42 protein-coding genes and 6 pseudogenes (1 of these 48 running past the window's edge) are annotated in these 57,671 nt (G+C 58.5%); 30 read left to right on the forward strand and 18 right to left on the reverse strand.

Annotated features, from left to right (window positions below):
- The coding region (locus IVA96_RS21270) for a lipase family protein (protein WP_247419077.1) at window positions 1-276 on the forward strand (276 nt) is incomplete at its 5' end.
- A 2,337-nt stretch (window positions 277-2,613) separates the two neighbouring features.
- Window positions 2,614-3,814 (forward strand): annotated as a pseudogene (locus IVA96_RS21275) (IS256 family transposase).
- Window positions 3,815-3,856: 42 nt separating this feature from the next.
- Here the strand turns inward: IVA96_RS21275 and IVA96_RS21280 are convergent.
- From IVA96_RS21280 to IVA96_RS21290, 3 genes and pseudogenes are all read right to left on the reverse strand, one after another.
- Window positions 3,857-4,288 carry a hypothetical protein gene (locus tag IVA96_RS21280; protein WP_247419078.1) on the reverse strand — a complete coding sequence of 144 codons (432 nt, stop codon included), beginning with the start codon at window positions 4,286-4,288 and terminating at the stop codon, window positions 3,857-3,859.
- A gap of 394 nt (window positions 4,289-4,682) precedes the next feature.
- Window positions 4,683-6,916, reverse strand: a pseudogene (gene glgX, locus IVA96_RS21285) (glycogen debranching protein GlgX).
- A gap of 23 nt (window positions 6,917-6,939) precedes the next feature.
- Window positions 6,940-7,221, reverse strand: coding sequence for a DUF3606 domain-containing protein (locus IVA96_RS21290; protein WP_247281206.1), 282 nt, complete (start codon window positions 7,219-7,221; stop codon window positions 6,940-6,942).
- A gap of 198 nt (window positions 7,222-7,419) precedes the next feature.
- Between IVA96_RS21290 and treZ the strand changes: the two genes are divergently transcribed.
- Entirely contained in the window at window positions 7,420-9,363 is a 1,944-nt protein-coding gene (treZ, locus tag IVA96_RS21295; protein WP_247419079.1) for a malto-oligosyltrehalose trehalohydrolase, read from the forward strand.
- Window positions 9,364-9,664: 301 nt separating this feature from the next.
- On the opposite strand, the gene IVA96_RS21300 is transcribed toward treZ, so the two are convergent.
- Window positions 9,665-9,919, reverse strand: coding sequence for a hypothetical protein (locus IVA96_RS21300; protein WP_247354600.1), 255 nt, complete (start codon window positions 9,917-9,919; stop codon window positions 9,665-9,667).
- Window positions 9,920-10,960: 1,041 nt separating this feature from the next.
- Between IVA96_RS21300 and IVA96_RS21305 the strand changes: the two are divergent.
- Window positions 10,961-11,188, forward strand: a pseudogene (locus IVA96_RS21305) (Clp protease N-terminal domain-containing protein); the annotation flags it as partial.
- Here the strand turns inward: IVA96_RS21305 and IVA96_RS21310 are convergent.
- From IVA96_RS21310 to IVA96_RS21325, 4 genes and pseudogenes are all read right to left on the reverse strand, one after another.
- Window positions 11,184-11,294 (reverse strand): annotated as a pseudogene (locus IVA96_RS21310) (branched-chain amino acid ABC transporter permease); the annotation flags it as partial. The pseudogenes IVA96_RS21305 and IVA96_RS21310 overlap by 5 nt on opposite strands.
- 125 nt (window positions 11,295-11,419) lie before the next feature.
- A complete protein-coding gene (locus IVA96_RS21315; RefSeq protein ID WP_247419080.1) occupies window positions 11,420-12,661 on the reverse strand; it encodes an ABC transporter substrate-binding protein in 1,242 nt (413 codons plus the stop codon).
- Window positions 12,662-12,864: 203 nt separating this feature from the next.
- Complete coding sequence (locus IVA96_RS21320; protein ID WP_247298728.1) at window positions 12,865-13,335, reverse strand: MarR family winged helix-turn-helix transcriptional regulator; 471 nt, start codon at window positions 13,333-13,335, stop codon at window positions 12,865-12,867.
- A gap of 117 nt (window positions 13,336-13,452) precedes the next feature.
- On the reverse strand, window positions 13,453-13,851 hold the full coding sequence (locus tag IVA96_RS21325) for a hypothetical protein (RefSeq protein WP_247298732.1): 399 nt from the start codon (window positions 13,849-13,851) through the stop codon (window positions 13,453-13,455).
- A gap of 470 nt (window positions 13,852-14,321) precedes the next feature.
- Between IVA96_RS21325 and IVA96_RS21330 the strand changes: the two genes are divergently transcribed.
- The 4 genes from IVA96_RS21330 to IVA96_RS21345 all read left to right on the forward strand — a co-directional run bounded on the left by IVA96_RS21330 (window position 14,322) and on the right by IVA96_RS21345 (window position 19,182).
- The gene (locus IVA96_RS21330; protein WP_247419085.1) at window positions 14,322-15,653 is read left to right on the forward strand and encodes a substrate-binding protein; all 1,332 of its coding nucleotides are present in this window, start codon (window positions 14,322-14,324) and stop codon (window positions 15,651-15,653) included.
- Between the two features lie 99 nt (window positions 15,654-15,752).
- The gene (locus tag IVA96_RS21335; RefSeq protein WP_247298737.1) at window positions 15,753-16,628 is read left to right on the forward strand and encodes a branched-chain amino acid ABC transporter permease; all 876 of its coding nucleotides are present in this window, start codon (window positions 15,753-15,755) and stop codon (window positions 16,626-16,628) included.
- An 11-nt stretch (window positions 16,629-16,639) separates the two neighbouring features.
- On the forward strand, window positions 16,640-18,487 hold the full coding sequence (locus IVA96_RS21340) for a branched-chain amino acid ABC transporter ATP-binding protein/permease (protein WP_247419086.1): 1,848 nt from the start codon (window positions 16,640-16,642) through the stop codon (window positions 18,485-18,487).
- A complete protein-coding gene (locus tag IVA96_RS21345; protein ID WP_247281197.1) occupies window positions 18,484-19,182 on the forward strand; it encodes an ABC transporter ATP-binding protein in 699 nt (232 codons plus the stop codon). Before IVA96_RS21340 ends, IVA96_RS21345 begins: the two co-directional genes overlap by 4 nt.
- Before the next feature lie 58 nt (window positions 19,183-19,240).
- Here the strand turns inward: IVA96_RS21345 and IVA96_RS21350 are convergent, their stop codons facing one another.
- Window positions 19,241-19,666, reverse strand: a complete 426-nt coding sequence (locus tag IVA96_RS21350) for an HIT family protein (protein WP_247281196.1) — start codon at window positions 19,664-19,666, stop codon at window positions 19,241-19,243.
- A gap of 91 nt (window positions 19,667-19,757) precedes the next feature.
- Between IVA96_RS21350 and IVA96_RS21355 the strand changes: the two are divergent.
- Window positions 19,758-19,973: pseudogene (locus tag IVA96_RS21355) on the forward strand (protein-(glutamine-N5) methyltransferase, release factor-specific); the annotation flags it as partial.
- Window positions 19,974-20,328: 355 nt separating this feature from the next.
- Window positions 20,329-20,959 (forward strand): annotated as a pseudogene (locus IVA96_RS21360) (IS3 family transposase); the annotation flags it as partial.
- A gap of 1,941 nt (window positions 20,960-22,900) precedes the next feature.
- Here IVA96_RS21360 and IVA96_RS21365 read toward each other — a convergent pair.
- Window positions 22,901-23,116, reverse strand: a complete 216-nt coding sequence (locus IVA96_RS21365; RefSeq protein ID WP_247419087.1) for a hypothetical protein — start codon at window positions 23,114-23,116, stop codon at window positions 22,901-22,903.
- Window positions 23,117-23,825: 709 nt separating this feature from the next.
- Between IVA96_RS21365 and IVA96_RS21370 the strand changes: the two genes are divergently transcribed.
- The 3 genes from IVA96_RS21370 to IVA96_RS21380 all read left to right on the forward strand — a co-directional run bounded on the left by IVA96_RS21370 (window position 23,826) and on the right by IVA96_RS21380 (window position 26,460).
- Window positions 23,826-24,071, forward strand: coding sequence for a hypothetical protein (locus IVA96_RS21370; RefSeq protein WP_247335353.1), 246 nt, complete (start codon window positions 23,826-23,828; stop codon window positions 24,069-24,071).
- Between the two features lie 183 nt (window positions 24,072-24,254).
- Entirely contained in the window at window positions 24,255-25,394 is a 1,140-nt protein-coding gene (locus tag IVA96_RS21375) for a PqqD family peptide modification chaperone (protein ID WP_247419088.1), read from the forward strand.
- Window positions 25,395-25,431: 37 nt separating this feature from the next.
- Window positions 25,432-26,460: a nucleotidyltransferase family protein gene (locus IVA96_RS21380; protein WP_247419089.1), complete on the forward strand. Its 1,029-nt coding sequence runs from the start codon at window positions 25,432-25,434 to the stop codon at window positions 26,458-26,460.
- A gap of 160 nt (window positions 26,461-26,620) precedes the next feature.
- Here the strand turns inward: IVA96_RS21380 and IVA96_RS21385 are convergent, their stop codons facing one another.
- A complete protein-coding gene (locus IVA96_RS21385; RefSeq protein ID WP_247419091.1) occupies window positions 26,621-27,007 on the reverse strand; it encodes an H-NS histone family protein in 387 nt (128 codons plus the stop codon).
- Between the two features lie 728 nt (window positions 27,008-27,735).
- On the opposite strand from IVA96_RS21385, the gene IVA96_RS21390 reads away from it, so the two are divergent.
- Window positions 27,736-28,104 (forward strand): H-NS histone family protein, encoded by a 369-nt coding sequence (locus IVA96_RS21390; protein ID WP_247298762.1) that lies wholly within the window; start codon window positions 27,736-27,738, stop codon window positions 28,102-28,104.
- A gap of 61 nt (window positions 28,105-28,165) precedes the next feature.
- Here the strand turns inward: IVA96_RS21390 and IVA96_RS21395 are convergent, their stop codons facing one another.
- From IVA96_RS21395 to IVA96_RS21405, 3 genes are all read right to left on the reverse strand, one after another.
- A complete protein-coding gene (locus tag IVA96_RS21395) occupies window positions 28,166-29,632 on the reverse strand; it encodes an exopolysaccharide biosynthesis polyprenyl glycosylphosphotransferase (protein ID WP_247419099.1) in 1,467 nt (488 codons plus the stop codon).
- Between the two features lie 168 nt (window positions 29,633-29,800).
- A complete protein-coding gene (locus tag IVA96_RS21400) occupies window positions 29,801-31,798 on the reverse strand; it encodes a hypothetical protein (RefSeq protein ID WP_247419109.1) in 1,998 nt (665 codons plus the stop codon).
- 100 nt (window positions 31,799-31,898) lie between these two features.
- Complete coding sequence (locus IVA96_RS21405) at window positions 31,899-34,223, reverse strand: AAA family ATPase (protein WP_247419110.1); 2,325 nt, start codon at window positions 34,221-34,223, stop codon at window positions 31,899-31,901.
- A gap of 321 nt (window positions 34,224-34,544) precedes the next feature.
- On the opposite strand from IVA96_RS21405, the gene rfbC (IVA96_RS21410) reads away from it, so the two are divergent.
- Genes rfbC (IVA96_RS21410) through IVA96_RS21430 form a run of 5 tightly spaced genes read left to right on the forward strand, consistent with a single transcriptional unit; the run spans window position 34,545 to window position 39,376 of the window.
- A complete protein-coding gene (gene rfbC, locus IVA96_RS21410; protein ID WP_346347906.1) occupies window positions 34,545-35,312 on the forward strand; it encodes a dTDP-4-dehydrorhamnose 3,5-epimerase in 768 nt (255 codons plus the stop codon).
- A gap of 14 nt (window positions 35,313-35,326) precedes the next feature.
- The gene (gene rfbB, locus IVA96_RS21415; RefSeq protein ID WP_247419111.1) at window positions 35,327-36,385 is read left to right on the forward strand and encodes a dTDP-glucose 4,6-dehydratase; all 1,059 of its coding nucleotides are present in this window, start codon (window positions 35,327-35,329) and stop codon (window positions 36,383-36,385) included.
- 8 nt (window positions 36,386-36,393) lie between these two features.
- A complete protein-coding gene (rfbD, locus tag IVA96_RS21420; RefSeq protein WP_247419113.1) occupies window positions 36,394-37,380 on the forward strand; it encodes a dTDP-4-dehydrorhamnose reductase in 987 nt (328 codons plus the stop codon).
- A complete protein-coding gene (gene rfbA / locus IVA96_RS21425) occupies window positions 37,289-38,164 on the forward strand; it encodes a glucose-1-phosphate thymidylyltransferase RfbA (protein WP_247335329.1) in 876 nt (291 codons plus the stop codon). The genes rfbD and rfbA overlap by 92 nt, the downstream gene beginning before the upstream one ends.
- 42 nt (window positions 38,165-38,206) lie before the next feature.
- Entirely contained in the window at window positions 38,207-39,376 is a 1,170-nt protein-coding gene (locus tag IVA96_RS21430; RefSeq protein ID WP_247419114.1) for a hypothetical protein, read from the forward strand.
- Window positions 39,377-39,398: 22 nt separating this feature from the next.
- On the opposite strand, the gene IVA96_RS21435 is transcribed toward IVA96_RS21430, so the two are convergent.
- The gene (locus tag IVA96_RS21435; RefSeq protein WP_247419115.1) at window positions 39,399-40,304 is read right to left on the reverse strand and encodes a glycosyltransferase; all 906 of its coding nucleotides are present in this window, start codon (window positions 40,302-40,304) and stop codon (window positions 39,399-39,401) included.
- Between the two features lie 187 nt (window positions 40,305-40,491).
- On the opposite strand from IVA96_RS21435, the gene IVA96_RS21440 reads away from it, so the two are divergent.
- The 7 genes from IVA96_RS21440 (at window position 40,492) to IVA96_RS21470 (ending at window position 48,579) form a co-directional block, all read left to right on the forward strand.
- Complete coding sequence (locus IVA96_RS21440) at window positions 40,492-41,286, forward strand: WecB/TagA/CpsF family glycosyltransferase (RefSeq protein ID WP_247419116.1); 795 nt, start codon at window positions 40,492-40,494, stop codon at window positions 41,284-41,286.
- A gap of 3 nt (window positions 41,287-41,289) precedes the next feature.
- Window positions 41,290-42,414, forward strand: coding sequence for a UDP-N-acetylglucosamine 2-epimerase (non-hydrolyzing) (gene wecB / locus IVA96_RS21445; RefSeq protein WP_247281172.1), 1,125 nt, complete (start codon window positions 41,290-41,292; stop codon window positions 42,412-42,414).
- The gene (gene wecC / locus IVA96_RS21450) at window positions 42,407-43,669 is read left to right on the forward strand and encodes a UDP-N-acetyl-D-mannosamine dehydrogenase (RefSeq protein ID WP_247281171.1); all 1,263 of its coding nucleotides are present in this window, start codon (window positions 42,407-42,409) and stop codon (window positions 43,667-43,669) included. Before wecB ends, wecC begins: the two co-directional genes overlap by 8 nt.
- Before the next feature lie 34 nt (window positions 43,670-43,703).
- Complete coding sequence (locus IVA96_RS21455) at window positions 43,704-44,870, forward strand: DegT/DnrJ/EryC1/StrS family aminotransferase (RefSeq protein ID WP_247419117.1); 1,167 nt, start codon at window positions 43,704-43,706, stop codon at window positions 44,868-44,870.
- Window positions 44,871-44,889: 19 nt separating this feature from the next.
- The gene (locus tag IVA96_RS21460) at window positions 44,890-45,888 is read left to right on the forward strand and encodes an NAD-dependent epimerase/dehydratase family protein (RefSeq protein ID WP_247419118.1); all 999 of its coding nucleotides are present in this window, start codon (window positions 44,890-44,892) and stop codon (window positions 45,886-45,888) included.
- A 169-nt stretch (window positions 45,889-46,057) separates the two neighbouring features.
- The gene (locus IVA96_RS21465) at window positions 46,058-47,110 is read left to right on the forward strand and encodes an SDR family oxidoreductase (protein WP_247419119.1); all 1,053 of its coding nucleotides are present in this window, start codon (window positions 46,058-46,060) and stop codon (window positions 47,108-47,110) included.
- Between the two features lie 350 nt (window positions 47,111-47,460).
- On the forward strand, window positions 47,461-48,579 hold the full coding sequence (locus tag IVA96_RS21470; RefSeq protein ID WP_247419120.1) for an acyltransferase: 1,119 nt from the start codon (window positions 47,461-47,463) through the stop codon (window positions 48,577-48,579).
- Window positions 48,580-48,694: 115 nt separating this feature from the next.
- On the opposite strand, the gene IVA96_RS21475 is transcribed toward IVA96_RS21470, so the two are convergent.
- Both IVA96_RS21475 and rfbC (IVA96_RS21480) read right to left on the reverse strand, forming a co-directional pair.
- Complete coding sequence (locus tag IVA96_RS21475; protein WP_247419121.1) at window positions 48,695-50,038, reverse strand: NAD(P)-dependent oxidoreductase; 1,344 nt, start codon at window positions 50,036-50,038, stop codon at window positions 48,695-48,697.
- Between the two features lie 57 nt (window positions 50,039-50,095).
- Window positions 50,096-50,716, reverse strand: coding sequence for a dTDP-4-dehydrorhamnose 3,5-epimerase (rfbC, locus tag IVA96_RS21480; protein ID WP_247419123.1), 621 nt, complete (start codon window positions 50,714-50,716; stop codon window positions 50,096-50,098).
- Between the two features lie 196 nt (window positions 50,717-50,912).
- Between rfbC (IVA96_RS21480) and IVA96_RS21485 the strand changes: the two genes are divergently transcribed.
- Genes IVA96_RS21485 through IVA96_RS21495 form a run of 3 tightly spaced genes read left to right on the forward strand, consistent with a single transcriptional unit; the run spans window position 50,913 to window position 53,876 of the window.
- On the forward strand, window positions 50,913-51,710 hold the full coding sequence (locus IVA96_RS21485; RefSeq protein ID WP_247419125.1) for a sugar phosphate nucleotidyltransferase: 798 nt from the start codon (window positions 50,913-50,915) through the stop codon (window positions 51,708-51,710).
- Window positions 51,707-52,360: a PIG-L deacetylase family protein gene (locus IVA96_RS21490; protein WP_247419128.1), complete on the forward strand. Its 654-nt coding sequence runs from the start codon at window positions 51,707-51,709 to the stop codon at window positions 52,358-52,360. Before IVA96_RS21485 ends, IVA96_RS21490 begins: the two co-directional genes overlap by 4 nt.
- Before the next feature lie 52 nt (window positions 52,361-52,412).
- Window positions 52,413-53,876 carry a lipopolysaccharide biosynthesis protein gene (locus IVA96_RS21495; RefSeq protein ID WP_247419130.1) on the forward strand — a complete coding sequence of 488 codons (1,464 nt, stop codon included), beginning with the start codon at window positions 52,413-52,415 and terminating at the stop codon, window positions 53,874-53,876.
- Window positions 53,877-55,259: 1,383 nt separating this feature from the next.
- Here IVA96_RS21495 and IVA96_RS21500 read toward each other — a convergent pair.
- Window positions 55,260-56,336 carry a glycosyltransferase family A protein gene (locus IVA96_RS21500; RefSeq protein WP_247419132.1) on the reverse strand — a complete coding sequence of 359 codons (1,077 nt, stop codon included), beginning with the start codon at window positions 56,334-56,336 and terminating at the stop codon, window positions 55,260-55,262.
- A gap of 222 nt (window positions 56,337-56,558) precedes the next feature.
- Here IVA96_RS21500 and IVA96_RS21505 point away from each other — a divergent pair, with 222 nt between their 5' ends.
- Window positions 56,559-57,671: the 5' portion of a methyltransferase domain-containing protein gene (locus tag IVA96_RS21505; protein ID WP_247419134.1), read on the forward strand. 363 nt of this gene lie beyond the right edge of the window; the window shows 1,113 of its 1,476 coding nt (coding positions 1-1,113); it begins with the start codon at window positions 56,559-56,561; the stop codon falls past the right edge of the window.

The following is a 57,671-nucleotide window of genomic DNA, read 5'->3' on the forward strand; positions in this document are numbered from 1 at the left end:
GAACCTTGGCGATCGCTTCTCGAACAGAACAGCACCAGGGTGCTCTCCCCTGAGATCCCCATCTTTCTTGCGCAGGGGGCCAACGACCAGGTCATCCAGCCCGCGGTCACGCAGGCCTACATGGACAAGTTGTGCAAAGCCGGCAGCAAGGTCAGGATGGTGATGTTGCCCGGCATCGGCCACGGACGCGCAGCCCAGGCGAGCGCGATGGCGGCGGTAAATTGGATGACTGACCGCTTCACGGGAAAAAGACCGCCGGACGATTGCGTCAGATAGGCTTGTCCAGAACGCCAAAGGAGTTGGTCAGCTCTTAGCTACGCCTTCAGCGTGCGGTGGCGTCCCAATTTTCGGCCGTTGCCCAGTAATCAGTAGCGGTCAAAACGTCTCGGTAATCTTGCCAGGCGATCGGCAGTTCGCGGCAGACCTATTCAGGACAACCTGCAGGATCGATCTCACGCGCTCGCAAAACGGCAATTCCTGTTATTAGCTCGTTTAAGCAGCGTCTCATTTAGAAAGCTGCCAAGTTTCGGGAAGCCGCCGAACAGTTGTTGGCGGTACTCAGCGAGACCTTCTAATGAAGCGCGTCAGGCAGGCTGAGGCTGCTTTGCAAATCAATGACTGGTTGGCCGCACCAGGGGTAGCGCCGCCTACTGCACTTGGGCAGGCAGCTGGCACGGCGAAAAGGCCATCTCATGAAGTTTCTGACCGACTATCTTGAGCGCGCGGTCCAGCTAAATCTGGCGATCAGCGAACCGGATTCAGCGTTGAAATTCAGCTGCTTCAACTAGCCGGGCCATATCGCGAGCTGGCCCAAAGCGGGCGAGGACTATGGGGCTCCCGCGGCCAAGTCGACCAAAAATCGTTTGGGTTGAAGACCGGAAGATCTTGGCCAGTGTCAGGAGCTGCGCGGCGAAACCCGCCGAGTGGAAAGAATCGCGGCCGCAGAAAAATCCGCTACTCAGACGTCGTTCGGGGGGTACGCGCCGCGGCCTCCAGTGATTTCTCTGGTGGCAAGCGCCTCAGGTCGCGGCGCCGCGATCGACGGCAAGATCTCGAAGAGCGCCACTAACGCACCCCAACGACGGCTCCCCGATCGTCAGAATGAGACTCATCTCGAGCATTGCCAGTGAAACACCGGGTGCGCCCGCTTAACCCCGCCGCTCAGTCCGCCAGCGCGGTCCGCCGGTCCGTTATTCGGCGCCGCATGGACGAGCTTCCTCGCGGGGTCTGCGGTTGTCACTCCTGCCCTGGCGGGAAGGAGCCACCGTGCCGGTTGCGGCGGCCCGTTCGCCTTATCCACCGTCAGTCCCAGCGTCCCAGCCTCAATCGCCGGCGTCGATCCTCGGTCCCTCAAAATCTGGCCATGCGTCGGCGCCGCGCATGTGGTGCAGGTGAATTTCGGCCCGAAACCGGAGAGGCGGACATCGTCCGGGCATTGGTCGACCTCGGCCAGGGGATAGCCGGATCATGTGGCCGCAGCGGTAGGGCAGCGCGCGAGAGTCTTCGCGCCATGATCCGAACGCCCCAAATTACCTCTCGCGATTTCGTGCCGATGGAGGATCGAGTCCCCGGGAGCGGGCAGGCGGGCGCAAAGCGACAGCGGCGTGGGGCAAGTCAGCAGCGGAGTCCAGCAGCTTGCAAGCGCCTCCTTCGCTAAGTCTGTGGAGCAGCCTGAGTGGGAGCGGTGACCCTGGATTCTTGCGCCGCTTCTGAGGGTGCTTCTCGCGGCCTCCGGTTCTCAGCGGCAGTGATCAAGGATACACCGCGCCGGCCGTCGGAGCGCGCAATTGCGCCGCTACTAAGTGAGGTCGAAAGCAACGCTGTAATGGCCGGAGGTGTTACGGAGGCGAACCTGCCGCAAGCCTCTAAAAACTCGCGCCGATCGTCTTCTTCTTCTGAAGGTGACATCGTACGCCTCATAATTTTTTGAATATAGAAAGTTGGTCGATGGCAGAGTTAAGAGGTTCAATCACGAAATGTAACCACACTCCGTTGGGAATCGAAGTCCTCACATGCTGCCTGGGGCACAAACCATCAATTGCGATCTGAGTGCCCCATGAAGATCATCCTGGTTCGACGGATTCACAAGAGCACTTTAACCCCGCGTGCGATCAAGTTGGAGAGCACCAAGTGGCAAAAGCGACCAAGAGCAAGCGCAAAGAGTACACCAAGGACGATGTCAGGCTAATCAAGGCACATTCCAAGGCTCGCAGGCCGGTGGCCCAAGTTTCTAAGCTGATGAAGCGATCAGAGGGTTCGTTGAGGCAAAAGGCGCGTAGTCTTGGAGTTGGCTTGGGCCATCAGCGCTAACCTGGTGCAAAGAGATGGCAAGCCGCGTAGGCGGGTAGGTCCCTCATCGCTTGAGAAATATAGTCCGAGGGTTCGACGGCTGGACAAAGGCCCGATGGCACCAGAGCCGGGCCCGTCTTCGCGAACCTGCCGATCGGCGTCGGCGCGGTCGTGTCCCCGGTGGTGGTGTAGCTCGGTAGAGCAAAGCCGCCCGGACGCGCGCCGTCACATAGTGCCGTAGCGGGCGGGCGGCTTTGGGGTGGTCACCGGCAGTTCGCCGGTAGGGTCGGGTTGCTGACACCAACCTGATTCGAGGAACCACCGATGACCGATGAGATGATGAACCTCCGCACGCTCGTGGAGAAGACCCCTGATGCGGATCTACTGCGCGAGATGATCGGCTTTGCTGCCCAGCGATTGATGGAGCTGGAAGTGGAAGGCCAGACCGGGGCCGCCTACGGCGAGAAGAACCCGGAGCGTCTGGCACAGCGCAACGGCTACCGCGACCGGACCTGGGAGACCCGCGCCGGCACGGTCGAGCTTCGTATCCCCAAGCTGCGCAAGGGCTCCTACTTCCCGGGCTTTCTGGAGCCGCGCCGGATGGCCGAGAAGGCGCTCACCGCCGTGGTGCAGGAAGCCTATGTGCAAGGCGTCTCGACCCGCTCGGTGGACGACCTTGTTCAGGCCCTGGGAATGAGCGGCATCTCCAAGAGCCAGGTCTCGCGGCTGTGCGCGGAGATCGACGACAAGGTAAAGGCAATTCCTCGGCCGTCCGATCGAGGGCGACTGGCCGTATCTGTGGATCGACGCTACCTACGTGAAGGTGCGCCAGCAGGGGCGTATCGTATCTGTCGCGGTGATCGTCGCGGTCGGCGTCAGCAGCGACGGCCGGCGCGAGGTTCTCGGCATGGACGTCGGGCCCTCCGAGGCCGAGACGTTCTGGACGGCATTCCTGCGCAAGCTCGCCCGCCGCGGCCTGCGCGGCGTCAAGCTGGTCGTCTCCGACGCCCACGAGGGCATCAAGGCCACCGTGGCCAAGGTGCTCAACGCCTCTTGGCAGCGTTGTCGCGTCCACTTCATGCGCAATGCGCTGGCCCATGCCGGCAAGAGCGGCCGTCGCGTCGTCTCCGCCTTCATCGCCACCGCGTTTGCTCAGGACGATGCCGAGGCCGCTAAAATGCAGTGGCGCAAGGTCTCCGACCAGCTCCGTCCCAAGCTGCCCAAGCTTGCCGGCTTCCTCGACGAGGCCGAGACCGACGTGCTCGCCTACATGACGTTCCCACCGCAGCACCGGACCAAGCTGCACTCGACCAATCCGATCGAGCGGCTCAACGGTGAGATCAAGCGGCGCACCGAGGTGATCGGCATCTTCCCCAATGAGGACGCCATCGTCCGCCTCATCGGCGCGATCCTGCTCGAGCAGAACGACGAATGGGCCGTCCAGCGCGCCCGCTACATGACGCTGGAAACTATCGCTCCGTTGAGCGATGATCCAACCGTCAGCCTCCCGGCTATCGCCAGCTGACCAGTCCGGCTCTTGCCGGCGAACGCGGTCTCCCACCGCCAGTTACACCACGCTTAGGGACACGATCGAGTATTGCGCAAACACGGGTCGGAACGTGGCCGAGTGCTGAATCGCCCGTGCGAACCTCCGCACAGGCAACCGGATGGCTTCCCCTCCAACAATCACTGTGGTCCGAGAGAAGGTTGGAAGGGCCGAAACAATAAATCCGCTTACTACTCCTTCACTGCCCACGATTGTTGAGTCAACTTCGCGATCTTCGTCGACCGGAACGGCCAAGCTGACAAAATTTGGGCCGCAGGGAAAATGCAGCGCATCATTGGGATCCCCAGGGTGGGTTAAAACCTGGCCGGCAACGATTTGGCGGATCTCGAGGTAGGGCTGGATTAGCAGAAGGTCTTCATCGCTGAGATTTCGAAGAAGATTATTGGCCGGACGCGTGGTGGCGGCTTTATGCGCCGGAGGCGGTCGCATCATTTATCCGGAATGTTCTAGGACGATCGGCGCTTTCACCTTAGTTCCACAAACCGGAACTGACTGTGCAAATGTGCACACACGCGCGATTTGAGAGAGAGCTCGCCCCTTCTCCTGATGATTTCCAAAGAGAGCCACGCCTCCACTTCCGGGGCAGGCGTGGCCAAGGCGACAGGCGTGCGAAGGCGGCCGAGCTACTCGAGAACGTCAAGATCTGATAGATCGCGGGGGGCAGCCTGAAGGAGCCTCTCGAGCAGTGCGGTAGTCGCGGCACGACTGAAGAGATCGGCTGGGTACCGCCTGATGCTTTGCACGCGACTGATGCATTTTCAGGATTAAGGTGATCGTCCGCGTGGCCCTATTGGGCGAAGTCAACGATGGAGCGTGCGGCCCAGATCTAGCGCGATAACGGCGTATCGGCGATGTCGAGCAACGCGCCGAGCCCCTGACGCAGGCGGCGGGTCGCGACGCTATCGTTGGCAAGTCCAAACACTGCCAGCGAGCGCGCGGTGACACCGCGCGTCCGAGCTCGAAGTCCGTCATGGACGCATCCGGCTGGTTGGTGTCGATCAGGCTGAGCCAGCTGCGCCCGTCGGTGACCGCCGGCAAGATGAAGTTCACGATGTCATGGTGGGCGTTGTAGACCAGAAGCATCGTCGCATCCGAGCCGCGTCGCTTGATGCCGGTCTCCTGGGCGCGCCCGTCGAGCAGCATGCCAAAGCACTTGGCGTTGCCGTCCTGCCATTGCTCGTCGGTCATCTCTTCGCCGGACGGTGACAGCCAGGTCACGTCCTTGACGTCGAGTTCTTCATGGTGGGAGCCGATCAGGAACCGGCTGCGATAGAGGATCGGGAAGGCCTTGCGTGTCGCAATCAGCTTGCGCGTGAATTCACGAAGATTGCGGCCGTTTGCCGAGATACCCATCCAGTCGAGCCAGGTGGTCTCGTTGTCCTGGGCATACGCATTGTTGTTGCCTCGCTGAGTGTGTCCAAACTCGTCGCCCGCGAGCAGCATTGGCGTGCCGTGGGACAGCAGCATCGTCGCGAGCATGTTCCGCTTCTGGCGTTCGCGCAGCGCCGTGATCTCTTGATCGTCCGTGGCTCCTTCGGCGCCGCAATTCCAGGAATGGTTGTTGCTGTGGCCGTCGCGATTGTTCTCCCCGTTCGCCTCGTTGTGCTTTTCATTGTACGAGACGAGATCATTGAGGTTGAAGCCGTCATGCGCGGTGACGAAGTTGACGCTCGCCCATGGCCGCCGCCCCCGCTTGTTGAAGAGATCGCCGGACCCTGACACACGTTTGGCAAGGTTTGCCAGCGTGCCTTCATCACCCTTCCAGAAGGCGCGCACGGTATCCCTGAACTTGTCATTCCACTCGGCCCAGCCGGGCGGAAACTGGCCGACCTGGTAGCCGCCAGGGCCGATGTCCCAAGGCTCTGCGATCAGCTTGACGCTGGACAGCACCGGATCCTGACGGCAGGCGTCGAGGAAGCCACCGCCTTCGTCGAAGCCATAGGGCTCGCGCGCGAGGATGGTGGCCAGGTCGAAGCGGAAACCGTCGACCCGCATCTCCGTCGCCCAATAGCGCAGGGAATCCGCAACCAGTTGCAGCACCCGTGGGTGGGAGAGGTTCACCGTATTTCCGGTGCCGGTATCATTGATGTAGTAGCGCTTCTGGTCCGGCAGCAGGCGGTAATAGCTGGCGTTGTCGATCCCCTTGAACGACAAGGTCGGGCCGAGTTCGTTGCCTTCCGCCGTGTGATTGTAGACGACGTCGAGGACGACCTCGATGCCATGGGCATGGAACTGGTTGACCATTTCCTTGAATTCGTTCGCGAACGGCGTCCTCAGGTAACGCGGCTCTGGCGCGAAGAAGGCAATGGAATTGTAGCCCCAGTAATTGCGCAGGCCCTTGTCGACCAAGTAGCTATCGTCGACGAAGGCATGGATCGGCAGCAGCTCCGCACTGGTGATCCCGAGCAAGCGCAGATACGCGGGGATTTCCGAATGCGCGAGGCCGGAGAACGTGCCGCGGTCTGCCTCGGGCACCAGCGGATGCAGCTGCGTAAAACCCTTGACGTGCATTTCGTAGACGATCGTCCGCTCCCACGGTACCTCGGGTTTGCGCGCCGCGCCCCAGGTGAACGCGGGGTCGATGACGCGGCACTTCTGCATCAGCGGCGCGCTGTCGCGCTCGTCATAGGAGAGGTCCTTGTCGGCGTGATCGAGCTGGTACCCGAACAGCTCGGGCGCCCAACGCAGTTGCCCGACCAGCTGCTTGGCATACGGATCGAGCAGGAGCTTGTTGGGATTGAAGCGGTGTCCGGCGTCAGGCTCATAGGGTCCATGGACGCGATAGCCGTAGACGGTGCCGGGACGGGCCGAGGGCAGATAGCCGTGCCAGACCTCGTCGGTGTATTCCGGAAGCTCGATCCGCTCGAGTTCGGTTTCACCGTTGTCGTCGAACAGGCAGAGCTCGACATTGGTGGCGTGGGCCGAGAACAGCGCGAAATTGACCCCGAGGCCGTCCCAGGTGGCGCCGAGCGGAAACGGTTTGCCCTCGGTGATACGGGATCGGCGGAGGCTCGACGCCGCCCGCGTCAGGGCGTCGTCCGATTGCGTCTTTTGGTCCATGTCTGCCCCCGATGACAATCCGGTCAGGATGTCGGCGCTGGTGTGGGTATCTCGGTTGCGGCCTGCTCGGTGGCCGCAGCCGAGGCGATCACGGCCGCGGGAGGTACGTCGGCCGGCTTGGCCGGCGGGTTGGCGCGCTGCTTGGCGACTTCCTTGCTGATCGCGGAGATCGAATTGCCGATACGCTCGGCGATCGCGGTCAGCTCGGCATCGGACAGACCCAAACGTTTTCTCACGAGGCGCATTTGAGTGCGGTCGGTCAGGTCGAGCTTGTTGCGAATCGGTTTTGGCGTCGAGCGGCGCATGGTGGCAACTCCTGTGTGTTGGTCGTAACAGTCGCCTGATCATTCCGTTCCAGCGGGTAGCAAATGGCGTTAGCTGGTCGCGCTTATCTCCAGACCGGCGGAAGGTATGGGCATCCGGATCGCCTCTTCGGTTGCGGGTTCACGGTGGCAGGGCTCGGATCGGCTGTGGCTGGCGCGAACGCCTGTGGCGAGGAACGAATGCACGCACGCCAGCTTTTTCCTGCGCAGGCATCCTTTCAAGCGATCGTAACGACCGACCCATCGCGGTTCGCCGAGGCATGCCCAACTCCGTGCATGGGCGCGAAAGGGAAAGATTTGATTCAGAGACTGGGAATTGCCGGACAGGCCCGGCGACACGGTGCTTACATCGTCGATCAGGGGATAAGCTTCAACCTCTGGGCCCCGACGGCTCGCTCGGTGGAGTTGCTGGAGGTGGGGCGACCGCCACAGCGGATGGTGGGCGATGACGACGGCTGGTACCAGCTGCTCAGCCCGACAGCGCATGTCGGCACGCGCTATCAGTTTAGGATCGACCAGGACCTCATCGTCCCGGATCCGGCCTCGTTCTTCCAGCCTGATGATGTCGGTGCGCCCAGCGAGGTGATCGATACGTCGGGGTTACGTGATGCCACCCTCTATCCGGGGCGGCCATGGGCGGACGCCGTGATCTACGAGCTGCACGTCGGCACCTTCAGCGAGGAGGGGACGTATGCCGGCGTCGAGAAGCGGCTGCCCCATCTGCGCGATCTCGGCATCACGGCCATCGAGCTGATGCCGATCAACGACGTCCCCGGCCGGCACAATTGGGGTTATGACGGCGTGCTGCTGAATGCGCCCAATGCTCGCTACGGCAGGCCGCAGGATCTCAAGCGGCTGTCGCGGGCAGCCCACGATCTCGACATCATGGTCTACCTCGACGTGGTCTATAACCACTTCGGACCGCAGTTGAATTATCTGCACAGCTACGCGGAGAATTTCTTCAACAAACGCCACAGCACCGGCTGGGGGCCTGCCGTCAACCTCGAGGGACGCGATGGCGCGTTCGTGCGCGAGTTCCTGATCGAGAACGCGCTGATGTGGTTGCGCGACTACGGCTTCGACGGGCTACGCTTCGATGCCGTTCATGCGCTGAAGGACGATTCCGAACGGCATTTCCTGGTCGAGCTTGCCGAGACCATCCGGCATGAATTGCCGGGCCGGCGCGTGCATCTGATGCTGGAGAATGAGGCCAATCAGGCGCACCTGCTGGACCGAGTGGACGGAGCCCCGAGATATTACGACGCCCAGTGGGGTGACGATTTCCACAATGCGCTTCATGTCCTGCTGACGGGAGAAGAGGAGGGATATTACCGCGCGTTTGCGGACAAGCCGCTCGAACACCTTGCGCGATCGCTCACGGAAGGTTTTGCCTACCAAGGCGAGATCTTCGCGCTTCATAACGAGCCTCGCGGCGAGCCGAGCGCCCATCTGCCGCCGGACGCCACGATCTTCTTCGCGCAGAACCATGATCAGATCGGCAATCGGGGTTTGGGCGAGCGACTATCAAAATTGGTGAGCCCGGAAAAGCTTTGCCAGGCGATGGCGTTGGTCTTGCTCAATCCGCACATTCCGATGCTTTTCATGGGGGAGGAAGCGGCTGTCGAAACGCCGTTCCTGTTCTTTGCAGACTGGACGGGACAAGCCGCCGAGTTGACGCGGGAAGGGCGGCGCAAGGAGTTTTCCCACTTCAAGGCCTTCTCGACGCCCGAAATGCGTGCCAGGATTCCAGACCCGTGCGACGAAACGACGTTTCAGGCCTCGAAGCTCGACTGGAATAGCATCGACCATTCTCCCGGGAGCGCCAAGTTTCGGACGCTGACGACGCAGCTGCTGAAGATACGGCACGACAAGATCGTACCTCTTATCAAACAGGGCTTCGTTTCGGCGCGACGTGAGCTACTGGGCCAGGATAGCGGCAGTGGCGGTGTGGACGTGCGCTGGCAGACTGAGAGGGGGGACATTCTGCAGATTGTCGCCAACTTTGGCGACCACCAGCTGCCCATGCCGGATTTGGTCGCAGGCGATTGCTTGTGGCGAGGAGTCCCCGCAGAATCGGGAGCGCTACTGCCAGGCGATATCACGGTACAACTTGGTCAGCTCTGAGACGCCAAAGGACGATGTTAGTGGGCAAGAGGGATCAAGGGCCTTGTCGATTTACACGCACTGAAGACGTCAGTGCCCTAAGTGGAACTTCGAGGTCCCAAATTTGCGTTCTCCGGCGGACTAGAGGGCATCCCACAGTGCTTTGCCCGCCCGGATGCGAGCTTCCGATGCGCTTCAGCCTGTTGCAAAGCTGTTCTTTCAGCCCGAGTCCGGCTCACCGCTCGCCAGCCGCTCGACCCGAATAGCCTATTCAAGATACTCTGTCAGCAATTTCACCCGAGTGCCGACGCGTTGGGTACTACTACACCCCGGGACGTGCGTCGCCCCTTGGGAGCGTCGATTTGCCGAATGGATGCTCGGCCGTCTCGCGACGCTGGCGCATGGCTTGCGGGTTCGCATCGAGGCACTGCTGCACAGCTGCAAAGTACATGTTCATGCTCCATCGTGTGCTGCCCTGAATTGCCCGATCCTTGGTGGGTCGGTCGTCAGCGTCGTATTGATGTTCAGCAGAAAACTGCCACGGCGCATCGATGTAGTTAGCGCCGCTGGCCGACATCGAACTTGTACGTCAATACCAGTTATGAAAAATTGCGACGCTTTTCATAGCCTAGACTTCTCCGACGTTTTCTGTTCCTCGCTAAGGCTCTCCATTCTGCTCTTTGCTTCCTTGATGTGGACTGCGGCTCGCCCCAGAGTAGCTCCTTCGGCTGTGAAGGAGGCCTAATCTTGAGACGGCGTGGTCCAGACCTCGAAGACGATATCGAAGTTGAACGTGGTGCAGCCGCAGATGAGTTGATGCCCCGCCATCTGTGTCGCCTCCCATTTGCGCAGCGGTTGACCTGCACCATCACGGAGGCCTGTGAAGTGAACTCGGGCGCACTAAGTTTTATGAACTTATCGGGGATGGTCGAGTGGCCAAGAGTTGGACGACGTTTTTCATCTGAGGCTGCGAAGTCGCTGTCAAAATTCCATAACATCCGATTTGCGAATGTCCGGAGTTCGCGCAAAGCGGACTAGAGTCGCCCAGGCGGCCGAAGGCCGCCCGGAGTCACTCCTCGCGGCAGGCTATTGCGGCGCGGGAACCGCGACAACTATTGCTCAACTTCGCTCGCCGCCGACAAGGTAGGCTGTTCGCGCATCGCTGGCCGGTAGCGCTTGGTTAGTTTGGCTATCCGGATTTTCGTGTGGATCCGCGGACGGATTGACGTTTTTCGAGCTGACTTGCGAGAGGGACGAGAATTAGCAAGAATCGCCACGGTTGGACGACGCAAGTCGGCTGCAGGTGAGACGCGCGGTCCGAGCGGTTGGCTGGCGCGGACAGGGCACGGCTCAAAGGCGCCGATATGCGCCCACTATCGCAGTAGGCTTCAGCGTCGACGGCGAAAACCGCTTGGCGAATTGACGAATGTCAGTGCGAGCTTGCGGAAACCCAAAGAGCATGCCGTCTGTTGCCTTGCGCACAATTCACTAAGCGGCGCGCGGTTTGGGGATCAGATCGCGGATCTTCAATGCCTTGATCGCGGTCGAACGCTAAACCGGTACCTCCTTTTGCTGATCGCACTCGGGGGCGAAGCGGCATCGCCGAGGGAAGACGATGATGAATATTGAACGATATACCGAGCGCTCGCCCGGTTTCATCCAGTCCGCGCAGTCGCTGGCGATGCGCGAAGGTCATCAGCAGTTTTCCACCCTGCATCTGCTGAAGGTCCTGCTGGATGACAGCGAGGGGCTTGCTGGCGGTCTGATCGACCGCGCCGGCGGCGATTCCCGTGCAATCCTGAAGGCGACCGAGGATGCCCTGAACAAGCTGCCAAAGGTCTCCGGCTGCGCATGGTGAAGAAATAGGCGATCAGCTCCTGGATCATGATGCCCCAGAGCAGGGTGCCGGTGAGGACGAAGATCTCCTTCTCCTCATTGGGAATGCGCCGCGAATCCAAGATGTGGAAGACTCGCATTGATAATAGGCCGCATGGCAGCGGGGCTGCCGCTTTGAGAAAGAGTGCTGTGTGGGACGCGTGCGGAAGCTCCTGGGAAGTGGCCCAGGGAGCATTTCCTGCTAGTTGCTGAGCTTGATGAAGTTCGGGAACTTGACGTCGACCGTGGCGACGTCCTTGGGCCAGACCGCGCTCTGCTTGCCGTTCTGCCATTGCAGCATCAGGCCGGTGATCAAGCCCTTGCCATATTTTATCGAGTGCGTGAACGGGTCGTCCTTGCCGTAGAACTGGACGCGGCCAATGGTGCCTTCCCAGTCGGTCTTCTCCAGCGCAGCAACGAGCTTGTCCGCCTCGGTCGAACCGGCCCGTTTCACCGCATCGGCAATGTAATAGACCTCGTCATAGGCAGTGTAGCCGGCATACGACGGATAGTTACCGAACTTCTTCTTGAAGTTCTCCGCGAACGGCACCGACTTCGGCGTGACAGCCACACCCGGTCCCGAGACGCCCTGATAGAGGACGCCTTCCGCGGCCTGGTTGGTGTCCTTACCGAACGTTTCGTTGGTGGCTTGCGAGGAGATGCCGAACATCGGGATCGGCACCTGCTGGTTCTTCCACTGCACCGTCGGCTGCACACCGACATGGGAAATGCCGGTGATGATCACGTCGGGCTTGGAGCCCTCGATCTTATTGAAGATCGGCGTAAAATCGGTGGTGTCAGGGGAGAAGCGGATGTGGTCGAGCACTTTCAGCCCGATTTTGGGCAGGCATTCCTCGTAGCCGATGTCGAGCGGCTTGGTCCAGGCAGCGTCCTCGCTCATGATGACTGCTGTCTTCATGTGCATCTTGTCGACGAGCAAGTCCTTGGCGCCATCGCAAACCGAGAGCGCCAGGGCCGCCGAAGTCAGATAGCCGTGGAAGGTGTACTTGTTCTTCTCGTAATCGGCATGGACGCTCTTGCTGATCTCGTTGGAGGCAGCACCGGGCGTGACGAACGGTGTCTTCAGCCGCGAAGCCCACGGTTCCAGCGCAAGTACGACCTCGCTGATGTAGCTTGCGATGACTGCGTTGACCTTGTCCTCGTTGACGGCACGCTGGAAGGCACGCACAGAATCCGCGGAAGAGGAGTGATTGTCGTAGGAGATAATTTCGATCTTGCGTCCATCGACGCCGCCATTGGCGTTGATCTCGTCAGCGGCAAGTTGCGCCGCCTGTGGGATGGAGGCGCCGGCGATCGCCTGCGCTTCCGCGATAACGCCGATCCGAAGTGGATCCGCCGCAAGTGCCGCGCCTGGTGCCGTCATCAGCACACTGGCCGCAGTACCAAGTGCTATTCGCAACGCAACAGAGAGTCTCTTTTTCATGTTGTTCTCTCCCTTCAACAGGCCTCTTGTGAGCCATTGGGGCGCGACTATAGCGGCCTACAGATTCTCGGCAAGTGAAACTGCATTCATGATTGCGGGGAGCGGCCTCGCATACTGGCATCCGAGAAGGGCGGCGCGACGAGTATTCAAGTGTGGTTGGACTTCCGAAACGAGCTCAGCGCACCTGACTCACGCCATCTCCCTCAGCGCGCTTTGGTCCGGAACGACCGCAGCATCTTGGCCAAGCCGGGAGCGGCGGCACTCAGCTCGTCCAGATGTATGCGCGAGAGCGATCGCAGCTTCTGCTCGCCCTTGGCCGTCAGCTTGACGAGAACGCGCCTTGTGTCCTCGGGATCGGCTTCCCGGCCGATCAGCTTGAGTTTCGCCATGCGATCCACCAGCTCCACCGCCGTATGGTGCCGGATCAGGAGGAAGCCGGCGATGTCGCCAATGCTGGCGCCGCCGGGGCTGGCGAACCCCTTGATCGCCAGCAACGCCTGATGCTGCTGTGGCGTCAGCCCGGCGTTCTGGGCCGCGGCTTCGCTGAAAGCAAGGAAGGTTCGCAACTGGTAGCGGAATCGGGCTAGCGCCGCGTAGTCGGCCTCACGCATCGCGCCGCCCTTGGCGGGCACGCCATGCGCCCTGCGTCCAGTCTTCCGCTTTGATTCAGCCATTCCTGCCTTCGACGTCAGCCCGCCGGCGAAGCGGTCGCTGCCGAGACTATCAAGGAAGGACGGCGGGACCAATCGGCGGGGCCGCGGATGCACAAATATCCGGTGCTCCCCAGCTGCCTATTCGAAGCTGGACAGCAGGATCTTGACCAGGATGACCTGGAACGCGATCGGGATGCGGACGCTCTTCCGCCTGATCGAGCGCTGCAGCGCGCCCGCGATCTCGGCGCTGGTCAGGTTACCGGCCGCCGCATCGGTGATCAACTCGCCCCACATCTGCGACAGCGAGCCGCCGGGCGGGATCACGGGCTTGATGGTCACGCCGCAGCCCTGCGCCCAGTCGACGATCTCCCGCATGGTGTGAGGACCGCAGTTGCGCGCAGTTGCGAGGCGCTCGGCCGTCAGCGCGCGCAGCAGTTCACGCGAGGGCGACCAAGTCCCCTTCGGTGGCTGCTCGCCGGTGAGTTCGACCGCGAGCTCCTTCAGGACATTCTGGGCGCGCCCGCTCAGCTTCTGCATCGGGCCAAGTTCCCGTTTCGCCTGAATGGCGCCAACCGCTAGTCCCCGCTTGCCGGCAGACCGGTTGCGCGGCTCGGACATGCGGGCCGCATCGCTGGACTGCGGCGCCGCACGCGTGTCGCTCCCCTCTCTGACCGGCCACGCCGCCTCCTGCAACTCCGCCTTTTGCGGCCAAGAGCGTCGCTTCCGGGCACCCGCTATCGTCGTTTGCCGCGCCATTTCTCCCGCTGAACCCTCCAGCCTCTTACTCACAAAGACTAATATATATCGCAATCCGATATGTTTTCACGTGACAATTTTTGTCGTTCGACCAAAGGCGAAATTGACAGAAGGACTTCACAAGCAATGTTTACGTGCAGGAGCTACACGCGGATGTGACGTGCCCGGTGCAGGCAGGCCCTCGAGGTCTGCTGCCGCCGGACAGGTCGTGTTGTGCCTGCAAACAAGAATGACATTCGGAGGAAACGATCATGACCGACAATCTCATCCGCCGCGGCCTCTCGCGCCGCAGCCTGCTCCAGACCACTGCAGGTCTCATCGGCGGCTCGGTGCTGCCGGCAATGCCGGCCCTTGCCGAGGACAGGCCGATCGGCACTTATCCTGCGGGCGTGTCCGGGTCCACGGCCTTCATCGGAATCTCGGTGCCGCGCACCGGCACCTATGCCGTCCAGGGCGAAGACGAACTCAAGGGCTATCAACTCGCGATCGAGCACATCAACAGCGGTCACGACCTGATCAAGAAGATCTCGCCGAAGACCAGCAAGGGCGTGCTCGGCAAGGAGCTCAAGTTTGGCGTCGCGGATTCCGCGGCCAAGCCGAACGAGGCGGTGCAGGCGCAGCAGCGCTTCATCAGCGAGAACAAGGCGATCATGATCACCGGCGGCACCTCGAGCGCGGTCGCGGTCGCGCTCAACAAGCTCGCCCAGCGCGAGAAGGTGATCTTCGTGTGCGGCATTTCCGGCTCGAACGACACCACCGGCAAGGACTGCGTCCGCTACGGCTTCCGCCAGAACTTCTTCGGCCAGACCGCCGCCGCGGCGATCGGCCCCGTCATGGCCAAGGAGTTCGGCAAGGGCAAGAAGGCTGCGTATCTCACGCCGGACTACACCTACGGTCACACCGTCACCAAGTCGATGCAGGACTTCCTTGCGACCGCCGGCTGGACCACCGTGACCAACCAGGTGGCGCCGCTCGGTGCGCCTGACTACTCCTCATATCTTCTGAACGTCGCGAATTCCGGCGCCGACGTGCTGATCAACGTCAACTGGGGCCACGACGCGGTGCTGTCGACCCAGCAGGCCAAGCAGTTCGGTGTCCTCGACAAGATGAAGCTGGTGGTACCGTATCAGGTGCCGTTCATTGCCCGGGAGACCGGCGGCTTGATGCAGGGCGTCTACGCTGCCACCGACTATTGGTGGACACTTGAGGACAAGTTCCCGCTGGCCAAGATGTTCAACGAGGCCTTCGAGAAGAAGTACGGCTACAAGCCGGAATGGGGCGCGGAGAACGCCTATGTCAGCTTCGCGCACTGGGCCCGCATGTGCGAGCAGGCCGGCAGCTTCAACCCGCCCGATGTGATCAAGGCCTATGAGAAGGGCGAGACGATCCCCTCGCTCGTCGGCGACGTGCATTACCGTCCCGAGGACCATCAGTGCGTCCGCCCGGTGGTCATCGTAAAGGGTAAGCAGCAGAAAGACATGAAGAACAAGGAAGACTGGTACGACGTGGTCGAGGTCGTCCCCGGCGACGGCCTGATGCAGAAGCCGGACGCCTTCGGCTGCCATCTCGGCGACTACAGCTGAGCCCGCTCTAAGCCCTGTGACGCCGCGGGCTGCCCTCTGCTCCGTGCGGCGTCACCTTTTTGGCGCGCTCCGTCGCGCCTGCGCAGCAGTGACCATTTCATGATCAGTTGGCCCAACCTCGTTTCGCAGCTTTTCAACGGGCTGGCGCTCGGCGCGCTGCTCGCGCTGATCAGCTCCGGTCTGACCATCATCTACGGCACGCTCGGCGTCCTCAACCTCGCCCATGGCGCGATGTTCATGATCGGCGGCTACGCCGGCTTTGTCGCCTACCAGTACACGGAATCGTTCGTCCTCGCCGTTATCGCGGGATCGCTGTTCGTGATGCTGCTCGGCGTGCTCATGGAACGCGTCATCATCCGCCATTTCTATCATCGCCCGCACGAGGATCAGCTGCTGGTGACCTTCGGGCTCGGTATCTGCTTCGTCGAGCTCGTGCGCCTGATCTTCTCGAGCCAGTCGCAGCTGGTGCCACCCCCGGCGATGTTCCGGGGCATCACTAATCTCGGCTTCATGTTTTATCCGACCTACCGCCTCGCCGTGGTCGGCATCGTCGCCATCGCCCTCGGCGCGCTGTTCATCATCCTCTACCGGACCAGGCTCGGCATGATCGTGCGCGCCGGCATCGAGGATTCTGTGATGGTCGATTCGCTCGGCATCAACGTCTATCGCGTCTTCATGGTCGTGTTCGGCATCGGTGCAATGGCCGCCGGCTTTGCCGGGATCGTCAACGCGCCGGTGGTTTCGCTGACACCGGGCATCGGTGACGACATCCTGGTCCAGACGTTCGTGGTGGTGGTGATCGGCGGCGTCGGCTCGTTCCCCGGTGCGATCCTCGGCGGCCTGATTGCCGGCGAGATCATCAGCGTCACCTCCATGTTCAACCCCGGCTACGCCTATGTGATGCTGTTTGCGGTGATGACGCTCGTACTCGTGGTGCGACCGCATGGCCTGCTCGGCGTTCAGGGCCGCGAGTAAGTGATTTCGTCATGCTCAAGCAACGTCAGTTCCTGATCGAGACGCTAACGGCCATCGGCCTGATCGCGGCTCCGTTTGTGCTGCCCCATCTCGGCTTCGCGCCGAACACCGTCAATCGAATCCTGGTCTGGGGCCTATTCGGGCTCGGCTTCGACATCCTGTTCGGCTTCACGGGGTTGTTGTCGTTCGGCCAGTCCGCCTTCTATGGCACCGGCGGCTTCGTCGCGGCCTATCTCCTGACGCGCGCCGGCTTCAGCAACGTGCTGGGCGCGCTGATCATCGGCATGATCGCCGCCGCCGTGACCGGTTATCTTGTCGGCCTGATCGCGCTGCGCCGGACCGGCATCTATTTCGCCATGATCACCGTGGCGATCGCGCAGGTGTTCTTCTTCGTCGAGTTCAATCCGCTCTCGGATTTTACCGGCGGCGAGAACGGCCTGCCCGGCGTCCCGACGCCGAGTTTCAATCTCGGCTTCACCACGGTCCACTTCACCAACGGCTGGTCGCTCTATCAATTCATCGCTCTGTGCTATTTCATCGGCGTCATCATCGCGCTCAGGATCGTCCGCTCGCCGGTCGGGGCGATTCTGAGCGCGATCCGGGACAATCCGCTGCGCGCCACGGCCGTCGGCCACAACATCCATGGCTACAAGCTGACTGCTTTCGTGATCGCCGCCGCCTATGCGGGGTTTGCCGGCGGCCTCCTCGGCGTGCTCCAGGCCTTCATGCCGCCGGACGCGTTCACGTTCGACACCTCCGGCCAATTGGTGATGCAGACCGCCATTGGCGGCAGGAGCACGCTGTTCGGGCCGCTGGTCGGCGCGGCGGTCTGGCTCTTCCTGCAGGACTTCCTGCAGGCCGCGTTGGGCCTCGGAGCCGCCTGGAAGCTCGTGCTGGGTGTCGTGTTCGTGCTGCTGGTCTGCTTTCTGCGCGGCGGCATCATCGGCGGCCTCGCCGATCTCTATCGCCTCGCCTCCGGCAGGCGTAAGCGGACGGAAGCAGAGGCTGAACAAGAGGCTACGGACGCCGCGCCGACACGGCAACCTGCGCCAGCATCGATGCAGGCCAAAGAAGTCGAACATCCTGCGTATTCCAGGCCGATCCTGAAGGCCACAGGTCTCACCAAACGCTATGGCGGCCTCGTCGCCAACAGCGACATCGATTTCAGCGTCAATCAGGGCGAGCTGCGCGGCATCATCGGTCCTAACGGCGCCGGCAAGTCGACTTTCTTCAAGATGTTGACCTGCGAGGTCGCCCCGACGTCGGGCCAGATCGTGTTCGAGGGCCGCGACATCACGGGACTGAAGATCACCGAGGTTTGCCAGCTCGGGCTCACCAAGAGCTACCAGGTCAACCAGCTCTTCACCGGCCTCACCGTTCGCCAGAACCTGACGATCGCCGCGCTTGCCGAGCTGCGCGGAAAATTCCGGCTCGATTTGTTCCGCAAGCTCTCGGGCATCAAGGGCCTGGCCGAGCAGGTCGAGCACACGCTGGCCCTTGTCAATCTGACCCGCCGCGCCGACACGCCCGTATCCGAGCTCGCCTATGGCGAGAAACGCAGGCTGGAGATCGGGCTTGCGCTCGCAACCTCGCCGCGCCTGCTGCTGCTCGACGAGCCGCTCGCCGGCATGAGCCCGCGCGAGCGGGTCGAGACCGTTAAGTTGCTCAAGTTGATCGCGCGCGGCCGCACCATGATCATCATCGACCACGACATGGATGCCCTGTTCGAGCTGGTCGAGCGCATTACCGTGCTCCAGGAAGGCCGCGTGCTGGTCTCCGGAACGCCCGAGGAAATCAAGACCAACGCCGCGGTGCAGGAAGCCTATCTCGGCGGCGTCCACGGAGAGATCGCCGCATGAGCCTGATCGAGGTCAACGGCCTGAACAGTTATTACGGGGACTCCCACATCCTGTTCGACGTCGCCATGCATGTCGACCGTCACGAGGTGGTGGCACTGCTCGGCCGCAACGGCGCCGGCAAGAGCACCACGCTGAAGAGCCTGATGGGCGTCGTGACACCCCGCAGCGGCAGCGTGAAATTCGACGGCATCGATATCGCCGGGCGCAGAAGCCACAAGATCGCGCAAGCGGGCATGCAACTGGTGCACGAGGAGCGCCGGATCTTCGGCAGCCTGTCGGTGGAGGAGAACATCCTCCTTGCACAGATCACCGCGCCCAAACGCTGGCCGCTCGGCCGCATCTACGAGATGTTTCCCCGGCTGAAGGAGCGTCGCAACAACCGTGGCACCGAGCTTTCCGGCGGGGAGCAGCAGATGCTCGCGATCGCGCGGGCGCTGGTGCGCGATCCCAAGATCGTGCTGCTGGACGAGCCGTTCGAGGGCCTTGCGCCTGTGATCGTCCAGGATCTCGTCAAGGCCTGCCGCGAGCTGGCGGCGGCCGGCCAGACCATCGTGCTGGTGGAGCAGAATCTGGCGGCGACGCTAGCGCTGGCGAGCCGGATCTACATCATCAACAACGGCCACATTGTGCACGAGGGGCCGGCGCAGGAGCTGAAGGCCCAGCCGGAACTGCTACAGCGCTATCTCGGCGTTTAGACGGATGTTTGAGCATGATCTCTTCGGAATGCCGCGGCACACTTTTCCGGATCATGCTCTAGCCGGCGAGCGCCGCGACCATCCGTCTGGCGTGATCGGCGAGCACGGCCATGTCTTCCTTGCGCGTCTGCGCCGGCAACAGCTCGATCCCGGACCTGACGGGCATGACGTGCATGTGCAGGTGAAAAACCACCTGGCCGCTGGCCGGCTCACTGAATTGCTGCAGGATAATACCCTCGGCGTCGAACGCCTTCATCGCCGCAATCGCGATCCGCTTAGCGGTTCTCGCAACCGCGGCGAGATCGTCATCGGCGATGTCGAGGATGCCGCGCGCCGGCGCGCGAGGAATGACCAGCGTGTGTCCGGGCGAGCGCGGCATAATATCCAGGAAGGCGAAGCTGCGGTCGTCCCTGAAAACTTCGAAGCAGGGAATCTCGCCGCGCAGGATCTTCGCGAAGACGTTCTGATCGTCATAGGCCGCCATGAACCCCTCCCATCGCTGCGAGGTACGATCAAACGCGCTCCTTTCCGTTGACGCAAGCAAGCCTGCCGATCTATCCACGATGCCAAGCGAGATGGTTCCATTGACGACAGGCTTTGATCCCGGAAACAGCATCGAGAGTGCGCGTCGCGCCCTCGCCGCGCGATTGCGATCGGCCGGCATCGAGGAGTCCGCTCTCGCCGCGCGCCTTCTCGTCGGCGCGGCTCTGGAGCTCGATCTGACCGGAATGGTGACGCAGGCGGCGCGAAAGCTTACGCTAGAGGAGACCGCGCGCCTCGAACGATATGCGTAGCAGCGCTATCTCGGCGTCTAGCGAGGCGCCGATCAGCGTGTCGAAACCGTCGATGGGGTCTTGTTCGCCGAGTTGCTTAGCGGTGTTCACGTACAGGAATACGACCATTATCCCTCTTCAACATACACTGGCCCAGGACGGACGACACCTCATGACCGCGGCACAATCCCGCCAGTCTGCTCGTCGTGATCGCCGGCTCGACCGGCCACGGCACAGCACGCCCGGATATCCGCCTGTCGTCCCAAATCGCTCGCGCAAGCCGGCGGCGACCTGGACGTTCATGAGAATGTTCTGCGCAAGTGGGTCAAGGAGTTCGGCTCGGACCCGGTACAGGCCTTTCCCGGCGGCGGACTGTGGCCTCCACCAACGGCTGATGCGCCTGCAAGGCCTGCGGGCGCGGCCGCGACGCCGGCGCTTGCCGAAGGACAGCGGCGATCGACAGCTCGAGACCGTGCCGGCGCGAACCTCCTTGACCGGCAGTTCACTGCCGAGCGGCCGAACCAAAAGTGGATCGCCGACTTACGTATCTCTGGACGGCCAAGGGCTGGCTCTACGTCGCAGCAGTGATCGACCTGTTCTCACACCGGGTGGTGGGTTGGTCTATGAGTGCCGCCATGACAGCTCAGTTGGTGACCGATGCCCTGCTGATGGCCGTCTGGCGACGCGGCAAGCCGGACGCGCTGTTGCACCAGTCCGACCAGGGCAGTCAGTAGACCAGCGAGCAGTTCCAGCGTTTGATGGCCGACCACGGCATTGTCTGCAGCATGAGCCGTTCCGGCAATGTCTGGGACAACGGGGCGATGGAGAGCTTCTTCTCGTCGCTCAAGACCGAACGGACGGAAGGCAAAACCTACAGGAGCAGAGACGAGGCGCAAGCCGATGTGTTCGACTACATTGTACGATTTTACAACACGACCCGCAGGCACTCGGCAATGGGCTATCTCAGCCCGGTTGAGTTCGAGCGCAAGGTGGGATTTGCTTAACCTGGTGTCCATCAAACCGGCAGCAGCTCACAACGGTGACCCAGAAAACGATGGAATTAGGCAGCCTCAGTAAAGCCGATTGAGCGATGGGCAAAATGGGCGAGCTTCGGCGCCATGGGGTCAAACTGCGCACTTAAATGTGCATGAGCCTTTGGCGCAATTGTTCTCGGCCAATGCTGCTTCACCCCGGGAGATCATACCCGCGCAGGAAGTGTTTTCTGCAGCAATGCGATTGAGCCTCAACAGTCAGACACGCCCTGGGCGGCCATGAGCGGACGATGCCGACGTGAGCTGGCGGTATCAGGTCGCGCGATAAGTCTTTGAAAACAAAGGCTCAGATTGGGTGCGGTACCGTTCGTAGCGCTCAGCTGTCTCGAACCCCCGACGCTGACCGCCGGCCTCGCGCCCGCGTGACGCCGGTAACGTGGGACTATTGTCATTCAAAGTACCAGAGGATGCGGGGCAGCGGTGGAAGCGGCTAACGATCGTCGTGTCTGCAGCGCGCCGGCGAGCCGCAGCCCGAGACTAGATTGAGCACTTTAGGTCTGACCACGATGACGTAATTGCGGTCAGCGCTCGTGGCGGGCAAGCTCCGTTATCGTCGAGCCCTCGCAATCAAATGATTCGAAGGAGCTCCCATGAAGCAGCACGTCGGACTGGACGTCTCCCGAAGAGAAACCGCTGTGTGCGTTGTCAACGAGACTGGTCAAAGTAATCTTCGCAGGAAAAGCGAAGTCTAATCCTGGAGCCTTGACTGACCTGCTTCGCAAACATGCGCCTCATGCCGAGCGTATCGGCTTTGAGACCGGGGCGATGGCGAGTTGGCTATGGCATGAACTCCGCAGGGTTGAGCTTCCGGTGGTCTGCATCGACGCTCGGCATGCGCACGATTGAGCACTTTAGGTCTGACCACCGATTGACCACCGAAATACCGTGAACAAACGGCGATGAGGTACTCAAGCAGAAGCGAACTTCATTGTTTTTATTGATCTTTTCGATCGCTATTTACGTTCGGGACCCAGGTGTTGCGGGTTCGTATCCGCGGCGGCTCGATTTACAATTCGGCCGTAACCTGTTGATCTGTATAGGCTGGTTCGCGTGTCTTTTTACACCTAAGTACCTCTGGTTGTTCATCAAACATCAGACTCTTAATCAGCGGGTCCCAGGTTCGAGCCCTGGTGCGCCCACCAAGCTTTTCAACGGCTTGGGTATCTGGCGATACGGGTATGCCAGCAAGCGATCAGCGGCCTTTCAGCCGATCACCGCCCTCAATTCGGATCGAGGAGTGATCGTGGTCTGTGCTCGTCTCTTTATTTTATTCTCGGCAAGATGCCCCACGTCGCTGAATTTAGTCCGGGCCGAAAACATGTGCATCGTACAACTGGATATTCGCAGCGCGTCATCGGACCGCTACTCGCGCTGAGGCGATCGATGTCTTGCGCAAGCGCGAGTCGCGCGTAGAGTTTCGGAACAATAGGACGCTTGCAGGTGATCTTGGTCAGGGTCACGACGGCTACAGCCGCGTGCGATACCTTGTTGCTCGGGGCGTTCGCGTGCGCGAGGCGGATGCCGATCGCCGCCTTTCTCCCGAGCGACGTGCTTCCGCTCTTCGTACTTTCTCCCGGAGCCGCTGCAATTGAGCGAGCAGGCCAACGAGTTCGATCGTTGCGTGACGCAGAACAGCCAGGCTGCAAACCCCACTACTCACTACAACATCCCCAAACAGGCCCTTGCCGAATCCGTGACGGGAAGCTCGAATTTGTGATGACGTGCCAATAACGTCTAAGCGATGGATCATCGCGCCGTCCGTTCGCTTTGCGACGATTCGCGGAAATATTTTCGCGCATTCCATTTTCGAGCATTCTAACGCGTCGCAACAAAATGCCTGCATCAGGAAAAGGGAATTTGGACGCACTCTCTAGAACGACCTCGTCTTTTGCATCAGCACGAGGGAGCCGCACGAAGCATCTCCGCCGTCCGGATGATCGGCTCTTCGACCCAGGCCTCGCGGGCGAACCAGTTATGATTAGCCTGACAGATCGGACAACGAGTATTGCCGAAAAACACGATGCTCCGCAGGAAAGTCTCACGATCGGATTTGATGCCGGTCGGGATCGCGCGACCGGTTTGCGGGCACTTGACCATAATCATACCCATGCGAGCCTCCCTGAAATAATTTGATGGTTGAATAAAAGGGCCGGCCGGCTGGAGTGCGCTCTCGTCGGTGCGGGTTAACTGGGGGGCATCGCACCTGGGGTCGTTGTTCGAGCAAGGGGCAGCTTGCTCGTGACGACGCTTCTCCAACCGACCGGATTCCTGCTTGGCGAAATGGGGATACCGCCGGCTTTCGCTCGGCAACCCTGAATAGTGCTGCGACCTCAACCGAAAGCTTCTGGGAGGCGCTTAACAATTGTGATGTCCAAATCCCTGCGGCTTCGCGCGGAATGTTCCGCTCGTAACGAAACCATTATCTTGGTCTTGACGGACAGATCAGCCCACCGGATCACTGGTCTCACTCCCTTCGTGCAGTTCGTTAATATTCTCCGTCTTTATTTAATGTGCAAATTAAAATTTGCATTGTCGGTCTGATTTGCGACTCTCGGTCAATTTATTTCTTACGCGGGGGCTGCACGGCACGATGTCCCTCGGCAAAGATGTCCGGCCTTTCCTCGTTTGGCTTCAGCAACCCCTCATTCTCGTCATGGCGTTCGCTGCGTGCTGCGGCTTGCTCGTCGGTATTAAATGGTTACGCGAGGTTCAAATATGAAACAAATTTTGATTATGCGATAAATATGCAAATATCGTTGTTAATTGCTGCCAATCACGTAAGCTAAACTCGTCCAAGTTCGTGCGACTGGAGGAGACGATGTGGGAATCAATTCTTAACAAGCACAACCTCACCTCGAATACACCGCAGTTGGCTCAGATGCGCGCTGAATTGCTAAGCATTGGTGAGAAGGAGCGCATTCTGAGAGAACGGAGTGCCGATCGCGAAGCTTATCGGTACCTATTGGATGCTCATCGGTTGATCGCGAGAGCGAGCCTTCTTGGAAAGCAGGTGTTGAACATTTCTCCGCAGGGAGGGGGCAAGGACGGTCAGCTGGCGGCATGACCGGCCGGATTGTCATTTTCGAAACGAGCCCGATCGGGTGGCATGTGTTCGGCTGAACGGGAATTGCAGCGTCGCAGGCCGGGCTAGACTGAATCTCGCGGGCGACGGGGGTCTCCTTGGTGCCGCGACAATAGCGCCTCCCAGACGCTGTCGCCGGCTCGTCGGTACAGGGGCGAGGCGGATTTGTTCACATTGGTTGGAGTCGTGCTGGAAAGATCGTCGGCAGAGATGGTGTTGAGACCGACTCCGGATGCAGTGTTCGCGCTGCTGGAGGGTCGATCAATACTCTTCAGCGAAGCAGGGCAGAAGATTTTTGAACTGGACCGAGTAGGGGCATTCATTTGGTGTAAGTTGGCACAAGGCGCCTCTCTGGAAGAGATTTGTCAGGGGCTTGGTGCGCTAGGCATTGACGAGCAAAGGGCACGCCAATTCACGCGACAGGCTGTAAATGTCTGGATCGATCGAGCGTTGCTTGAAGTCGATTGGCGAATGCCGGCCGATTGTGCCTTCTCAGCGGTCCTGGGTCGGCACAGAATAGGCATCCGAGCTGCAAATCGGGACCTCTTGAATCGGCTGCTTCCGCTATTTTGTGTTCCGGACCAGAACGCCGGCTGCGACGTCGACATTGCCGTCGAGGCAATGATGCTGGACGAGCAAGTGTTCTTCCGCGGAGAGGATGCCCGCATCTCCAGATGTGAAGTCGAAGCGCTGGCCCCCACGATCAAAGCTCACATCACCGAGCGGCTCATTCGAAACAGTCGTTGGGTCTTCTCCCTTCATGCCGCTTCTCTCGTGAAAGACGGCATGGGCCTGCTGTTATGCGGCCAACCGGGAGCTGGGAAGTCTACCCTCACACTGCAACTGGTGGACGCCGGACTTCGGTATGCTGGCGACGATGTTGCGCTGGTTGGAACTGACGGAACGATCTGCGGACTTCCGTTTGCTCTCACCCTCAAGCAGGGATCGTGGGGCTTTCTCTCGCGACTACATGGCGATTGGCACGACGCGACGCATTGCCGTTCCGACGGCGTTCTGGTGCGGTACGTACCCGTTCCGGATGCACAGAACCAATGCTTTTCCGCAAGCTGGGTCATCTTCTTGAACCGGGTCGCGAGCGGACCGGCCGAACTGACCGCGATAGATCAGTTGGATTCGATGAAGCGGCTCATCGAGGACGCATTTGCTGCTGACGGACGACTTTCGCAGGCCGGCTTTTTCGCTTTGAAGCGGATTGTCGCGGGAGCGCGATCGCTTCAACTCACCTATTGCGAGGCCGTGGAGGCTCGGCGATTGATTATGGATTTGTGCAATGGCAAGACATAGCGCCGCACTGACGAGCCTTTGCAATTGCTTGCGAGGCATGCCACCGGTCGATGTAGAGTGGACGCCCGTAATCGGGCTCGCAAACCAGACTCTGACGACGCCGGCGCTCATCGATTTTGTCGACAAATTCGCATCGATGCTGCCGGAGGACGTCTGCACATATATTCGCCAGATCCACCGCCGAAACGTGCTGCGCAACAATCGGCTCATCGCCCAACTGGAAGAAGCCGTCGTTGCGATGAATAGCTCGGGAATTACGCCGATCATGCTCAAGGGGGCATCGACACTGGCGACCGCGCCCGAGAAGCGACGAGGCGTTCGGTTGATGTCTGACCTGGACATCATGATTATGCCAGACGAGGCCAGAACGGCAGTCGCCGCTCTATGTGCAATTGGTTACGATATCGATTACCAGGCCCCTTCCGAAAGCCAGAGATGGCACGTCGAGCTGAATCGGTCGCAGGATGTCGGGACCATCGACCTGCAGCGGGCAGCTCCAGGTCCTGCGTACCTCTACCAGAGCTTCGGGCATGCGCTGAACCATTGCGTCCCTGCGCCGCTGGGACGGGGACGCGTCTATATCCCCAGGCCTACCTACCAAGCGCTTATGTTGATCATCCATGATCAGTTTCAAGACTATGGTTATTGGCTCGGCGACCTCGACCTGCGGCACCTTGTTGAATTACGCGATCTAAGCAATTCCGCCGAGGGCCTCGATTGGGGGGAGCTTAGCTCTCTTGTCTCGGGCGAGTTGATGAAGAACGCAGTCGAAACTCAGCTGTTCGCTCTTACTGAGCTGCTGGGCGTCGAGATTCCGCACGCGTTGCGCTCCCGACTGATTCCGCGCCTGCAGTTCATGCGGCAGTTGATGCAAGCACGCTTTCCGGCCACACGCGTGCCCCTCCTGGCGATGAACATTCTGGACCTCAGAAACTACCGCAGGGAGGCGGCCGTTCTCTCGACAAGAACCAGCGCGAACCGACGTGGATTGTGGTCTGTGCCAAGAGCGAGAACCTTACAATTTCTGCTGAATGCGACGACCGCAGTTCGCGCGGGAAAGGTCTAGTGCCTGTGACCGTCACACGAGCGTTCTCGAGAGATCGTGGCGGCAGGTCTTGGCTGAGCGGGTTTTCGCTCCGCTACCTGCTCCAGGTGGGTGGGCGGCTGCCCCAATCCGCAGGACTGAACATTCTCAGTCGATCCGAGGTGCGCCCAATAGCGCAGAGCTAGGAATGCTCTCGACCACCAGCATTCCCTTCGGACGATTCGCCGTTCTCGCGGATTTTGAACTCCTCCAGCGTGTGGCCTGATTGGAGGGCGGCAACCAGCCAGCGGGGCTGCTTACCACGTCCAGACCAAGTCTCTGTTGGCTGGAGCGGGTTGTAGTACTTCGGTACGACCTTCGGGTATTTGCGACGGGGCGGCTGGCCTGTTCCCGCCTCGGCCGCCCGGCTTTCAGCTTCACCGAATTGATCCGGCTGGTTGAGTTGCGCAAGACGCTTTTCCAGTTCCCGCTTCTCGGCGGTGATCTTCTCGGCGAGAATCTTCGTCAGCTCCTCGTGAAGGAGCCAGAGTTCCTCAAAATCCATGGCTTCGAGATCTTGCCTTCGCATAGCATTTCTCGTCACCGTTCGACTGATGCCCCCACCTGCCTGTCATCTCCACGCCGAATATCGTTGTTCGCGCGGCGAGGGACGGACAGGGACCGAGACCGGTCTTTCAAATTTGACGCGACAATAAATAAATAGTATATTATTTAATATTATATTGCGAGCATTATTTTTAATCGACGTATTGAAAGGCCAGAAGCCTTGCTGCAAGCCCGAAAAGAAACATTAGTCGCTATCGACTGCCCTATGGGGCGCCTTGAAGCGGCGATCAGCCGGTTTATCGCTCCGTCGGCTGCATTGACCGACATCCAGGCTTTGAAGCTGCAAATCCAGCTGCGAGGGCTCGCGCTAAGAGACATCGCAATCATAAGCTCGCGATTGCGGCAGGCCGATGGTCGCAATTCAGGTGGATTGTCGACTACGAAAGGCGGCCTCGCGCGCCGGGCCTATCCGCCGAGAGTGCGGCGCGGCAGATTGATCCCACGGCCCGCTTAACGTGCATTCTTCGCTTGAGTGGAGGCGTCGGTGCACGTAAGGCGCGTGATGTTGCTTTGGCCGAATTAAATTGAGGGGGATAGTGCATTTTTCTGTCTTGATTAGAACCGGCGACGCAGTTATGTGGAGCACGAACTTGTCGTTCGGTTCCACATATTTTTGTAATGTTGACCCTCTTGGTTCTTGATTACCCGGCCGGGGCAATATTAAATTGGGCGCAACTACAGGATGCTAGCATGTCGACCAAGAAGCTCGAACTAGAAGCGATGTCCCTCGACGATCTATGGTCGCTTCATGAGGAAATTAGCGGCATTTTGTCGGATCGAATCAAGGCGGAAAAGCAGGAACTGGAGAAGCGCCTGGCGGTTCTCGGCGGTGGCATGGCTGTGTCAGCCGAAACTGGGGGGGCGGGTGTCTCTCCGACCGGCAAACCGAGGCGCAAATATCCGCGCGTGCTGCCGAAATACCGCAACCCGCAGACTTCAGAAACCTGGTCGGGACGTGGCAAGCGGCCGCGGTGGTTGGTTGCTGCCATGAAATCCGGCCGTCGGATCGAGGAGTTTCGCATAGGCGAAGCGGCTCCGAAGTATCGGCAACGGGCGTGAATTGCCGTCCATGGGCCGGCGTGGCGCCGCGATCCTGTTCGCTTAACGCGATCCTGTTCGCTTAACAGGCGTTGCGCCCCCGCAGCACTTCCATGGGAGTTCGCAGCAGGATTGCGAGGTCTAGCCGAAGACTCCAGTTGTCGATATACCAGAGATCGTACTCCACACGTCTCTCAACCATGGCCGCTGTAGGCGTTGGTCCACGGCAGCCATGGATTTGAGCCCATCCGGTCAATCCGGGTCTCACTCGGCGCCGGAAGGCGTACTTCCGGACGAGCTTTTCGAACTGTCCGTCGTGGGCCACGGCATGGGGGCGTGGGCCCACCAGTGACATGCTGCCGTCGAGGACATTCAACAACTGCGGCAGCTCGTCGAAGCTCGTTCGCCGTAGCCATCTGCCAACCCTGGTGATGCGAGGATCAAGAGGCGTTGCCTGAACGACGACAGGTCCATTCTCAAGCACATGCATCGTCCGAAACTTTCGGATGGAAAATATTCGGCCATTGAAGCCGCATCTTTGTTGTTTGAACAGGATCGGACCGGGAGAATCCAGTCTGATCGCGACCGCAGCCATCGCGAGCAATGGTGCAAAGACTATCAAAGCAAATCCCGCGCCGATAATATCAATTATTCGCTTGCTTGCGCGCTCGATTGCGGTGAGGGGGCCCGGCTGGATTTCCACGCAAGCGGCACTTCCCAAGCTCCTCGTCGGATGTCGAAGCAGTTCGGATGCGGCACCAACCGGGACGAACACGATAGGGAATGGCAGCACCCTCAGGTCGGAGATAAAGGCACGAAGGTCGGCCCAACGTTCCGGATTGGCCTCCAGCACGATTTTATCGACTTCTGAATTACGAATATGTTCGATCACGCGGCAGCTGAGCCGTTTTCTGGAACCGGGGTCCGAGCCCATCGCAGGCAACCCAAAGCGGCCCTTAACGCAATAGCCGAGGACCGCAAGAGTCTCCGACAGACCAGCATGATTCGAAGGCGGCTGATCGGTGATCAGGACGAGATTCGTCCGAGCGAACCTCCTGCCACTGAAGCATTTTATTAGCAGTGTCCTGGCAACGCACCGTTGCGCAATCAAAGATGCCAGGCCGAGTGCCGCAAACAGGAGGCCGGCACCTCGGAAGAACTGTGGCTTGTCATCCAGCATCTCTACAGCGGCGGCCAGCACATGCAACAAAATCCACGTGAGGCAAATGGCGCGAACTTGGCTTCGGAGAACGAGGAGTTCTGTTGGCCGATACAGTTCCTTGCCTTTCAGAATGTAGACAAAAGATACTGATGCTGCGGCCGCGTAGGCGCATGCCTGGCCTAGGCCAGCTGGTGCCGGGCTGCCGGGTGAAAGAAGCGCGGAAAGGAAGCCGGCGAATAGAATGGTCGCAATATCGGCGCAGATCGCTACGAATTCAACAGAGTCGTACCGGACGGGCCACTTGCCTTCATCAGCAATGGACGATCGTGAGTTGACGAGAGTTAGATCGCTCTCATGCTCGCCGATATGCCGGTTGATAAAATTCATGGCCAATCAACAGGAGCGCATGCGGTTAATAATTAATATATTATGAATTTAAATAAATTATTCAACCTGAATTGGTCGTGATTCGATAATTTGATCGGATCTTTAACGCCCGCCCGATTATCAATCAGGACCGATCTGGGTGTGATCGGGCACACTTGCTGGAAGACGCTATGGGCCTTGCGAGCGCAACTTGTGGACGTAGCTTGGGTCGAGCTCCGAAATCGAGCTCTCGGCAAGCGCCCTGCCGTCTGCCGATGCCGATTGGTATGCGGCGGCGATAGCTGGCCCGAGTGCGGTCCGGTCGGTAATCGCAACTTTGAGGTCGCGCCGGATAAGATCTCGTAGCTCAGGATCCTTGATCGCAGCGTCAATGCCGAGAGCGACGGAAAGCCGTAGTGGAATAAGATCCAGCGCGTTTGGTGCAGTATAGTAGGACATCCTAAGTAAGCTTGTCGTGTCATAAGTCGCCGCGTGCTGCTTTGAAAGCGCCGCCAGCATGAGCCAAACGTCGCCTCGAAGGGGCGAGTATTCCAGCACTGCAGAAAAAGCATTTAAGTCCGTGGACCGGCCGCTGTTCTGCGGGTCCGTGGCCTTGTCAGACTTGAGGCGCACAGTTGCAGCGGCGACATCCCCGCGCGTGGATTGGTGCGCTGAGATCAAGGCTTCGTTCGAACCGGCAACCGATGTATCAGAGAGGCGATCACCAAACGGCCAACTTTGCGAAACCATCAAAGCTGCTTGCGCAGCCAACAGCAATCCGATCATTGTCAGAACAACGCGTGTCAGAGGCCATGGGAAAGCGAAGATGGCCGAATGAATTCGTCGCGCTGCCGTGGCTCGGTCGCTGGCGTCCTGTGTAGGCTGCCGCAACTTGATGGATTCCACGTCGCGGGCTGTACCGGACAGGCTTTGAGCGAAAGCCAGGCCGTAGACCGTCGCCACCAACAGTGATGTCCATAAATCGAAAAGGCCGTTTTCGGCAAAGGCCAGTATTGTCAACGATACGCAAGCGCCTGCGCCGACGGCTGGATATAGGTAAGCCTGATTGCGAGACAACGCGCGCCCGAACAAGATGCAGGCGCTGATGACGGTGACTATCAATAGCCCGCAGAGGAACATACGTCCCATTTCGACCGCGACCGCCGCGGCAGCGGTCGGCCGTTCGCGCATTGGGACCATGCCAACGTCTCCATAAATCGGCAGAAGCACAACAAAAGTGCCTGCACCGGTCCCGATCGGGTGAGTGTCCTGTAGCATCCGCTCGGTTGCGGCCCGAGTTTGCGTCGATAAGGCAATCGTCAGGTCAGCATTCCGATTGATCGGAACGAAAGTGAGGCTGGCGACGAACAACATGGTGGCGGTTGAGAGAACACCGGCTCTGCCCCACAGGCCAAAGAACCATTTGCGAATTGCGACCACCGTGAGGATGATTGTCACCCCGAGCAGCACGGCAATCAGCGCTGTCGAACCGCTACAAAGTGCGATCGCCACAAGCGAGATGATCAATGATAGAAACGCGCTGCTAAGAATGGCGAGCGGTCCTGTCGGCGAGCGAGGCGATCGTCTAGGCCGCCGCAATTGGTCGATCGCACGGATAGCCATTGCAGTGGAGAGAAGGACACCGAGTGCTGCCGCGGTCGAGCCGGTCCAAGCTTGTTCGGCGGGCCAGGAGCCACTCAGGTTGTTGTTTCTCCAGATCGAAAATATACAGCTGACGGCGGTGATCGATACAAGGATATAGAGGACCTGCGCCGCCCGATGTGTGTCCAGAGCAACGACCGCGGTGACGAGGGCGGCAGCGAGGACAATGTTGTAATGTGAAAGCGCCAGTACCGTCTCGTGTACATCAACCGAGAACCTCTGTGCGAGAGGTTGGTGTAGAGCGGCCGACGCCGTCGCCCAGATCTGATTTCCGAGCCCGCGGAGCGGGATCGGAGCAACTTGCAATACGATCCAAAGCACGGGTGCGGCAAGAGCCAGAATTATAAGGGGCCGCAGAAGCCTTGCGAAAGAGGCGAGGGTTGACGACTTGGAGAACAGGCCGACGGCCAGTATAGCGGCCGCAAGAATGCCCGATAGCACCACTAGACTCTTTAGGTTCTCGACCACAGCAAAAGCCGCAGCGACCGCCGCAGGCACAGCGAGCATTGCAGATTGGACAACCATTTTACACCACTTCTGGCTCTGACCCGCTCAAACCAAGTGCATGTTGCAGAAGGCGCCTGACTCGATCGTTTTGGCTCGACGCAAGTTAGAGGGGATCATCCTAAGAGACCGACAAGCCATATCTGACGTAGTGGCTGTCATCGTAGTAATCACTCCGGTGAGCGTCGTACCGTGCCATTGCCCTTATATCGGTCTTGTTAAGGACGACGCCGATCAAGGAATCGGAGATGGTCGGCGCAGTATGCAGGGCATGCTGAACCACATCGATTTTCGTCCGTCCCCATTCGACGACGAGAACGTAGCAGTCGACCAACGGCGCAGTGACACGCACGTCTACCAGGGGCGAGAGTGGCGGGAAATCAACTATGACGTAGTCATAGGTCTGCCGCAAACGGTCGAATAGCTTGCTTATGTTTTCGGCGGAAAGGATCTCGCTCGTATGAAGGATAGGGCCACGCCGGACGGCTGGCAAGAATGCAAGATTGGTTCTGGGGTCGTGCCACAGCGCTTCTTCGAGCGAACGCTTTCCGTTCGCCACCTCGAGTAAACCGAATGCAGCTTTCGGAGCCATAGCCGCAGAGAGTGAAGGGTTTCTAAGGTCGCAATCGACGACAATAGCTCGCTTACCGCTATGTCCGATGAGGTGAGCTAGAGAGGCTGCAATCGTCGTCTTGCCCTCATTTGGCAGAGCCGACGTGATTCCGATTACTTGGTTGGAGGCCTTCGCGGGGGTGTGGTCTATAGCGAGCTTGATCGAACGGATGGCTTCCGTGAAGCGGGAGAGCGGCATCCCGATGACGGCTCGGTGAAGCGTCGGAACGTTTGAGATCGTGCGTGATCGCAGATCTTCATCCGGTTGCTGGGATCGGGCGGTAGACTTCTGCCCCTTCGGAGACGACAGCAAGGGGACCAGCGACAAGCACGGCAGCTCCAGTGCAGTCTCCACCTGTGAGGACGTGCGGAAAACTCTGTCCAAAACATCTCTCAGAAGAGCCAAGCCGATCCCGAGTGCTAGCCCGGCCGCCAAGCCGAAACCGAGCACCAAGTTTGCCTTCGGCTTGCTCTTGCGCTCCGGCGGGGAGGCGGGAAAGATCACCCGTGTTTCCGAAATCGGAAATGTCTCCTGCTGGGTCGCCCCCATGGAGTGCTGCAGAAACGCCTCATGCATGGCGCGCAGACTTTTCGCTCGGCTCTCCAACTCCCGTATTGTCAGTTCTGCTGAGTTCGTCAGGCGTGATTGCGAGACGGCGCGAGCAAGTTGCTTCTCGAGCTCCTGCTGCCGCTGCTGAGCAGCTTCCAATTCGTTTCTGCTGGTTTCGGCGAGCCTCTTAACTTCTTCGAGGATGGATGTGCGAATGTCGCGTATCCGAGTGCGCAGGTTGACAACCGCCAGATGGTCGCGGCCGAACCGGGCTGACCAATCGGCTTCGCGACGTGACAACTCGAGATATTGCTGGCGAAGCGTATTGATGATCGCGCTCTGGAGGACCTCGGCACTCGCCGCGTCAGGAGCGCTGATGGTGGAGGAGCCAGCTGCATTGGCGCGTAGGACGGCGTCGAAGCGGTTGAACTTGACCTGTGCATCGGAAGTCTGGGTTCGGGCAGCGACCAATCGGGCGTTGAGATCGTTGACGGGCTGTTCATCAATCGATTTTCCGCCGGTCGAGACGATGTTATTTTGGGACTTATATGCGCTCACGGCGCGTTCGGCCGTCAGTGCTTGCTCATTGAGGTTTTGGAGACGTTCCTGCAGCCAACTCGCTGCCGTTCGCGTGGCCTCGAATTTCGCATTCATCTGGTCGTTAATGTACGCGTTGGCCACGGCATTGGCGATCTCCGCCGCGCGTTCCGCGTTGCTCGAACTGTAGCTCACCTCGATGATCTTGCTATATCCGATCCTGTACGCGGAGAGCCTATCCAGCAACGCGGCGATCGCGCCTTCCGTGGGCATATCAGCCTTCGAATCGTGCTCCGGCTGCTGACCGCGGTTTCGAATGCGATACAGTAGCGAGCTGAAGGACCAACGTGAACCCGTAAAGTCTGGATCGTTGGCGAGATTCAGCTGCGTTATGACTGCTGCTGCAATCCCCCGAGACCTTATCATCTGCAGTTGCGTTTCGATTTGGGCCGCATCGACGACCGGCTCTGGAAGGAGTGACTGCTGCTGGACGAACTGAGCTCGAGGATTCGACAGCAGGATTTGTACTTGAGCTGTGTAGGTCGGGGGAGCGAACCGCAGGTAGAGCATCGCGGCTGCGAATACGAGAGCGGCGGTGACGATAATCATAAGATATCGACGCCTTGCAAAGATGACCGCGAACTTGACGAGATCGCCGATTCCCCCGCCGTTGATCTGGTTCGACTGGGCCTGGCCGCCCAGAGGCAAGCGTGTTCTGTCGGTCTGTAGAAGATTGCTCTGAAGCATGGGGTACCTGTCTGGCTCGGGAACACGTCGGTTTGGTCGCCCGCATGCGAGCGTTTGGTATATGATTTATTAAATGAATATAACGCAGAAAAATATGATTGCCAAATTAAATGTTATTCGGGTATTAATTGAAGATGGTCCACGGAAGGGGCCTTTTGGCCAATTTTGCGCGGTCGCTGTTGCGCGCCCGACGATAATCGGCGGATGGAATTAAATGATATTTGAATTATGGTGGTTAAAGGATGGCCCGGCGGGACCCGATCGTGAAGGAAGAAGCGTGGCGGGTCTCCCCGATCATTCAACGACAGTCGAACGCCTTGAATGAGCCGCGTGCTGGCATGGCGATGCGACTCGGCTCAAGAAGTCGAATTCCTCCCGCGCTACAGACGCGTGGCATGTGCGAGCGCCCATCATGACGGCTCGAATGACAACGGCGAAGGCAGTTTCGACGAGAGCAATTTCGATCGGTGCTTTGGAGACTTCGTTGCGCCTTCTGGCGGGACTGAGCACCACGTACGGGAGGACGTTTTCATGCTGGAAGTACGGTGTTTAGAGATCCCAGATATAAAGATCATTCAAACGGATCGAGTATTCGACGCGCGGGGTTATTTCTGCGAGACTTTTCAGCGATCGGCATTCGCAGAGAAAGGGATTCTCGTCGATTTCGTTCAGGACAATCAATCCAGCTCAGATCAGGTCGGGACAATCCGGGGCTTGCACTTCCAGCGACCGCCGTTCGCCCAGGCCAAGCTCATACGAGTGCTAAGCGGCGCCATCCTGGATGTCGTGGTCGATCTTCGGCGTTCCTCGGCGACCTTCGGAAAGCATCTAGCTGTCAAGCTGGATAGCAAAACGGGTGAGCAACTGCTTGTTCCGAAAGGCTTTGCGCACGGTTTCTGCACGCTGCAACCTGAGACCGTCGTGTTCTACAAGGTAGACCAGGTCTACGCTCCAAGCCATGACGGAGGGCTCTATTGGGCCGATCCGGCACTGGCGATCGAGTGGCCGGTGACAACAGTCGAGGCCCAAGTGTCGCCAAAAGACAGGTCCCTGCCCAGGCTGGACCAGCTTACGGCCATTTTCGAGTGACGGAGAGCGTTCAGATGCGCGTTCTGGTGACCGGGGGAGCGGGATTTATCGGCTCCGCAGTGTGCCGTAGCTTGGTGCTACAGAAGGGCGCTGCAGTGATCAATGTCGACAAGCTGACCTATGCGGCCAACTCAGCCTCGTTGGCGTCTATCGAGGGGCGAAAGTCATACTTGTTCGAGCAGCAGGATATCTGCGACCGCGAGGCCATGGATTTCGTGTTCAGCAGCTACCAGCCTGACGCAATCATTCACCTCGCAGCCGAGAGTCACGTCGACCGCTCGATCACCGGCTCGGCCGCTTTCATTGCCACGAATATCGTGGGGACCTACACGTTATTGGAAGCAGCCAGAAAATATTATGAGGGCCTCTCGGTGTCACGACGAAAGCGGTTTCGCTTCGTTCACGTCTCGACAGACGAGGTCTACGGCTCACTCGGACTTGCCGACTTCTTCCGGGAAGAAACGCCTTACCAGCCGAGCTCGCCCTATTCAGCGAGCAAGGCAGCCTCGGATCATCTCGCGCTTGCATGGTTCAAGACCTATGGCCTGCCGGTCATTGTATCGAATTGCTCGAACAACTACGGCCCGTTTCAATTTCCAGAAAAGCTCATCCCTTTGATGATTCTTAATGCGATCGAGCGCAAGCCGCTGCCGGTGTACGGCGACGGCCGAAACGTGCGCGACTGGCTGCATGTTGAAGATCATGCGGCAGGTTTGATCACGCTTCTGTCGGAAGGTAGGCCCGGCGAGAAGTACAATTTCGGCGGCGATAGCGAACGCTCGAACCTCGACGTAGTTACCCAGATCTGCGACGTCGTCGACAGGCTGTATCCCGGTCCGGCAACGCGACGATCGATGATTACCTTTGTGCCGGATCGTCCGGGACACGATGTCCGCTACGCGATTGACGCGTCGAAAGCTCGCCGTGAGCTCGGCTGGCGGCCCACAAGAACGTTCGAGCAGGGGCTGACCGAAACAGTCGCATGGTATCTCAAGAGCCGCGCATGGTGGGAGCGTGCCCGCAGCAGGGTTTATGACGGCTCGCGTCTAGGGCTCTTGGCTACCCAACATTGAGGCTGAGAATGACGGAAAGGCCCATTTTCATTGCTGGTCGCAACGGTCAGTTGGCAAGGTGTCTTCATGACCTCGCGGTGCTGCACAGCATGCCCGTGGTCTCCCTTGGACGCAGCGAACTCAATCTGGAGACTCATGGGGAACTCCGACGGGCGATCGATCCATTCGCACCGTCCATGATCGTCAACGCTGCCGCTTACACGGCGGTGGACCTAGCGGAATCGGAAGTAGCAAGAGCCTTCAGCATTAATCGCGACGCAGCGGCCGCGTTGGCCGATGTCGCATGGCAAATGAATATACCGTTCATCCAAATCTCAACCGACTATGTCTTTGACGGCACAAAGCTGGATGCTTATGAGGAAAGCGATGTTCCTGCGCCAATGAATGTGTACGGCGCATCGAAGCTCGCGGGCGAAGCTGCCGTTCTAGCGGCTCACCCGCTCGCAACGGTAATTCGCACTTCTTGGCTTTATAGTCCCCACGGTAACAACTTTGTTCGGACGATGCTGCGGCTCTGTGAATCGCAACCAGTCGTCAAAGTCGTTCAGGATCAATGCGGAAATCCGACTTCCGCGCTTGACCTTGCGTCGGCGATCCTTCAGCTCTCAGCGCGGCTGCTAACCCGCGATCGTAGAGCCATGGCCGGCATCTTTCATCTTGCCGGACAGGGTGAGACGACTTGGCATGGGTTTGCCCAAGCGATTTTCGACTTGCTCGCTCATCGCGGAATCCGAGTGCCGCAGCTTGAGGCGATCACGAGCGAACAGTACCAGACGGCCGCGCGACGGCCGCGGAATTCGCGCCTCGATTCATCCAAGGCAGAACGCGTCTTAGGCATTCGATTGCCGTTATGGCGTTGTTCTCTCGAAACTTGTCTCGACCAACTCCCGGAAGGTAGAATCGATGCTGAAAGGAATTGTGCTGGCTGGGGGCAGCGGAACTCGACTGTATCCAATCACGAGAGCGGTGAGCAAGCAGCTACTGCCCATCTATGACAAGCCGATGATCTACTATCCCTTGTCAACGCTGATGCTGACAGGCGTGCGCGAGATTCTTATCATAACCACACCATCAGATCGGTGTCAGTTTGAGCGCCTATTGGGGGACGGCAGTCAATGGGGAGTTAGGCTCAGTTACGCGGAGCAGCCCCGACCCGCCGGTCTGGCGGATGCGTTCATTGTCGGCGCAGACTTCATCGGGAGCGATCGTGTTGCGATGGTGCTTGGAGATAACATCTTCTTTGGCGACGGCCTGAGCGAAATGCTCGCAAGGGCTGCCGAGCGTGAGGAAGGTGCAACCGTTTTCGCCTATCATGTACGAGACCCGGAGAGGTATGGCGTCGTTACGTTCGACGAGGGCGATCGCGCGCTGCGGATCGAGGAGAAGCCGAAGCAGCCGAGCTCGAACTGGGCGATCACAGGTCTCTATTTCTTCGACAACAACGTCGTGCGCTACGCACGGCGCATTGAGCCGTCGTCGCGCGGGGAACTCGAGATCACCGATCTGCAGATGCAGTATCTTTCGGCCAAGGCGCTCCATGTCGAGCGGATGGGACGGGGGTTCGCTTGGCTAGATACCGGAACAGTGGAGTCGCTAATCGATGCGGCTATGTTCGTGCAGACGCTTGAAAAGCGGCAGGGCATGAAGGTTGCTTGCCTTGAGGAAATTGCGTTGAGGCAGGGATTCATCGAGCGCAACCAGATCGAAGAGTTGGCGCGACCGTTGGAGAAGAGTGGCTACGGTCAGTATTTGCGCGAGATCGGGTCTCTCCTGACTTGAGTCATTCGCAGACATTGGAACGAGTCAACTCATGGTTCTTCGATGAACATCAACCCGATCAACAGTGGGGCTTTGATGCCCGATCTCTCGCAAAATTCCCCGCTGGTGCGCTATGCGCTCAGAGGATTGGAGCGGTGTTGGCTACCTGAACACGGCTGCTGGTCACATATCTACCATCTGGACGGGCGCGCTTCGCCGAACGAGTCTTTACGGCGCAGCGATGTGTTCTACACGCTTAACGTTCTGCTCGGAATGTCAAGGATAAAGGAGGTTCCTGGCAGCATCAATCTATCGGAAACATTCCATCGGAATGCGGTCCAGCTCACGGTCCTTTCGGTACCAAAGTATGCACTCGGCATGGCGCTTTGGGTTTCCGCAGAACTCAGCCTCGAGCTGCCCGAGCAAGTTAGGCGTGAAGTGAAGGCGCTCTTGAGCGATCAGGGGGCGTGGAAGACGTTTCGGGCCCAAGATTTGGGTATGCTGTTGACGGGCGTGGTGGCTCAGGCCAGGGCCGGCGGCAAGGAGTGGGCGCCTTTCGCCGCTCCGCTGTATCGCTTTCTCCAAGAGCGATTTTACACTGGATCAGGGCTATTCTTCGACGCAGGATCGGGATTTCGGCGGCGCTTCGCTTCGTTCGCGACGCAGATCTATCTCTCAATTGCGTGCTATCACTACGGTGAATTTGCAGGCGAGTCATCCGCACTCGCCATGGCAGAGGCCTGCGTGCGCAAGTTGATTGCGCTTCAAGGCCCCGACGGCGAGTGGCCCTGGTTCTTCGATGCGGCTGGTGGGCGCGTGCTTGATTTCTATGAAGTCTACTCGGTGCACCAGTATGGCATGGCTCCGGCGTTGCTTGAATGGGCAGAGCGCTACCGGGTCCGGGGGGCGCGGAATGCCCTAGTCAAGGGATTTACCTGGGTACTGGGCAAGAACCAGCTTCGCCGCTCGATGCTGGTGCCCGATCTCGGGCTGACCATCCGATCTCAGCTCCGCAAGCAGGAGCTGACAACGAGGGCGCCCAGGATGCTGCGCGCAATCACAAACGCCTACTCCGGACACGAGTCCGGGCTAATTGAAAATGCCGGTGTCGGACTTCGGCTGGAATGCCGTAGCTACGAACTGGGCTGGATATTGTGGTCATTCGGTCAGCGAGCTGACTTGCTGGAACTGACCCACAACTCGGCCTTTGGCAAGGTACCCATGCCGGCCTGACGCCGTGGGACGAACGCTTGTGCTAACGGTTCCAGATGACGGCCCGCCGATTGCGCAGCAGCGACAGCATTGTTGTGACCCGATGCATTCTTACGGCACACATGACTGCGATAGCTTTGATGCGGGCCCCGATACCGTAGAGCCGGTCACTCGTTAAGATCGTGATGACGCCCGGAGCGGGCGAGGCCAGAACAAGTAGGGCCTGCGCAATCCAACGTAATCTCCACGCCGGCTTACCGTCGGCCATGTTGCGGTAGTGCAGAAGCTGTCGGTCCCACTTGACATAGAGCTCCTGGAGAGAACTCCTGGCCGGGTGGAAGACGATCATTTCCGGGATATATTGAAATCGAAGCCCGGCACGCTGCGCCCGTTGTCCCCACTCCATATCCTCCGCCACGTCGATCCCTGCGAACGGACCGACGCAATGGAAATCCTGGCGAAGCATCGCCATGTTGCCAGTGCCACAATAGCCATCGCGCTCGATATAGAGCTTGAATCGATAAGCGAAGACGCTCTCGTAGGCCGCGATGGCATCCTGATGTGGCTTCGTGCCACGCCAGATGCGGACGTCCCCTCCGAGCACCGTTCGAGGCGGCAACGAATGCAGTGAGCGCCACACGCTGCTCAGCCAATCCGGATGTGCCCTGCAATCGGCATCAATGAAGGCAAGCACCTCGCCGCTCGCAGCAGCAACTCCGGTGTTGCGCGCCGGGCCAGGCCCGGGCCGCGCCTCGCACAACAGTCGTACGCCCGGATATTGAGCGAGGACGTCGGTTGGCAAGGTTGCGGAGCCGTTGTCAACGACAATGATCTCGAACGAATCTCGAGGAATGCTCTGCGCCTCGAGACTGGCCAGGCATGTTTTCAGCGCGCCTGGCTGATTCAAATGTGGGACAATCACCGAAATCGCGCGACATTTAATGTCCATTTAATTCCCTCCGCCGCCGACTGCCGCGAATTGACCGCTTACGCGGCTGTCGGCCTCGCATTTAAGGCCAAAATATAATATCAATATAACTTGCAAATAAAATCGCTATCATTATTATATCGATATTATTTAAGTTCAATTGAAAGCGGTCTTTCGCTCAAAGCGAACCATCGCCGGGGAGGAACCCATGCGTGCCTACTTTTTGGGGTGCCCCATCGATATCTTGACTATGGCAGAGACTGTCGACCTTGCTCGTAAGGCCATGCGAAACGGTCAGCGTCTGCAGCATGTGGCGCTCAACGTAGCGAAGTTCGTCAACATGCGCTCCGATCCAGTGCTTGCCGCTGATGTCGCCAACAGCGACATTGTCGGAATCGACGGCATGGGAATCCTTTGGGGAGCGCGGGTGCTTGGTCTCCCGGCAACGTCGCGAGTCACCGGCGTAGATCTACTCAGCGAGTTGCTGAAAGTGTGCGCGCAAGAGGGCCTCCGACCGTATTTTCTGGGAGCCTCACCCGCCGTCGTGCAACAGGCGGCGCAGCGTGTTCGGGACGAGCACCCTTCGCTTGTCTTTGCTGGGTTGAGGCACGGCTATTTTTCAAGCGAGCAGGAGAACGAGGTCGTCCGCGATATTCGGTCCAGTGGCGCTGATTGCCTGTTCATCGGCATGCCCACGCCGCGGAAGGAACGATTTCTTGCGGCCTACCGCGACGAGCTCGGCGTACCGTTCATCATGGGCGTGGGCGGCGGGTTCGACGTTCTCGCGGGCTCAGTTCTGCGAGCTCCCACTCGCATGCAGCAACTCGGCCTCGAATGGTTGTACCGCATCTATCAGGAGCCCAGGCGGATGTGGTGGCGGTATGCCAGGACCAACACGCTATTTGCGGGAATCTTGACGCAAGCCTTCATGTGGCAGGCAGTTAGACGGGCGCCTGGCATCTACAGTGTGCTGCCCCCCGGGGCAGGTCGGATCGGAGGGTGAGGCGTGCGAAAGCATTTTCTCATCCTGTTAGGAACCAGGCCGGAAGCAATCAAGCTGTTTCCGGTCATCAAGCGGCTCAAGGCCGAAAAGAACAAGGACATCGCCCTCACGGTTTGCGCGACAGCGCAGCACAGGGAATTGCTCGACCAGGTTCTCAAGGTGGCCAAGGTGGTCCCGGATGTCGATCTCGACGTCATGACAGTGAATCAGACGCTCGATAGTCTAACCGGCCGGCTATTGTCGCAGATCGGAGAAGTGCTGGAGAGGGTGAAGCCCACCAGAGTGATCGTCCAGGGCGACACTGCGACTGCTATGGCAGGTGCGCTGGCGTCGTACTATCACCGCGTTCCGGTCTCACATGTCGAGGCGGGACTGCGAAGTGGAGATATCTTCGCACCCTGGCCCGAGGAGGTGAACCGCAAGATTGTCGGCTCGATCGCCGATCAGCATTTCGCGCCGACCGAGCGTGCTGCGAGAGCGCTGCGGGCGGAGAACGTCTCCAAGGATCGCATTCATGTTACAGGAAATACGGTCGTTGACGCGCTGATCCTCGCGAAAGCCATGGTGGAGGCCGATCCGCAGCTCTCGTCCCGCTGGGACGGAATCAAGAAGCGCCACGGCAACCGCCGCATTATCCTAGTCACTTGCCACCGCCGAGAGAATTTCGGCGGGGGAGTTTTCAACGTCGTCAATGCACTGGAGACAATCCTGAGCAGGGAGGACGTTGCCGTCGTGCTTCCGGTTCACCCGAACCCGAACGTTCGCGACGTGTTCGCGAGCCGCCTCGCCGATCATCCGCGTGTCGTACTCATTTCTCCCCAAGAGTACACCGATTTTGTCAGCCTTCTGTCGCTCTCGTATTTGGTTCTCACTGACTCCGGAGGCGTGCAAGAAGAGGCGCCGACGTTCGGAAAGCCCGTCCTTGTCATGCGTGAAACGACGGAGCGTCCGGAGGGCGTCGAAGCCGGCACCGCACGACTGGTCGGCGCGAACTACGATAGGATCGTCCAAGAAACATTCCGTCTTCTTGACGACGATGAGACTTATTCGGCTATGGCTCGCTCCCATAATCCCTTCGGTGACGGGCGGGCGAGCGAGCGGATCGTGAAGGTGCTTCTTGATGCCTGAATTCCATAAAGTTGCTGTCATCGGGCTTGGCTACATCGGTTTGCCGACAGCCGCGCTGATAGCCAGCCGCGGCCTTCAGGTGGTTGGGGTGGACACAAAGGAATATGTGGTCAGGACGGTTGGTTCCGGATCCATTCACATTTCGGAGCCCGATCTTGATGGTCTCGTTTCCAAAGTGGTGTCGAGCGGGGCGTTGACGACATCAAGCGAACCGCAAGCCGCCGACGTCTTCATCATCGCGGTACCCACACCTATTGACGGAAACAATCGGCCGGATTTGTCCAACGTGAATACCGCGGTCGAGTCCATACTCGATCTGCTTCGACCGGGTAATCTCGTCATTCTCGAATCGACCTCGCCGATCGGAACGACTGAAGGAATCGCCAAGCGGATTAGCGAACGCAGGCCCGACCTGAGAGTTGGTGTCAACGGTCATGAGGATGGTGCAATCTACGTCGCTTATTGTCCGGAGCGCGTATTGCCCGGGAGGATCTTGAGTGAACTCATCAACAATGATCGATGCATCGGGGGAGTGACCCCTGCCTGCACTCGGCGGGCTCAGCGCTTCTATAAGATGTTCGTTCGGGGCGCCTGCGTTGCAACCACCGCGCGCGCAGCCGAGTTGGTCAAACTCACGGAAAACGCGTTCCGCGACACGAACATTGCATTCGCCAATGAACTCTCATTGATCTGCGATAGGTTCGACATCAATGTTTGGGAGGTTATCGATATTGCCAACCGTCATCCGCGCGTGACGGTGTTGCGACCGGGGCCAGGTGTGGGTGGTCATTGCATTGCGGTCGATCCCTGGTTCATCATCGACTCGGCGCCGGACCTCGCCCGACTGATGCGAGCAAGCCGCGAGGTCAACATTGCCAAGACGGAAAGCATTATTGAGCGAGCCGAGGCTCTGATCGACGATCATCCATATGCAAACGTGGCTTGCTGCGGGCTGACGTTCAAGGCAAATGTCGATGATTTGCGCGAAAGCCCGGCGATGGAAATCGCAATACACCTCGCGAAGAAGTACGGGGAGCGCATCAAGTTTGTGGAACCGAATCTGCGGCGGTTACCGCCCGAACTTGCAGACTACCGTCTCGGATTCTTGAGCATCGACCAAGCATTGCGCACGTGTGAGATCGCCCTTCTCCTGGTCGACCATGACGAATTCAAGATGGTTCCACTAGCCGAACGCCGTCATCTCGACGTCATCGACACTCGGGGCATATGGCAAGATATGCCTGCGCGAACGTGAAGCTGCCGAACCCTCCAGAGGCGAGACTACCAATTTGATACCCTTCTTGGACTTGAAAGCACAAGCTCGGACAGTCGGGTCGCAAATTGACGTTGCGATCGCGCGTGCCGTTCGAGACCTGCGGTCTACATGGAGGCCCGAAGCGGCAGCTTTTGAGAAGCGGTTTGCCGACTACTGCGATGTCGCGTGCTGTTGCGCTGTCAACAGTGGCACATCGGCGCTCCGTCTCGCATTGCTGGCGGCTGGAGTGGGGCCGGGCGATGAGGTGATCACGGTCTCGATGAATTTCGTCGTGGCGACCGCTGCCATCATCAGGTGCGGTGCAACACCCGTCTTTGTGGACGTTGATCCAGTCACGTGGACGATGAATCCTGCTTTGATCGAGGCTGCGATTACGAACAGAACGAGGGCGATCCTGCCGGCCCATCTGCATGGGCTCATGGCGGACATGGATCCGATCATGTCGATTGCCCGCCGCTATGGTCTCTTTGTGATCGAGGACGCTTCGCAGGCGCATGGTGCTGTGTACAAGAGCAGGCGTGCCGGCTCGATCGGAGACTTGGGCTGCTTCAGCTTCTATCCCGATAAGAATCTCGGAGCCCATGGTGAGGCCGGAGCAGTTGTTACCGATCAGCCGGAACTCGCACGACGTGTGTCGTGGCTCCTCGATCGGAATCAGGATGACGAGCGCAATCACGTTTTCGCAAGATACGATGATCGAATGGACGAATTGGAGGCAGCAGTACTGAACGTAAAGATGGACTACATCGAATCCTGGACTGAGACACGTCGAGCGATCGCGGCGCAATATGACCGGGCATTGTCGACTGCTGCACTCGCGAGCCCGCGGCCACCCAGCCACAGCTGGCATGTCTATCATATCTACGCTCTTAGGCTTCAGCATCGCGACCAGGCTCTTGCCATGTTAGGCCGCGCGGGGATCGGCGTCGGCATTCATTACGCCGTTCCGGTGCATTTACAACAGAGCTACGTAGAACTTGGGTATCGCGTCGGCGATCTGCCTGTAAGTGAGAGGCTTGCGCGTGAGTTTCTATCGCTTCCCATTTATCCCGAGCTGTTGCCGGAGCGAGCCGGCATTGTTGCTTCCGAAGTGAGAAAAGTGGCTCCACGAGAGGCCCAGATATTCCGGAGCGACTGGGCATTTCAGAACAAAATGCCTCGAGATGGCCGATTAGCCTAGAAGCAGGAGAGCGGTCAGCATGGATCTCAAGGGCAAACGCGTTCTCGTTACCGGAGGGGCCGGATTCATCGGTTCGCATATCGTAGATTTGTTGTGCGACGAAGGCTGCGTCGAGATCGTCGCGCTGGACAACATGACGACCGGCCGACCGGAGAATCTTAGGAAGTCGCTTAATCGAGGCCCCGTTCGACTAGTCCGCGGTGATTTGCGCGACACCAAGTTGGTAGAAGCTCTTGTAAAGGGAGCCAACATCATCTTTCACCACGCTGCACCATGCAGCGCCCATTGCATGGCCGAGCCGCGTCTTGCCATGGAGGTCATGGTGAACGGTACCTTCGACCTGCTTGAACTTTGCGTCAAGTATGACGTCGAGAAGTTCATCGCTGCGTCTTCCGCCGCGGTGTACGGCGCGGCGGAGGAAGTTCCGACGACGGAGCATCAGAACCCGTATGGAAACCGTACGGTCTGTGGAACAGCGAAAGTCTGCATTGAAGGCCTGCTCCGCGCCTATAACGATATGCATGGTCTCGACTATATCGCTTTGAGATATTTTGACGTGTATGGCAGCCGAATGGATGTGCACGGCCGCTACGCCGAAATGTTGATCCGCTGGATGGAGGAAGTGGAGGCTGGAACGCCGCCGGTAATAATTGGGTACGACCAGCAGACCTTGGATTTAGTGCATGTCCGTGACGCAGCACGAGCAACAATCCTTGCTGCGAGGGCAAAGGTCGGCGACGAGGTATTCAACGTGGGGAGCGGTGTCGAGACAAGCTTGGTGCAGCTCGCTTCGGCCTTGGCTTCCGTTACGGGCAATGACGGCGTGCTCCCGCAGATCGCGCCCGAGCACTCGATCAATCCTGTACCGCGGCGGGTGGCGTCGACTGGCAAAGCGGAACGGCTGCTGGGCTTCCAAGCCACAGTGCCGCTCGAACTCGGACTGACGGAGTTTGTGAAGTGGTGGCGCTCCGAACGAGGACTTGCAACAGCGCGCCAACGGCAGGCTCTGGCTTCATGAGTCCCTTGCTGTGCCAAAACATCCTGCGAAGGAGCCGAAGCCCTGCGTGCAGCCGTCCTGCATTGCACTTTGCGTGCTCCAGGCGGGGCCGCCATTTGCCAGAACGCTGGCCGAAACACGGAAACCGGGCAAGTTTCGTTCATGAAATTGAGTGCGATGGAGAATGGCAATGCGAGTTCTTGTAACGGGTCATCTTGGCTACATCGGCACGGTCTTGACGCCAATGCTGATCGGTGCCGGTCACGAGGTGACTGGAATGGACAGCGATATCTACTCCCGGTGTACATACGCTGCTGGCGGTAGCATTCTCGAGGTCCCGACGATTTGGAAGGACGTCAGAGACGCGGAGGTCGCGGATCTCGTTGGCTTCGACGCTGTGCTGCATCTAGCAGCGCTCTCCAACGATCCGCTCGGCAATCTGAGGCCTCAGCTGACCGACGAGATCAATCATCGCGCAAGCGTTCGTATCGCCGAGATAGCCAAACATGCCGGCGTACGTCGTTTCATGTTCGCCTCGTCCTGCAGCAACTATGGAAAAGCCGGCGAAGAAATGATCGATGAGACCGCCGCGCTCAATCCGGTGACCGCCTACGGGGAATCCAAGGTTGCCTCCGAACGTGATATTTCGACGTTGGCCAGCGACGGGTTTTGCCCGGTGTATCTGAGGCCAGCGACAGCGTACGGAGTCTCACCGCGGCTGCGCTTCGATATTGTCCTGAATAACCTTGTTGCATGGGCGTTTACGACAGGAAGAATTCATCTGAAATCGGATGGCTCGCCCTGGCGGCCAATCGTCCACATCGAGGATATTTCTAGAGCTTTCATCGCCGCATTGGAGGCGCCTGCCGAATCCGTCTTCAATGAGGCATTCAATGTCGGTCAGACTGCTCACAATTATCGAATTCGGGATCTAGCCGAGATCGTCGCGAGTGTGGTGCCGAATTCTACGGTGGAGTTCGCCGAGGATGCGAGTCCAGATGAGCGATCCTACCGAGTGAGCTTCGAGAAGATCCGCTGTAAGCTGCCAGGGTTCCAGCCGCGCTGGGACGCTCGAATGGGCGCGGAACAGCTCTATAGGGTCTACCGTTCGTCAAATTTGACGTTGGAAGAATTCGAAGGGCCGCGATATCAGCGGATCAGCCACATTCGGAAGTTGCTTGCGGAGGGAGTGCTTAATAGCGATTTGCGCCACTCGAAACTGCAGCTTCAAGCCGCGTCATGAATGCCAGCTGATCGGTGCGGCAAAACTCGACGAGCTGGAGATCGCCGAGGAACCGTCAAGCTCAATCGTGTCGGCCTGACACGATCAGATAGTGCACTGCCAGGTCGCGCTCCCTCGAAGAGTCGCCGACGGTAGGAATGGCCTGAGGGGACGCCGGCCGAATGTCGCAAGAATGATGGGACGAAGAGCGACCTGACATTTGGGGAGGTGTCGCGAATGTCAGTCACGTTATTTAGATCCTAGCCTGGGAAAACATACATCCGACAAACGAGAATAACATCTTCCGAACCGCTGCTAGAGACAGCCGCGCCAGTTTCTCCACGTCCAGCCAATAGAGAAGGCGAGCACCGTTGAAGAGATTTCAGGCAATCGAGGGATTGCGAGGCTGGTTGGCGTGGACCGTGGTCTTGGCGCACCTCGCATACTGTTCGGGCTTCAATGCGGGAACGTTGGCGGCACAGTTCAGATCACTAGGCCTACCCGCTGTCCTCGTTTTCCTTATAGTCAGCGGCTTCGTGATCACGCACGTCATTGTTGAAAAATCGGAGGCATATCCTGTCTATCTCGTCCAGCGTTTCGCACGATTGTTTCCGTTGTTCGCCGCCACCTGCATTGTTGGCTTCTTTACCAACGATCTGCTTGCCATTTCGTTAGCCTCTCCTGGCTTTAACGATTCCGAATTCGCAAAGGTTGCGAATGGTGTCGCCGCAAGCAATCATAAGTACTTCTGGTCACACCTTCTCGCGCATGTCACGATGCTGCACGGTGCCGTTTCCAATGCAGCGTTGCCGTACTCGGAGTACGCATTCAACATGCCAGCCTGGAGCATTTCGCTGGAATTCCAATTCTATCTTGTTGCACCGCTGATAATCTGCATCATCCGAAATGAAATATTCATCCTGGTACTCGCGATTACAGTTGCAGTTTGTGAATTTTGGTTCAAGAGCTTCGTCGGCACTATTCAGCCCGGAGCGCTGCCGCTCGCAGCTAGCTACTTCGTGGTGGGAATTGTGAGCCGATTGACCTACCCGTATGTGGAAGGTCATAATTGGCTGGTCCCGGCAGTGGCTTTGGCAACCGTCCTTTTTCCATTGCGCAGTGAACTGCGACCGTTCCTGATCTGGTTTATTGTATTTTTTGGTCTTCCGCAGAAGTGCCATGAACGGCCGGGACTTGCTGCCAATATATACTCCTGGGCGCTCACGAATCCCGCGGCGCAGTATTTTGGTTCGCGCTCCTACTCGATATTTCTGTGTCACTACCCTGTCATTTCAGCGATCGTTTGGTTCGTCTTCGGCTACTCTGGGGCTGTTCCTGGGATATTGCTGCTTTCGTGCCTGAGCATACCCGCGACGATAATCGTTTCAGAATTCACCTATCGATACATTGAACTGCCGGGGATCAAGATGGGAAGACGCGCCGCGGCTTGGATGCAGCCGCCGATAACGTCGGGTGTGGCTTCCCAATGAATATTCAAGCGATTCGCTCGCTCAGGATCAACGAGTAAGGCGGGCGAGCGGATTTCTTGCGACGCGTACGCAAGCCTGCGTCACACGGCTCGGCAAACGTTGTCATCCAGCCCTTTCACGCCGTCAGAGCGAATGAAGCATCCGGGGTAATCCGTTGCTCAAGCCAAATGTGTCCATTGAAGTGTTTGTATTGTTCCGCACGCAGCTTGTCGCCCAGGCGACCGGGCGGCAGATCAACATCCGCATAGGTCAGGACTGCATCCCTTTTGACTGCGTGCCGCAACTTGCAGCCCTCCACGAGACCTTCGGGAAGGTATTGCATTTGGCTCATTTCCTCGGAGTTCACGGCTTCGCCATAGGTCATGTACATCCCATAGCCGTCGAGGACCTCGCCCGCCGCCAAATCACGCTTGGCGACGGCACAGACCTCGACAACAGGCCCCGCGATGGAAGGGGCGACCAAATCTTTGAAAAGAAACGCACGGGCAATCGAGTTCGGTACTTCGAAATGAACGAGGTGATATGGTGTGAAGAATGCGTACAAGGGACCTTCACCCATTTTGTACAAGCTCAAATACTTCTGCTGCTTTGGATCGGTGTGCTCGGCTAGCACGTAGACCTTGGTCAGAGGTGTGCCGACGAGATAATCGATGATTCCGCCGAGGGCGCGGACCTCGTCTATGTCATAGAGTGTGCCGATCTTCATGACGTCGCCGCGATATTCCAGCCCGCGCGACATGCCACGTGATCTTACCCTGAAGCCAGTAGCATTGGCCACGATCGTTTGCTCGAAGCTGATCTTGGACCCGTCGGCGAAGCTGGTGACCATGGCTGGGTTCTGGCCCCATTGCTCGGCAAATCCCTTCTGTGTGGTGGGGTTGCGATACGGGTCCTGAAGTCCCTTGATGTTGCCGACAACGCGTGGGATCAAGCCGAGCCCCTTTACCCATCGAACCAGGTTCATCTGCACCCCCGGTTCGTCGCCATCGCACGCAGACAGGGAGCCGCCGTACCTCGTTGCATAGACCTGCAAGATCGGTCCGATAGTCGCGTCAATCTCCGCGTTCATGAGCACGACGGTTTTCTGGTGTTTGAAGGCTTCCAGCGCGACGTGGGCGCCGAATTCAACCGATCCGGTTACGTCGACGATCACGTCGACCAGGTCCGATCTGGCGAGGAGGAACGCGTCCTCGGTGACCGCCGGAACGCCAGCGGCAATGGCTCTGTCCAGCTGCCCTTGGCTGTCCGCGTAAACCACGTCGGCTAGGCCGGAATAGTTGAATACGTCACGGCCACGCTGTGGCTTTCGGCTGTATATGGCAACCACCCGCATTCCAGGAACACTGTTGTTTATCTGATTGGTAATCCCCTGAACCATGAAGCCTGCGCCGAGAAGGCCGACGCGGATTGGCTTTCCCGCCGCATGACGGGCTTTTAGGGCGTGGTCGATGAGTATCATCGTAGATTCTTTCAACTGGAGGGATCGGTAAGCGCCGCGAGCAACGTGCTTTCGGCGTCAACCCGCGACGCCGGTGAGTTCCATCCGCTCTTTCAGTTCGGATTCGACCTCGTTAAGCAACCGAAAGTTCTGATCCTTCTCCGAGATCACGGAAACCGGAAGCGGCCACGTCAGTCCGAGCCGAGGATCGTTATGCATCAGCCCGCTCTCCGCCTCGGGGGTATAGAACTGACCCACCTGGTAACTGGTATCGGTGTTGTCGACGAGAGTCTGATAACCGTGAGCAAAACGTTCCGGCACATAGAGCGACCGGTGGCTGCTCTCGTTCAGCTCGACGGCAACATGTTGCAGGTAGGTCGGGCTTTCGGGGCGCAGGTCGACTATAATGTCGAGGATGGCGCCACGTGTGCAACGAACCAGTTTCGTTTCCGACGCCGGCGGAAACTGAAAGTGCATGCCGCGCAAGGTTCCCCGCCGGATATTTGACGCGATATTGGCCTGCGCGATGACCGGATTGAGGCCGAGGGTCCTAAACTCCCTCTGGCAAAAGGCTCGCCCAAAAAAGCCGCGCGAATCTTCGCGGCGTTCAATATCGATAATGTAGGCTCCTTTAAGTTCGGTTTCGGTTATAATCACCCCAATTCCTCCATAACTGCCCGCGCCGGCATTCAAATGCATCGAAATGTCAACGATGATAATGCTTCAGAACGGAATTTCAAAATAGTTTTCAAAAAAACATTGATTAATTCGGTCTGCTATATAAAATGCAACATTCAATAGTGGATTTTATTTTATTTAAATCGAGGCTGTAGGACCCGCTCTTGGCGATCTGTGGCGACCGAAACGGCCGGCAAAAACATGGGAAGCGCTAGCCATGAAAGTTGTGCTGTTCTGTGGAGGGCTCGGGACCCGTATCCGAGAATTTTCGGAAAGCATTCCGAAGCCCATGGTGCCTGTCGGCCAACACCCGATGCTGTGGCATGTTATGCAATACTATAGCCAATATGGTCACCGCGATTTCATATTGTGCCTGGGTTATAAAGCCAATGTGATCAAGGAGTACTTCCTGAACTCGGATCGCTGGGCCCACAGCGATTGCGTTGTTTCCAACTTCGGCAGGAAGGTTGAGGTCATCGGCGAGCAGCCACCGGATTGGCAGGTTTCGTTAGTTGACACCGGCATTTGGCGAAATATCGGTCAGCGCTTGATGGCGGTGCGCTCCCTCGTAGAGAATGAGGAGGTCTTTCTCGCAAACTACAGCGATGGCCTGACCGACGCGCCGTTGCCCGAAATAGTCGAGCGGTTCAAGAAGAGTGGAATGGTTGGATGCTTTGTTGCCGTGCATCCTCCGTTCAATTTCCACCTTGCTGAATTCAACGGCGGAGACACCGTCAAGCGTTTCCGCTCCAGTCAGCAGTCTGAGATCTGGATCAATGGAGGCTACTTCATTTTCCGGAAGGAGATCTTCGACTACATACTTGATGGCGAGGAGCTTGTGCTCGAACCCTTTAATCGCCTGATCGAGGCAGGAAAGCTTATGGCCTACAAGTACGAAGGTTTCTGGCGAGCGATGGATACGCTGCGGGACCGGCAGGTTCTTGAGGAGATGATTGAACGGGGCGAAATGCCCTGGAAGATTAATCCGGAAGTGCGAACGCAGGCCGCTTCATGAGGGGATTTCAGCTTGCCGCGTCCGGAGAGCGTCTCTCGGTGCTTTGTCTCGGTGCACATTCGGATGATATCGAGATTGGTGTCGGCGGAACGCTGCTGAGTCTGGTGCAAAAGGGTGTCATCCTGCATGTCCACTGGTGCGTGCTTAGTGGTTCTGAGGACCGCGAGCGCGAGGCGAGAGATTCGGCCGCCGACTTTCTCGGGGGGGTTGCGACCGCCCGGATCGAGGTCACGAAGTTTCAAGATGGATTTTTTCCCGAGCAGGGCGCGCGGATCAAGTCCTGGTTCGAAGAGCTGAAACGCCGGGTCGATCCGGATTTGATTTTCACACATCGTAGCGACGACGCACATCAGGATCATCGTGAGGTTAGCCGGTTGGCATGGAACAGTTTCCGCGACCATCTTATTCTGGAATACGAGATCCCGAAATGGGATGGCGATATGGGCCGACCCAACTTTTACGTCCCCATCTCTGCCGTGACGCTGCAACGAAAAATTGATCTGTTGCTGTCCAATTTTGGCAGCCAACGATCCAAACAATGGTTTGATGCTGAAACGTTTTCCGGACTCGCGCGGCTTAGGGGATTGGAATGTCGCGCTCCAGAAAGATACGCCGAAGCATTCTTTGCCCGTAAATTGGCCCTGGGTTGAAGATCGCGTAGTACAGGGGTTGCCTTTGCTGGTAGGCCTTCGAGGACAATCTATGGATGATCTTAAAGCAAGGGCGGTGCGCGGCGGCTTTGCAAAGCTCTGTGGCCAAGGCACGAACTTCGCCGCCCGAATTGCCTTTGTGGCGATCATGGCTCGCTTGCTGGACCCGGAGGATTTTGGGCTGGTTGCGATGGCGACTGTTGTTACCGGCGTATACGGTCTGTTCAGCACGGCAGGCCTTTCGTCAGCCACTGTTCAACAGGCCACGGTAACCGATGAGCAGATATCCACTCTGTTTTGGATTAATTTGGCGATCGGGATTTTGCTAGCCTTAATGAGTGCAGCCAGCGCGCCGGCACTTGTTGCTTTCTATCATGAGCCTCGGCTCTTCTGGGTAACGATCGCAATTGGCTTTGGGTTTGTCTTCAACGGTGCGGGTGTGCAGCATTCGGCCCTGCTTGAGCGCGAATTGCGCTTTACCGCGCTGGCCGTCATTGAGTTTCTGTCGCAGGTTGGCGGCATTGCCCTTGCGCTCTGCGTGGCACTTGCCGGAGCCGGCTACTGGGCCTTAGTCGCGGCGGCGATCATCTCTCCAGCAATCAGCACGATCTGCGCGTGGCTGGCGACAGCTTGGATACCGGGCACTCCGCTTCGGGGAAGAGCGATCAGTCCAATGCTCCGTTTTGGTGGAACGATCACGTTGAACACTCTTATTGTGTATGTTGCCTACAATCTGGACAAAGTCCTGCTTGGCCGGTTCTGGGGCGCCGACGCTTTGGGAATCTATGCAAGGGCATATCACCTCGTTTCCATTCCCACATCCAACCTCAATGCTGCCGTAGGAGGCGTCGCGTTCTCCGCGCTGTCCCGTCTCCAGCATGATCCAGTCCGTCTGAGAAACTATTTTTTGAAGGGCTATTCGCTCGTCGTCTCGTTGACTGTTCCTACAACGATATTTTGCGCGCTGTTTAGCGATGATATCGTGCGAGTTGTGCTAGGGGTCAAATGGCTGGAGTCGGCCGTCATCTTGCGATTGCTTGCACCCACGGTCTTGATACTTGGGATGATCAATCCCCTTGCATGGCTTCTTTATTCTATCGGCCTACAAGGAAGAAGCCTGACGATTGCTGCGGTTATCGTTCCATTGGTAATTTCGGCCTATTTCGTCGGGCTGCCCTATGGTCCGAAGGGCGTTGCGATAGCTTATTCGGCTGCAATGACGTTTTGGGTAGTTCCTCATATTGCTTGGTGTCTGCACGGAACAGCGATTTCCCTCTCAAGCCTGTTCCTGGCAGTAAGCCGGCCGCTTCTGTCGGGCGTTCTGGCTGCGGTGGTGGCGTTTGGTGTTCAGATGCAATTCGAAGGGTGGGATTCGCCTCTTGTGACATTGGCGATCGAGGGCGGCATAATGCTTGGTGTATACTATTTCTTTCTCTTGTTGGTGATGGGACAAAGAGCATTTTATCTGGATCTTCTTGGTTTGCTGAGAGAGCGCTCGTTGCCGTCAATTGGATGAAGTGGGTGTGGTTGCTAGGGCGATCAGACGAGCGCATTTGAGGTATTTGCTTGCGTTGAGCAGAACGTCGGCGGCTGCTGGAGGGAGACGATGACTGGACTACGAGCAGGCGATTGGGTGGAGATCCGTACCAAGGAAGAAATTTTGAGGTCGCTCGACAAAGATGGTCGGTTGGAGGGACTGCCGTTTATGCCGCAGATGTTTCAATATTGCGGTCGGCGTCTTAGGATCTCCAAGCGGGCGCACAAGACCTGCGACACGATCTCTGGAAAATATGAGGGGCGCAAGCTCCCCAACGGGATCCACCTGGATTTGCGTTGTGATGGTCAAGCATACGGCGGTTGCGAAGCGGGTTGTCTGATTTTTTGGAAGGAGGCCTGGCTAAAGCCCGTTCACCAACGGGAGGCTCCAGACAAATTGTCATCGCCCATTGAGCCTCGGGTATGTGTTGTATCTGACAACGGGGCGGCTTGCACTGAGCAGGATGTTTGGAGGGGGACCTGTGTCAGTGAAGGCCAGGAAACTAGATATGTCTGCCAAGCGACCGAGGTATTGAAGTTCACCACGCCACTTCCTTGGTACAACATCAAGCAGTATGTCGAAGACTACAAGTCAGGCAATGTCACACTGGGGCGGATATTCCGAGGCTTTGTTTACGTCGCTTATTACTATGGAAGCCTTTCGTACAGGGGCAGATTGGGTCGGCCGGGGCGGTGGTTCTACGACCGCTTTCAGGCTCTATGGGGAGGCGTTCCCTTTCCTAGAAGAAGCGGAACGATCCCCGCGGGTCATCCTACTCCAACGTGCAGTTTGAATTTGCAGCCTGGTGAGATGGTACGGGTGAAGCCGCTTCAGAGGATACTTTTCACTATTGACACTCAGGAGCGGCACCGAGGTCTGGTGTTTGACGCGGAGCTCGTTCCGTATTGTGGTGGGACATATCGCGTGAAAAAGCGGGTAAACAAGTTCGTCGACGAAAGAACGGGAAGGATGCGAACGATGAAGACGCCTGCCGTCATTTTGGAGGGCGTCTACTGCGAGGCGCGATATAGCAACTGCCGCCTATTTTGTCCGCGAGGCATCTACTCGTGGTGGCGTGAGATTTGGCTTGAAAGAGTCGACGAAAGTCCCAGCCAACATGACAGTTGGGGACCCGCTTGATTGTCGGCCATCGCGGAGATTGTGGTCATTATAGATGAGGAAATGTTTGCGACGTAGCCGTTTCGACGGCCGAACGGTCGGCGGCCGAGATGGCGTCGATTCTTAATGGATCAGATATGAAGATGCGCGAGGCCCGCAATAGCCCGATCGACTTAGGTGCGGAGCCTCGGTGACTCAATAATGCTGCCGAGCGCGCGCCCGAAAGGCGATCGGGAAGTCAGATCACTGCGCAACTGTCGTGAATGCCGGATAAGGCCGCTTCCGTCGTAGCGCCCGAATGCTCCGGCGGAGTAAGCGAGTTAATGGCGCCGGGAGAAGTAGCAAAGCCAGCGATCTCGCGAGGGGAAACAGGTCGCCGCATTTGAGGCGTATCAAGCCCGAGCACAAATCCCTGTGCCACTGCCAGAGAACAGGTAACAGGTCTGGCAACGTGGCATTCGTTCTCCGTCTGGAGGCGATAATGCCAATAGCATGGCGAGTGAAGTATGCTTTGGCGAGCGATTCAAGTGTGCAGCGTCTTTTCGGATCTGCGATCTTATCGTCGGCCTCCGCACGTATCAGATGGACGATCCTCTGCAGGTCCTTCAGACGGAACTCGATGTCAAACCTCGACGTTTGCGTCTCTGCGTGACTGCAGTAGACGCCGCAGCTTTCGTTGACAAGACCGGCTCGGCCAGAGAGCAGAATTGGCATCCAGGTTGCCAGATCTCCGGCGAAGGGCCAGTGCAGAGGCCAGCCTCCGATTGCTCGGAGTGCCTCCGTTCGAAACATGATGGTACAGACGTGCGCGGATATGCGTCCTCGCAGGTATTCCTCCAAGATGTCGACCCCCTCGCGGATGCCGGTCGCAAGCTTTCGACTGCCGATCGCCGGCAATATCTGCCGGTCAGCAACAAGGTAAACGTCACCAATTCCGATGATAACCGCGAGACCCGGATCCGTCCTTAAAAGCGAAACGCAGCGATCAAGCATCCATGGAGCAATCCGATCGTCATCCGGAACAATAACAATGTAATCTCCTTTGGCTTCCGTAACGCAGACGTTCCAGTTTTGCATCGGGCCCAAGTTTCGTTCTTGAGTGACCACTCGCAGCCGTGGGTCGCTGAACTGGCGGAGTAGTCCGGCTGTCCCGTCGGTTGACGCATTGTCTGATACGATAATCTCGTATCGTTGGTAAGATTGCGCGAGTGCGGAAAGGATGCAGTCTTTCAACCAGTGGACTCGGTTGAAAGTCGGGATGCCGATCGTAACCAAGGGGCCGCTATCGGATTCGGACAGATTCGAATGTGAACTTTCCATCGGGAGATTGCCTCCACCTGTTATGAATCTTGAAGCTGGTCTACGCCAAAGCTTGTGGTCGGCTCCCGCAGCGACCGGCTGAGGAAAGGATGAGTTAATGGCCACTTGAAATCAAGATAATATCGACATTTAAATATCAAATGGTATATAAAATTGGAATGATTAAATAATCGGCGCCGCCGATGCTGCTTCTTATACGCCGGCGAGCAAAAGGAAATCTTGATGAATATGACGAACTGGAGCGATCGGGAGCCGCTTCGTATCCTGGTGGCGATTGCAAGCTACGGTACGTCGAACGACCGTTATCTTGAGCGGATCATCAGCGAATATAGATCGATGCCGTTCGCCGTCGACGTCGTCGTGCTGTCGAACATTGACAAGGGGTCTGCACTCGGGGTCGAGTGCCGCGTTGGACTTCCCGCAAAGAATCCGTGGTCACTTCCGTTCGCCCACAAGAAGCTGTTCGTCGAGCGCCGCGACCGCTACGACCTATTCGTCTATTCGGAGGATGACATCCTGATCAGTGAACGCAACCTCCGCGCATGGCTGGAAGTCAGCGCCACGCTTGCGCAAGACGAGATTGCGGGTTTTCTGCGAGTTGAGTTCGGACGCAGTGGCGAGAGAAGTTTCCCGGACGCGCATGCCCATTTCCATTGGGAGCCGTCGTCAATCAGACATCGTGGTGGCTATGTTCTGGCGTATTTTACCAACGAGCATGCGGCCTGCTACGTGCTCAACCGCGAGCAACTTGGCAAGGCATTGAATTCTGGCGGCTTCGATGTCGCGCCCCACGAAAGCAAATATGACCTGCTTTGCACGGCGGCCACCGATCCCTACACCCGATGCGGATTGACGAAGTTGATCCCGGTCTCGCACCTTGAGGAGTTCACGGTCCACCACATGTCAAATCGTTACATCGGGAAGATGGGGGTTGCTGCGGAGGAATTTGGTCAGCAGACGCAAGCCTTGCTGCAGATCGGAAGAGCTGCCGATCGTCCTCAGCCACTCCTCGCGACCGAAACCAAACTTTTTCGCGCGGCGTACTCAAAGGACTACTATGAGCCGGTGACGCAGCAGGTTATGGCACTCATACCACACTCCGCACGCAGCGTGCTTTCGATCGGCTGCGGTTCGGGAGCGATCGAGAGGCGTCTACTGGAAAAGGGCCTGCGTGTCGCCGCAATCCCGTTAGATCCCGTCATTGCGGGGGGGGCGGCTGCGCACGGGATTGAGATGATTTACGACGACGTAGCAAAAGGGGAGTTCAAGAGAAGGGATCTGTTCGACTGCATCCTGTGCCTGAACCTACTCCATCTTGCGCGAGAACCCCAAGAA

The organism is Bradyrhizobium sp. 159 (assembly GCF_023073795.1).
Lineage (GTDB): Bacteria > Pseudomonadota > Alphaproteobacteria > Rhizobiales > Xanthobacteraceae > Bradyrhizobium.

Bases quoted from the DNA above. Each gene is read 5' to 3' on its own strand.
- rfbC (WP_247419123.1), bottom strand. From the start codon at position 50,716: ATGCATTTGAATGCCGGCGCGGGCAGTTATGGAGGAATTGGGGTGATT.
- IVA96_RS21290 (WP_247281206.1), bottom strand. From the start codon at position 7,221: ATGCGCCGCTCGACGCCAAAACCGATTCGCAACAAGCTCGACCTGACC.
- IVA96_RS21500 (WP_247419132.1), bottom strand. From the start codon at position 56,336: ATGGAAAGTTCACATTCGAATCTGTCCGAATCCGATAGCGGCCCCTTG.
- IVA96_RS21320 (WP_247298728.1), bottom strand. From the start codon at position 13,335: ATGGCTGAATCAAAGCGGAAGACTGGACGCAGGGCGCATGGCGTGCCC.
- wecC (WP_247281171.1), top strand. From the start codon at position 42,407: ATGCCTGAATTCCATAAAGTTGCTGTCATCGGGCTTGGCTACATCGGT.
- IVA96_RS21435 (WP_247419115.1), bottom strand. From the start codon at position 40,304: ATGGACATTAAATGTCGCGCGATTTCGGTGATTGTCCCACATTTGAAT.
- rfbD (WP_247419113.1), top strand. From the start codon at position 36,394: ATGACGGAAAGGCCCATTTTCATTGCTGGTCGCAACGGTCAGTTGGCA.
- IVA96_RS21335 (WP_247298737.1), top strand. From the start codon at position 15,753: ATGATCAGTTGGCCCAACCTCGTTTCGCAGCTTTTCAACGGGCTGGCG.
- IVA96_RS21395 (WP_247419099.1), bottom strand. From the start codon at position 29,632: ATGAATTTTATCAACCGGCATATCGGCGAGCATGAGAGCGATCTAACT.
- rfbB (WP_247419111.1), top strand. From the start codon at position 35,327: ATGCGCGTTCTGGTGACCGGGGGAGCGGGATTTATCGGCTCCGCAGTG.
- IVA96_RS21380 (WP_247419089.1), top strand. From the start codon at position 25,432: ATGCCACCGGTCGATGTAGAGTGGACGCCCGTAATCGGGCTCGCAAAC.
- IVA96_RS21385 (WP_247419091.1), bottom strand. From the start codon at position 27,007: ATGCGAAGGCAAGATCTCGAAGCCATGGATTTTGAGGAACTCTGGCTC.
- IVA96_RS21475 (WP_247419121.1), bottom strand. From the start codon at position 50,038: ATGATACTCATCGACCACGCCCTAAAAGCCCGTCATGCGGCGGGAAAG.
- IVA96_RS21495 (WP_247419130.1), top strand. From the start codon at position 52,413: ATGGATGATCTTAAAGCAAGGGCGGTGCGCGGCGGCTTTGCAAAGCTC.
- rfbC (WP_346347906.1), top strand. From the start codon at position 34,545: ATGAGCCGCGTGCTGGCATGGCGATGCGACTCGGCTCAAGAAGTCGAA.
- IVA96_RS21405 (WP_247419110.1), bottom strand. From the start codon at position 34,223: ATGCTTCAGAGCAATCTTCTACAGACCGACAGAACACGCTTGCCTCTG.
- IVA96_RS21440 (WP_247419116.1), top strand. From the start codon at position 40,492: ATGCGTGCCTACTTTTTGGGGTGCCCCATCGATATCTTGACTATGGCA.
- IVA96_RS21340 (WP_247419086.1), top strand. From the start codon at position 16,640: ATGCTCAAGCAACGTCAGTTCCTGATCGAGACGCTAACGGCCATCGGC.
- IVA96_RS21300 (WP_247354600.1), bottom strand. From the start codon at position 9,919: ATGTCGGCCAGCGGCGCTAACTACATCGATGCGCCGTGGCAGTTTTCT.
- IVA96_RS21430 (WP_247419114.1), top strand. From the start codon at position 38,207: ATGAACATCAACCCGATCAACAGTGGGGCTTTGATGCCCGATCTCTCG.
- IVA96_RS21325 (WP_247298732.1), bottom strand. From the start codon at position 13,851: ATGCAGAAGCTGAGCGGGCGCGCCCAGAATGTCCTGAAGGAGCTCGCG.
- IVA96_RS21315 (WP_247419080.1), bottom strand. From the start codon at position 12,661: ATGAAAAAGAGACTCTCTGTTGCGTTGCGAATAGCACTTGGTACTGCG.
- IVA96_RS21485 (WP_247419125.1), top strand. From the start codon at position 50,913: ATGAAAGTTGTGCTGTTCTGTGGAGGGCTCGGGACCCGTATCCGAGAA.
- IVA96_RS21350 (WP_247281196.1), bottom strand. From the start codon at position 19,666: ATGGCGGCCTATGACGATCAGAACGTCTTCGCGAAGATCCTGCGCGGC.
- IVA96_RS21465 (WP_247419119.1), top strand. From the start codon at position 46,058: ATGCGAGTTCTTGTAACGGGTCATCTTGGCTACATCGGCACGGTCTTG.
- IVA96_RS21460 (WP_247419118.1), top strand. From the start codon at position 44,890: ATGGATCTCAAGGGCAAACGCGTTCTCGTTACCGGAGGGGCCGGATTC.
- IVA96_RS21345 (WP_247281197.1), top strand. From the start codon at position 18,484: ATGAGCCTGATCGAGGTCAACGGCCTGAACAGTTATTACGGGGACTCC.
- IVA96_RS21490 (WP_247419128.1), top strand. From the start codon at position 51,707: ATGAGGGGATTTCAGCTTGCCGCGTCCGGAGAGCGTCTCTCGGTGCTT.
- IVA96_RS21400 (WP_247419109.1), bottom strand. From the start codon at position 31,798: ATGGTTGTCCAATCTGCAATGCTCGCTGTGCCTGCGGCGGTCGCTGCG.
- IVA96_RS21370 (WP_247335353.1), top strand. From the start codon at position 23,826: ATGTGGGAATCAATTCTTAACAAGCACAACCTCACCTCGAATACACCG.
- rfbA (WP_247335329.1), top strand. From the start codon at position 37,289: ATGCTGAAAGGAATTGTGCTGGCTGGGGGCAGCGGAACTCGACTGTAT.
- treZ (WP_247419079.1), top strand. From the start codon at position 7,420: ATGCACGCACGCCAGCTTTTTCCTGCGCAGGCATCCTTTCAAGCGATC.
- IVA96_RS21390 (WP_247298762.1), top strand. From the start codon at position 27,736: ATGTCGACCAAGAAGCTCGAACTAGAAGCGATGTCCCTCGACGATCTA.
- IVA96_RS21330 (WP_247419085.1), top strand. From the start codon at position 14,322: ATGACCGACAATCTCATCCGCCGCGGCCTCTCGCGCCGCAGCCTGCTC.
- IVA96_RS21280 (WP_247419078.1), bottom strand. From the start codon at position 4,288: ATGATGCGACCGCCTCCGGCGCATAAAGCCGCCACCACGCGTCCGGCC.
- IVA96_RS21365 (WP_247419087.1), bottom strand. From the start codon at position 23,116: ATGGGTATGATTATGGTCAAGTGCCCGCAAACCGGTCGCGCGATCCCG.